Source organism: Clostridium uliginosum (assembly GCF_900112485.1).
GTDB lineage: Bacteria > Bacillota > Clostridia > Clostridiales > Clostridiaceae > Clostridium > Clostridium uliginosum.
In genome coordinates, this window is sequence record NZ_FOMG01000013.1 from 1 (window position 1) to 57,671 (window position 57,671).

Annotated in this window: 52 protein-coding genes (1 of these 52 running past the window's edge); 48 read left to right on the forward strand and 4 right to left on the reverse strand. The window is 28.3% G+C overall.

Going from position 1 to position 57,671, the window contains the following annotated elements:
- The first annotated feature begins 328 nt into the window (after positions 1 to 328).
- The 26 genes from sigI to BM027_RS09815 all read left to right on the forward strand — a co-directional run bounded on the left by sigI (position 329) and on the right by BM027_RS09815 (position 26,384).
- Positions 329 to 994 carry an RNA polymerase sigma factor SigI gene (gene sigI / locus BM027_RS09690; RefSeq protein WP_090091304.1) on the forward strand — a complete coding sequence of 222 codons (666 nt, stop codon included), beginning with the start codon at positions 329 to 331 and terminating at the stop codon, positions 992 to 994.
- A gap of 9 nt (positions 995 to 1,003) precedes the next feature.
- Positions 1,004 to 2,107, forward strand: a complete 1,104-nt coding sequence (locus tag BM027_RS09695; protein ID WP_090091306.1) for an anti-sigma-I factor RsgI family protein — start codon at positions 1,004 to 1,006, stop codon at positions 2,105 to 2,107.
- Positions 2,108 to 2,643: 536 nt separating this feature from the next.
- Positions 2,644 to 3,969 (forward strand): APC family permease, encoded by a 1,326-nt coding sequence (locus BM027_RS09700; protein WP_090091308.1) that lies wholly within the window; start codon positions 2,644 to 2,646, stop codon positions 3,967 to 3,969.
- 422 nt (positions 3,970 to 4,391) lie between these two features.
- Entirely contained in the window at positions 4,392 to 4,919 is a 528-nt protein-coding gene (locus BM027_RS09705) for a GNAT family N-acetyltransferase (protein WP_090091310.1), read from the forward strand.
- A 551-nt stretch (positions 4,920 to 5,470) separates the two neighbouring features.
- Positions 5,471 to 7,252 carry a bifunctional homocysteine S-methyltransferase/methylenetetrahydrofolate reductase gene (locus BM027_RS09710; RefSeq protein ID WP_090091312.1) on the forward strand — a complete coding sequence of 594 codons (1,782 nt, stop codon included), beginning with the start codon at positions 5,471 to 5,473 and terminating at the stop codon, positions 7,250 to 7,252.
- A 53-nt stretch (positions 7,253 to 7,305) separates the two neighbouring features.
- The gene (locus BM027_RS09715) at positions 7,306 to 7,854 is read left to right on the forward strand and encodes a histidine phosphatase family protein (RefSeq protein WP_090091314.1); all 549 of its coding nucleotides are present in this window, start codon (positions 7,306 to 7,308) and stop codon (positions 7,852 to 7,854) included.
- Between the two features lie 381 nt (positions 7,855 to 8,235).
- A complete protein-coding gene (locus BM027_RS09720; RefSeq protein WP_090091316.1) occupies positions 8,236 to 9,246 on the forward strand; it encodes a hypothetical protein in 1,011 nt (336 codons plus the stop codon).
- 114 nt (positions 9,247 to 9,360) lie between these two features.
- Positions 9,361 to 10,224 carry an SdrD B-like domain-containing protein gene (locus BM027_RS09725; protein WP_090091318.1) on the forward strand — a complete coding sequence of 288 codons (864 nt, stop codon included), beginning with the start codon at positions 9,361 to 9,363 and terminating at the stop codon, positions 10,222 to 10,224.
- A 140-nt stretch (positions 10,225 to 10,364) separates the two neighbouring features.
- Entirely contained in the window at positions 10,365 to 11,069 is a 705-nt protein-coding gene (locus BM027_RS09730) for a PHP domain-containing protein (RefSeq protein WP_090091320.1), read from the forward strand.
- A gap of 204 nt (positions 11,070 to 11,273) precedes the next feature.
- Positions 11,274 to 11,798: an ECF transporter S component gene (locus BM027_RS09735; protein WP_090091322.1), complete on the forward strand. Its 525-nt coding sequence runs from the start codon at positions 11,274 to 11,276 to the stop codon at positions 11,796 to 11,798.
- 256 nt (positions 11,799 to 12,054) lie between these two features.
- Entirely contained in the window at positions 12,055 to 12,900 is an 846-nt protein-coding gene (locus tag BM027_RS09740; RefSeq protein ID WP_090091324.1) for a pyridoxamine kinase, read from the forward strand.
- 278 nt (positions 12,901 to 13,178) lie between these two features.
- Positions 13,179 to 14,084 (forward strand): N-acetylmuramic acid 6-phosphate etherase, encoded by a 906-nt coding sequence (murQ, locus tag BM027_RS09745; RefSeq protein WP_090091326.1) that lies wholly within the window; start codon positions 13,179 to 13,181, stop codon positions 14,082 to 14,084.
- Between the two features lie 15 nt (positions 14,085 to 14,099).
- Entirely contained in the window at positions 14,100 to 15,416 is a 1,317-nt protein-coding gene (locus BM027_RS09750) for a 6-phospho-beta-glucosidase (protein ID WP_090091328.1), read from the forward strand.
- Between the two features lie 14 nt (positions 15,417 to 15,430).
- On the forward strand, positions 15,431 to 15,760 hold the full coding sequence (locus BM027_RS09755; protein WP_090091331.1) for a PTS lactose/cellobiose transporter subunit IIA: 330 nt from the start codon (positions 15,431 to 15,433) through the stop codon (positions 15,758 to 15,760).
- Positions 15,753 to 16,097 carry a hypothetical protein gene (locus BM027_RS09760; RefSeq protein ID WP_090091333.1) on the forward strand — a complete coding sequence of 115 codons (345 nt, stop codon included), beginning with the start codon at positions 15,753 to 15,755 and terminating at the stop codon, positions 16,095 to 16,097. Before BM027_RS09755 ends, BM027_RS09760 begins: the two co-directional genes overlap by 8 nt.
- Positions 16,094 to 16,363, forward strand: coding sequence for an acylphosphatase (locus tag BM027_RS09765; protein WP_090091335.1), 270 nt, complete (start codon positions 16,094 to 16,096; stop codon positions 16,361 to 16,363). Before BM027_RS09760 ends, BM027_RS09765 begins: the two co-directional genes overlap by 4 nt.
- A gap of 23 nt (positions 16,364 to 16,386) precedes the next feature.
- Positions 16,387 to 16,698, forward strand: coding sequence for a PTS sugar transporter subunit IIB (locus BM027_RS09770; RefSeq protein WP_090091337.1), 312 nt, complete (start codon positions 16,387 to 16,389; stop codon positions 16,696 to 16,698).
- 12 nt (positions 16,699 to 16,710) lie between these two features.
- Positions 16,711 to 17,997, forward strand: a complete 1,287-nt coding sequence (locus tag BM027_RS09775; protein ID WP_341465522.1) for a PTS sugar transporter subunit IIC — start codon at positions 16,711 to 16,713, stop codon at positions 17,995 to 17,997.
- Between the two features lie 114 nt (positions 17,998 to 18,111).
- Positions 18,112 to 19,263: an exo-beta-N-acetylmuramidase NamZ family protein gene (locus BM027_RS09780; RefSeq protein ID WP_090091339.1), complete on the forward strand. Its 1,152-nt coding sequence runs from the start codon at positions 18,112 to 18,114 to the stop codon at positions 19,261 to 19,263.
- A gap of 12 nt (positions 19,264 to 19,275) precedes the next feature.
- Positions 19,276 to 20,184: an N-acetylglucosamine kinase gene (locus BM027_RS09785; RefSeq protein ID WP_090091341.1), complete on the forward strand. Its 909-nt coding sequence runs from the start codon at positions 19,276 to 19,278 to the stop codon at positions 20,182 to 20,184.
- Positions 20,185 to 20,206: 22 nt separating this feature from the next.
- Positions 20,207 to 21,052, forward strand: coding sequence for a MurR/RpiR family transcriptional regulator (locus tag BM027_RS09790; RefSeq protein WP_090091343.1), 846 nt, complete (start codon positions 20,207 to 20,209; stop codon positions 21,050 to 21,052).
- A gap of 230 nt (positions 21,053 to 21,282) precedes the next feature.
- A complete protein-coding gene (locus BM027_RS09795; protein WP_090091346.1) occupies positions 21,283 to 22,038 on the forward strand; it encodes a DeoR/GlpR family DNA-binding transcription regulator in 756 nt (251 codons plus the stop codon).
- Positions 22,031 to 22,933, forward strand: a complete 903-nt coding sequence (gene pfkB, locus BM027_RS09800; protein WP_090091348.1) for a 1-phosphofructokinase — start codon at positions 22,031 to 22,033, stop codon at positions 22,931 to 22,933. The genes BM027_RS09795 and pfkB overlap by 8 nt, the downstream gene beginning before the upstream one ends.
- Positions 22,934 to 22,953: 20 nt before the next feature.
- Positions 22,954 to 24,885, forward strand: coding sequence for a PTS fructose transporter subunit IIABC (locus BM027_RS09805; RefSeq protein WP_090091350.1), 1,932 nt, complete (start codon positions 22,954 to 22,956; stop codon positions 24,883 to 24,885).
- 263 nt (positions 24,886 to 25,148) lie between these two features.
- A complete protein-coding gene (locus BM027_RS09810; RefSeq protein WP_090091351.1) occupies positions 25,149 to 25,514 on the forward strand; it encodes a winged helix-turn-helix transcriptional regulator in 366 nt (121 codons plus the stop codon).
- 201 nt (positions 25,515 to 25,715) lie between these two features.
- A complete protein-coding gene (locus tag BM027_RS09815) occupies positions 25,716 to 26,384 on the forward strand; it encodes an LbetaH domain-containing protein (protein WP_090091352.1) in 669 nt (222 codons plus the stop codon).
- 33 nt (positions 26,385 to 26,417) lie between these two features.
- On the opposite strand, the gene BM027_RS09820 is transcribed toward BM027_RS09815, so the two are convergent.
- Complete coding sequence (locus BM027_RS09820; RefSeq protein WP_090091353.1) at positions 26,418 to 26,762, reverse strand: helix-turn-helix domain-containing protein; 345 nt, start codon at positions 26,760 to 26,762, stop codon at positions 26,418 to 26,420.
- Between the two features lie 385 nt (positions 26,763 to 27,147).
- Between BM027_RS09820 and BM027_RS09825 the strand changes: the two genes are divergently transcribed.
- Positions 27,148 to 28,665 carry a putative bifunctional diguanylate cyclase/phosphodiesterase gene (locus BM027_RS09825; protein WP_090091354.1) on the forward strand — a complete coding sequence of 506 codons (1,518 nt, stop codon included), beginning with the start codon at positions 27,148 to 27,150 and terminating at the stop codon, positions 28,663 to 28,665.
- 183 nt (positions 28,666 to 28,848) lie between these two features.
- Here the strand turns inward: BM027_RS09825 and BM027_RS09830 are convergent, their stop codons facing one another.
- The gene (locus tag BM027_RS09830) at positions 28,849 to 29,304 is read right to left on the reverse strand and encodes a DMT family transporter (RefSeq protein ID WP_090091355.1); all 456 of its coding nucleotides are present in this window, start codon (positions 29,302 to 29,304) and stop codon (positions 28,849 to 28,851) included.
- Positions 29,305 to 29,317: 13 nt separating this feature from the next.
- The gene (locus BM027_RS09835; protein WP_207647598.1) at positions 29,318 to 29,743 is read right to left on the reverse strand and encodes a DMT family transporter; all 426 of its coding nucleotides are present in this window, start codon (positions 29,741 to 29,743) and stop codon (positions 29,318 to 29,320) included.
- 333 nt (positions 29,744 to 30,076) lie between these two features.
- On the opposite strand from BM027_RS09835, the gene yeiL reads away from it, so the two are divergent.
- The 7 genes from yeiL (at position 30,077) to BM027_RS09875 (ending at position 39,543) form a co-directional block, all read left to right on the forward strand.
- Entirely contained in the window at positions 30,077 to 30,772 is a 696-nt protein-coding gene (yeiL, locus tag BM027_RS09840; protein WP_090091357.1) for a transcriptional regulator YeiL, read from the forward strand.
- A gap of 385 nt (positions 30,773 to 31,157) precedes the next feature.
- Positions 31,158 to 32,402, forward strand: a complete 1,245-nt coding sequence (locus BM027_RS09845) for a sensor histidine kinase (protein WP_090091358.1) — start codon at positions 31,158 to 31,160, stop codon at positions 32,400 to 32,402.
- 72 nt (positions 32,403 to 32,474) lie between these two features.
- Entirely contained in the window at positions 32,475 to 33,491 is a 1,017-nt protein-coding gene (locus BM027_RS18530; RefSeq protein WP_242943306.1) for a response regulator transcription factor, read from the forward strand.
- Positions 33,492 to 33,811: 320 nt separating this feature from the next.
- On the forward strand, positions 33,812 to 36,223 hold the full coding sequence (locus BM027_RS09860; RefSeq protein WP_090091359.1) for a glycyl radical protein: 2,412 nt from the start codon (positions 33,812 to 33,814) through the stop codon (positions 36,221 to 36,223).
- A gap of 248 nt (positions 36,224 to 36,471) precedes the next feature.
- On the forward strand, positions 36,472 to 37,404 hold the full coding sequence (locus BM027_RS09865) for a glycyl-radical enzyme activating protein (RefSeq protein WP_090091360.1): 933 nt from the start codon (positions 36,472 to 36,474) through the stop codon (positions 37,402 to 37,404).
- A 101-nt stretch (positions 37,405 to 37,505) separates the two neighbouring features.
- Positions 37,506 to 38,147 (forward strand): pentapeptide repeat-containing protein, encoded by a 642-nt coding sequence (locus tag BM027_RS09870; protein ID WP_090091361.1) that lies wholly within the window; start codon positions 37,506 to 37,508, stop codon positions 38,145 to 38,147.
- A gap of 529 nt (positions 38,148 to 38,676) precedes the next feature.
- Entirely contained in the window at positions 38,677 to 39,543 is an 867-nt protein-coding gene (locus BM027_RS09875; protein ID WP_090091362.1) for a Cof-type HAD-IIB family hydrolase, read from the forward strand.
- 330 nt (positions 39,544 to 39,873) lie between these two features.
- Here BM027_RS09875 and BM027_RS09880 read toward each other — a convergent pair whose 3' ends face one another.
- Complete coding sequence (locus tag BM027_RS09880) at positions 39,874 to 40,644, reverse strand: DeoR/GlpR family DNA-binding transcription regulator (protein ID WP_090091363.1); 771 nt, start codon at positions 40,642 to 40,644, stop codon at positions 39,874 to 39,876.
- 251 nt (positions 40,645 to 40,895) lie between these two features.
- Here BM027_RS09880 and BM027_RS09885 point away from each other — a divergent pair, with 251 nt between their 5' ends.
- From BM027_RS09885 to BM027_RS09950, 14 genes are all read left to right on the forward strand, one after another.
- Positions 40,896 to 42,050: an iron-containing alcohol dehydrogenase gene (locus tag BM027_RS09885; protein WP_090091364.1), complete on the forward strand. Its 1,155-nt coding sequence runs from the start codon at positions 40,896 to 40,898 to the stop codon at positions 42,048 to 42,050.
- 6 nt (positions 42,051 to 42,056) lie between these two features.
- Positions 42,057 to 42,902: a class II fructose-bisphosphate aldolase gene (locus BM027_RS09890; RefSeq protein WP_090091365.1), complete on the forward strand. Its 846-nt coding sequence runs from the start codon at positions 42,057 to 42,059 to the stop codon at positions 42,900 to 42,902.
- Positions 42,903 to 42,919: 17 nt separating this feature from the next.
- A complete protein-coding gene (gene iolC / locus BM027_RS09895) occupies positions 42,920 to 43,936 on the forward strand; it encodes a 5-dehydro-2-deoxygluconokinase (protein ID WP_090091366.1) in 1,017 nt (338 codons plus the stop codon).
- A gap of 14 nt (positions 43,937 to 43,950) precedes the next feature.
- Positions 43,951 to 44,721, forward strand: coding sequence for a 5-deoxy-glucuronate isomerase (locus BM027_RS09900; RefSeq protein ID WP_090091367.1), 771 nt, complete (start codon positions 43,951 to 43,953; stop codon positions 44,719 to 44,721).
- A gap of 19 nt (positions 44,722 to 44,740) precedes the next feature.
- On the forward strand, positions 44,741 to 46,663 hold the full coding sequence (gene iolD / locus BM027_RS09905; RefSeq protein WP_207647596.1) for a 3D-(3,5/4)-trihydroxycyclohexane-1,2-dione acylhydrolase (decyclizing): 1,923 nt from the start codon (positions 44,741 to 44,743) through the stop codon (positions 46,661 to 46,663).
- A gap of 74 nt (positions 46,664 to 46,737) precedes the next feature.
- A complete protein-coding gene (gene iolG / locus BM027_RS09910) occupies positions 46,738 to 47,739 on the forward strand; it encodes an inositol 2-dehydrogenase (RefSeq protein WP_090091369.1) in 1,002 nt (333 codons plus the stop codon).
- Positions 47,740 to 47,781: 42 nt separating this feature from the next.
- On the forward strand, positions 47,782 to 48,675 hold the full coding sequence (gene iolE, locus BM027_RS09915; protein WP_090091370.1) for a myo-inosose-2 dehydratase: 894 nt from the start codon (positions 47,782 to 47,784) through the stop codon (positions 48,673 to 48,675).
- Positions 48,676 to 48,844: 169 nt separating this feature from the next.
- Positions 48,845 to 50,437, forward strand: coding sequence for a solute:sodium symporter family transporter (locus tag BM027_RS09920; protein ID WP_090091371.1), 1,593 nt, complete (start codon positions 48,845 to 48,847; stop codon positions 50,435 to 50,437).
- Between the two features lie 260 nt (positions 50,438 to 50,697).
- Entirely contained in the window at positions 50,698 to 51,474 is a 777-nt protein-coding gene (locus BM027_RS09925) for a short-chain-enoyl-CoA hydratase (RefSeq protein ID WP_090091372.1), read from the forward strand.
- Positions 51,475 to 51,594: 120 nt separating this feature from the next.
- Positions 51,595 to 53,154, forward strand: coding sequence for an acyl CoA:acetate/3-ketoacid CoA transferase (locus BM027_RS09930; RefSeq protein ID WP_090091373.1), 1,560 nt, complete (start codon positions 51,595 to 51,597; stop codon positions 53,152 to 53,154).
- Between the two features lie 142 nt (positions 53,155 to 53,296).
- Positions 53,297 to 54,436, forward strand: a complete 1,140-nt coding sequence (locus BM027_RS09935; RefSeq protein ID WP_090091374.1) for an acyl-CoA dehydrogenase family protein — start codon at positions 53,297 to 53,299, stop codon at positions 54,434 to 54,436.
- A 345-nt stretch (positions 54,437 to 54,781) separates the two neighbouring features.
- Positions 54,782 to 55,135: a response regulator gene (locus tag BM027_RS09940; RefSeq protein ID WP_090091376.1), complete on the forward strand. Its 354-nt coding sequence runs from the start codon at positions 54,782 to 54,784 to the stop codon at positions 55,133 to 55,135.
- A 28-nt stretch (positions 55,136 to 55,163) separates the two neighbouring features.
- Positions 55,164 to 57,206 (forward strand): chemotaxis protein CheA, encoded by a 2,043-nt coding sequence (locus tag BM027_RS09945; protein WP_090091378.1) that lies wholly within the window; start codon positions 55,164 to 55,166, stop codon positions 57,204 to 57,206.
- A 63-nt stretch (positions 57,207 to 57,269) separates the two neighbouring features.
- Positions 57,270 to 57,671 carry the 5' portion of a chemotaxis protein CheW gene (locus tag BM027_RS09950; RefSeq protein WP_090091380.1) on the forward strand. 93 nt of this gene lie beyond the right edge of the window, so the window shows 402 of its 495 coding nt (coding positions 1-402); the start codon lies at positions 57,270 to 57,272; the stop codon falls past the right edge of the window.

The following is a 57,671-nucleotide window of genomic DNA, read 5'->3' on the forward strand; positions in this document are numbered from 1 at the left end:
CAAGGAATCAAAACGAGAAAATATCCTTGGAATTTATGATTCCTAAGAATATTTTTTAAATAAATATTTGTAAAAATTAGTTATTCAACAACCTAGTTAAAAATAATATTTACTTGGAGATGCCTTAAAGATTAATTAAGATTATAGAATTATCTCTGTAGTTATTACTTTATCGACCCAAATATGGTAACATATAAGGGTATGCATAATTTAATAATGGTTTAATTTAATAGTTTTTATAAAAAATTTTACTGATATGTAATAAAAAGTACCAAAATTACTATTGTTTTTTGTATATAATAATGACGAGTCGGAAGGGAGCGCATATATGCTCGAATGTGTTTTAGAGGATTTAAATGTTGGACAAGACATAGATATTAATGAACTTATTGACCAACATATGCCTTTTATAATTAAAAGCATTTCAGATGTGACAGGAAGATATGTATCTTGTGAAAATGATGAGGAGATAAGTGTTGCATTACTTGCATTTACTGAAGCCGTTGAAAGATATGATAAAGAAAAAGGATATTTTTTACCTTTTGCAAAACTTGTTATATCAAGTAGAATTAAAAATTATTTGAAGAGTGAAAATAAACATTTATGTTCATCACTTGATGATTTATTAGATAAAGGGATAGATATTCAACATGAATACTTGGAACAAGAAGAGGATAATAGTTTATTGGTTGAAGATATAAATAAATTAAAGTTTGAAATAAGTTCTTTTGGATTTACTTTAGAAGATTTAGTAAATGAGGCTCCTAAACAAAAGGCAACAAGAACAAATGCAATTGAATTGGCAGAAGCTATAAATGAAGTTGAGGAATTTACATCATTTATGAATTTAAAAAAGAGATTGCCTATAAAAAAGGTTGTTTTAAGATTTTCAGTTACAGAAAAAGTGGTAAAAAGAAGTAAAAAATTCATTATTTCTGTAGTGATAATACTTAATAAAAATCTTAGAATGTTAAAAAGATGGATCAGAAAGTAGGTGATTAAAATGAAAAAAGGAATATTAGTAGAGACAAAAAAAGATTACGCTATAGTAATGAATGAATGTGGTATCATGGAGAGCATAGAAATCAAAGATGATATGAAGATAGGACAGAAAATATTTTATTTTGAAGAAGATGTTATTAATTTAAATATAAATAAAAGTGTTCATAGACCTAGTCTTTTTAAGACTTTTGGAACATTTGCAGCATTATTTTTGCTTATATTTACTTTCTTCCAAGGTATAACCTATGAAACAGCTTATGCTGTTGTAAGTTTAGATATTAACCCTAGTATACAAATAGAGGTAGATAATAAGAAAAAAGTAGTGAAAGTAGAAGGTGTTAATGCTGATGGAAAGAAATTTGATTTTTCTGATGTTAAAGGACTTGAAATTAATCAAGGTATTGAAATTATAAAAACAAAATTAGTAGAAAAACAATATCTAGATAAAGATGGTGAAGTACTAGTTGCTTTTGCATTCCTAAATGGAGAGAATGATAAAGTTTATGAAGATACAATACAGGAAGCTATTAAAACTACTTTTAAGACTGAAAATGTAACTTATATAACAGGTGATAAAGAAGATGTTGAAGAGGCTAAGACTAAAGGAATCAGTTTAGGAAGATATGAAGCATCACTTTCAGCTACTGAAGCAATTAAAATAAATATTGAACAAATACCTGTTAAAGAAATTACATCTGCTATAAAAGATAAACAAAATTGTATTTATTGGAAAGCTGATGAGAGTTCTAAAGTTGAAACACCAAAAGTAGATAAGGATATACCAATAGAAAAACCTGTTGAAAAACCTATTGAAATAACAGTACCTAAGAAAGATATAACACCTCAAAAACCAATAAAAGAAATTGCACCACCTCAACAAAATACCAATGAAGGTAAAGAAAATACTGAGGTTAAAGTTGAACCAGAGGTAGTTCCAGAAACTAAGCCTGAGCCAATAATACCTCCAGTTGAAAAACCAAAGCCAGACGAAAATAATAATATAGGCTCAAATAATTCAAATGGAGAAAATAGTGGTTCAGATAATCAAGTTAAACCCAATCCACCTAAGGTAGATGAAACTCCAGTTTCTAAACCTAAAAGTTGAACTTTACTTTAGGCACATGAAAGAAAATAATAGACCAAAGATGCTTCGTATATTTTGTGTCAGACAAGCATACTGGTCTATTATTTTTTGAATGTACATTAAAAAGGTACCGATAAATTCAAGTTTATTTGTATTATATAATGCAAGTAGCAAAGCAAGATTTTATACTTGGAAAGAATTTAATAAAAAGGCTAAATAACTGAAATACTTATAAAAGCCCTATGTTTGTTTATTGGGAAAGAGCAAATATAGGGCTTTTATTTTGTTTTATATTATAATTATATTTTGTGTATAAATTTTTTCCAAACTAATTTATAATAGTAGCTGTGTTTAAAAATCTAAAGAAATAAACACAGCTATTTTTTTATTATATATTCTAAAAATCATTATTCATTTGAATTTATTCAGTATCTCTATTATTTCTTTAGAGGTTAACCATATAAAAATGAAAGTATATTAATTATAATATATATGGTTTAAGTTATGTTAGACATATGAAATTAAATAGTAATTTTAGTTTAAACTAAGGAGGATATATGGAAAGTAAAAACTTAAAGATGGAAATCAGTCTATTTATGGCGACTATGCTTGTGTGTGGAAATATGATTGGTTCAGGCGTGTTTATGTTACCTGCAACACTCGCACAGGTTTCAGGACCACTAGCTACCATGATAGCTTGGATTATAACAACAATTGGTTCAATATTAATAGCAATCTCTTTTGCAAATTTAGGCTCAAAGTATCCTACTACTGGAGGAGCGTATCAATATACTAAAGAGGCATTTGGAGAATTTACAGGCTTTTTAAGTGCATGGCTATATTGGAATGGATCATGGATTGGCAATGCAGCAATAATAGTCGCACTATCTAGTTACAGTTCAGCTGTTATACCAGCAATTCAAAATCCCATAGGTTCTATAATTTTTACTAGCTCAGTTTTATGGATATTTACGATATTGAATATAGTAGGAGTTAAGAAAGCAGGAAAAATTCAGACTTTTGCTACAGTATTTAAGATAGGATTTTTTGCAATATTTATAGTATTAGCATTTTTGAATTTTGATAAAATAAACTTAATGCCATTAGTACCAAGTGGAAAAGGATTAGGGACAATTCCTCTAGCAGCTACATCAACTTTATGGGCATTTGTAGGACTTGAAAGTGCTACAGTTACAGCAGGAGAAATAAAAAATCCAGAAATAAATGTTAAAAAGAGTACAATATATGGATTAATAATAGCATCTATTATTTATATATTAATAAGTCTTGGAAGTATGGGCGCTATGTCAAATTCAAATCTTGCAGTAAGTTCTGCACCACTTACAGATATATTAACACAAATTTTAGGAACATCAGTTGGAAAAGTATTAACAATTGCAGTTGTAATTTGTATTTTAGGGACAACGATAGGATGGCTATTATCAACGGCTAGAGTTGGATATGCAGCTGGAGAAGATGGAGTGTTTCCAAAATTTTTTGGAAAGCTACATCCTAAGTATGGAACACCAGTGAATGCATTAATAGCCGGATCTATACTTGTTAATATATTACTTGTGATGAATTATCAAAAGAGTATGATATCAGCATTTACCTTTATAACAATACTTGCAACATTATCATTTCTGCCAGTATATTTATTAACTACAGCAGCTGAAATAATGCTTATGTTTAAAGGCGAAAAGCAATTTAGCTTTAAAATCTTTATAAAAAAAGCAATTATTCCACTTTTAGCATTTGCATACTCAATTTGGACAATATATGGTTCAGGAGCAGAAATAGTAATGTGGGGATTTATATTAATGCTTATAGGAATACCATTTTATATTTATAATCACCATAAAAATAACATAAAAATAACATAGAAATTTAAAAAATTAGCTGTCTGAAGCATAAAAGCTTGAGATGGCTCATTTTTATATAAAAATAACGCTTATAAATAGAAAATTTAGGCACATGAAAAAATTAATAGACCAAAGATGTGTCGTATACTTGGTCTCAAGACGAGGTGCCCCTTGAGGGTATAAGTTCAACAAAGCTCCAGCTGAAAAGTTTCACTTTATGTCATACAAGCATACTGATATATTATTTTTTGAATGTGCCTTATATGATTTAGATAGGTAAGAATAAATATTGTAATAGATTAATGTCTTATTAGGCCTGAATTTATAATTAGATACTATATTTATGCTATAATGTATTAGATAGTAAATTTAGGTATTTAAAATATATAGCTTATATGAACAAGCTATTTTTTTAAGATGCCTCATATAATAGGAGAGGGAAAATGAATAAGAACAATTTTAGATTTATTAACCAGAAAGATTTTGATAGCTTTTTTAAGCTGATGGATGATTCATTTCCAAGTGAAGAAATCAGAAGCTATGAAGGACAAGCAAATCTTTTTTATGATGATTCATATAAGATTATTGCCGACAAGGATGCTGAGGGTAATGTAACTGCTTTTATGGCAACTTGGGAGTTTGATGATTTTAATTTTATTGAACATTTTGCTGTAGATGGTAAACTCAGGGGTAAAGGTATTGGCACAGTTATGCTAAAAGATTATCTGAAACAAAGTAATAAGCCTATTTTTTTAGAGGTTGAATATCCAAAAACAGAGATTGCTACACGTAGAATTGAATTTTACAAGCGCTTAGGTTTCCATGTAAATCCGTTTGATTATATGCAACCTCCTTTGCATAAAGGGTATTCATTTTTACCACTTAAGGTTATGAGTTATCCCAATAAAGTTAATGAAAGACAATTTAGTAATTATAAAGAAGGTGTATACAGTAAAGTTTATTCTTTATAATTCTTTATGATTTAATAAAAAATATTTATAAATTTAAAAAAACATATTACAAGATAAAATTTTAGAGGTGGCAAATTAATGCTATCTCTTTTTTATATCTATAATTTTAGATTTTAGAAAATAAAATTAAAGGCTAAGTTTTGAAACCGTGTTGATATTTTAATATAAAGCTCATGGACAGTGGAATTTACTTTAAGAACGCTAAAATGAATATTAGTCCTATTAATGCATGCTCCCAATCACAGATTGTGACAAGCAATTAATAGTACAAATATTCATTAAGAGTTCTAAAAAGCAAATTCCAATGCCAATTCGCCTTTATATTAAAATATCAACACTACTTTAAAACAGAGCCAAAAAGAAAAATACTTTCAAAGGATATATCTAAGTTTATTATAGGTTAGTAAAAAGTATTAAACATATTGAATAAATAATGTATAATAGCTATAAATACTACAAAGGAGAAAAATATATATATTGTTAACTAAAAATTAAGACTAATTTTAAATATAGTCTTAAAATAAATTAAAAATATTGGGGCGATGGTTAAAATGATAAAAGAATATTTAAAAGATAAAGTATTAATATGTGACGGGGCTATGGGAACATATTATTCGGAACTAACGGGAAATGATGTATCTTATTGTGAATTTGGAAATTTAAATGATAAAGATACAATAAAGAGAATACATGAAGAATACATAGATGCAGGGGCAAAGCTTATTAGAACAAATACTTTTTCAGCCAATACAGTAACTTTAGGAATTTCAAGAAGTGAATTAAAAGAAGTACTTGAAGCTGGTATTAATATAGCTAAAGAAGCTTGTAAGAATAAAAAGGTGTTTATAGGGGCAAGTATAGGACCAATAAGAGAAGAAAATTCAGAAAATGAAGATGAAATTATTTTAGAAGAGTATAAATTTATAATTAAGTGTTTTTTAGAAAATGACATTAACATATTTATATTTGAAACTTTTAGTAATCCTAGCCATCTAAAAGAAATCTCAGAATATATTAAGAGTAAAGATCCTAATAGTTTTATATTGACTCAATTTGCAGTTAAACCAGATGGGTTTTCACGAGATGGTATAAGTGTTAATAGAATAGTTCAAGATATAAAGGATATAAGTCAAATAGATTCTTATGGATTTAACTGTGGTTCTGGTCCAACATTTATATATGAAATAATTAAAAACCTTAATTTAAAAGGAGATATTGTATCTGCACTTCCTAATGCAGGATATCCAATGCTTATTCATGAAAGAACAGTATACACCAATAGTCCAGATTACTTTGGAAAAAAGGTTATGGAAATAAAATCATTAGGAGTATCAATAGTAGGAGGATGCTGTGGTACTAAACCGTCATATATTAAAAATATATCTTCACGTATAGATGAGCATATTCAAGAACCTGCTATAGAAAAAAATGATATAAAAGGTCATGTGGATGTAGTAAATAAAGAAGAAAACAACTTTATCAAGAAATTAAACAACGATGAATTTGTAATTGCAATCGAACTTTCAGCACCTATGGATACAGATATATCTAAACTTATTGAAGGTGCTAAGATATGTAAAAATAATGGTATTGATTTAGTAACTATTCCAGATTCACCAATGTCAAGAGTTAGAGCAGAATCTACTATTATAGCATCTAAAATAAAGAGAGAAATAGGCATTGATGTTATGCCACATATATGTTGTAGAGATAAAAACACAAATGCAATAAGATCAACATTACTTGGAGCACATATTGAAGATATTAGAAATATATTAGCAATTACAGGTGATCCAGTATCAGATGCTAATAAAGTTGAAACAAAGAGTGTATTTAATCTAAATTCATTTAAGTTAATAGAACTTATGAGTGATACTAATAAAGAAGTTTTTAATGGTGATGATATTTATATTGGAGGAGCTTTGAATTTAAATGTTTTAAATAAGGAAGTAGAATATAATCGTATGCTTAAAAAGATAGAAAAAGGGGCAAACTTCTTTTTAACGCAACCTATATATGATGATGATGCTATAGAATTTTTAAGAAAGATAAAAGAGAAAACAAATGTTAAAATTCTTGGAGGGATACTTCCAATTGTTACTTATAAAAATGCTCAATTTTTAAATAATGAGCTTCCAGGGGTTAAGATACCACAGAAATATATAAATATGTTTTCATTAGATATGAGTAAAGAAGAGGCAGAACAAGTTGGAATAAATATATCTGTAGAACTTGGAAAAAAACTTAAAGAAGTTTGTGATGGTCTTTACTTTATAACTCCTTTTAAGAGAGTAAACATGTTAATGAAGATAATACATGGAATAAACTCTTAATTTAATTGTTAGACTAAGAATTAGCATAATTAGAATTTATCGGAGGTGTTATTATGAGGATCGGTCTTGTTAGACATTTTAAAGTTAATTGTGAAAAGAAAGCTTTTATGACATCAAAAGAATTTAAAGATTGGGAGACTGATTATAATAATAGTGAAGTTACAAGAAATGATGTAAAACTTCAGGGTATAGTTTGGAATAAATGTTATGCAAGCACATTAAGTAGAGCAATAACTACTGCTCAAGATGTTTATTCTGGAGATATAGTTAAGAGTGATCTTATTAGAGAAGTACCAATAAATCCACTATTTAAAAGTAATTTGAAACTTCCATATTGGTTTTGGGCTGTTACAGCAAGATTTGCTTGGTATACTAATCATACATCTCAAGAAGAACAGAAGTTACATACTGAATTAAATGCTAAAAATTTTGTTGACTTCCTTGAAAGTGAAGCTCAAAGAGAAGGCTCAGAAAATATCCTAGTAGTTACTCATGGATTTTTTATGTACACTCTCCAAAAAGAACTTAAAAAAAGAGGATTTTATGGGAAAATGGTAATGACTCCTCAAAATGGAAGACTTTATTTATATAAAAGAGATTAAATTAATAACATATAAATTTAGAATAGTATTTTTTTATAATTAGATCTAATAGAACAACATTTAATAACAAAAAACTTAAAAAGCTATATTTTCTAAATCGCACTCTTGTATTTAACAGGGGTGCGATTATTTAGTTTATATTAAAATACTTTATTGTTTCTATTTAGTATATATACCTAAATTAATTTAATATAAAGTTCTACAAAAACCAAGCTTTTGTAACTATAAAAACAATTTTTCATATAATAAAAATATAAATATAACAAAAATATAATGTATATATGTTGTAAAAATTAATCTAAATTAAAATTTAGAGTGTTATGTGGATTTGATGAAAAATCTTTAGTGCAACATATATATTAAATAAAGGAGATAAAAATTATGGCTAAGATACCCTATATAGATAATGTAAATGTTGTTTCCCCTATTTGTGAAGGAATAGCTCCAGCAACAGCTAGTATAGATGTACGTCCTGAAATAAAGTTATGGAGTTTAAAAGAAAGTCATACAGAAGTTGAAAACCCTGGAAAAGGAGATGATATAAGTTTTGTATTAGTATTTGGTAATGACGGAGAATTACCGTGTCCTGCTGATACTACAAATCCAACACTTGAAGATACTTTAGATATAAGTAGTCCTATTGATTTAAAGTTAATGAGCTTTTGTATTAGTGATCAATATGAATTATGGGTTGTTGCGGAGGATGGTGTTGTTTTAACTACTCCTTATCAAGTATTACGTTGCGAAATATTTGAATCTGGAATATACCAACTTCAACTTAGAAAAAAAGTTGATGAAGGTCCTGCTACACCATATTTTGCAGTTCCTTGTCATTTTATATGCTGCATAGCTATGCTATTCCAAATAGAATTCCCAGCATGTGACCCATGCCCAGATGACTGTCATAACAGACCACTTATAAACCCAAGTTTTGAAAATGATTTTGTTGGATGGAATAAGGTTGACAATCAACAACCTAATACTATTACCCAAGAACAACTATTTAACTGTTCTAGTTCTAGTACAAATTTTGCCCCACATGCTGGAAACTACTTTGCTTTACTAACAACAGATGGTGCTAATGCAACAACTGCTTTATATCAAACAATTTCAGTATGTCCAGGAGATACAATTCAAGGATGGGCCTTCTTCTGCACACAAGAAGCAGTAAGTCGTACACCAGATGTAGCAAATATAAGGATTATAAGAAGTGATGGAAGTACAGAGAATATACCTTTTACTAGAAATTCTAATGGTGGTAGTGATTCAGTATGGCAACCATGGAGCTATACGTTCTTAAATGGAGGAATTTATACACTTAGAGCTGAGGTTATTAATAATAATAACGTAGTTCTATCTTATTTAGGTGTAGATGATATATCACTAGTATAACAAATAAGTATAAATAATATAATAGGTAGCTAACTAACTATTAGCTACCTATATATTGATATTTATAGTGAAAATAATAAATTATATGAATTTGATTTTTAGGAGGTAATATAAGTGGCATTAATAAATACTAGTACGAATATAGGCACAACCCATAAAAATAATATTTATTTTGAACCTATCGTAATTAAAAAGGAAATAGATAACACTAACTTTAATACTTTAAATACCCAAGTTTCTATGGCTAAATCTATTGCTGATGAAGAATCATATTCTAAAGTGATTGAAAAGCAGGTATATCCTATTTCAGGAAGTGTTTGGTTAGACTTAAATAATAATGGAATTAAAGATAAAAAGGATATTGTCTTAAAGGATATTGAGATAGAGTTATTTAGCACTGATAATCTTGCAAATCCAATATCAACTGTAAAGACTGATTACAAAGGATATTATGAGTTCAAAGATATAAAACTTAATAACTATTTTATAAAGGTTAAGTTGCGAGATAATTATAAGGTAGTTAATAAAGGTGAATATTCATCCATTAATTGTAAAACTTTATTATCAGATATAATTTGTAATGATAGGGAAAATAAAAACATTTTAATAGGGTTAAAGAAATACTTTAAGTTATGTGGTGTTGCTTTTTTTAATTATTATGATACTCCGTTATATGAGAAGTATTCTGAAGGAATTAATAATTTAGATATTGATATTTATGATAAAGATAATAATATTATAGATTCAACAACAACTTCAAAATATATGATTTTAGATGGGTACTATGAATTTAACAACTTATCACCGGGAGTATATAAGATGGTATTTAAAGTCCCTAAGAACTTACAGATGATTAAACCTATAAATAATAATTTTTTTGAATCTAAAACAAATAAACTTACTAACAAAATTATAGTTAATATACCTAATAAAAATGTAGTAAGTGCTTTTATTGGATTTACAAGAAAATGGTTTTAAAATTAACAAGTTTATTGCCTCAATAATATTATTTCCATAAAGTAATTTAAAAAAAGATAAGTATATCTACTTAATATATAGTAACGATTAACTTATTAATTCATATGATAAAATGTGGTATACCTTTAAAAGGAGTTATTATGTTTAAAAAAGGTGATTTTCATATTCATTCCACCTTTTCAGATGGAAAGTATACACCTAAACAAGTAGTTATGTTAGCTAAGAAAAAAGATGTAGATATAATTTCTTTAACAGATCATAATAGTACTGCGGGTATAGACGATGCAATTATGGCTGGAGAGGAAATAGGAGTAAAGATTATTCCAGGAGTTGAACTTTCTACTAGATATAATAATGCTAAAGTACATGTTTTAGGGTATTTTAAAGATGATAGTTATAAAAATGAGCTTCTTGTAGAAGCATTAAGGTATGTAAAGTATCATAAAATATCAAAGCTTATAGAAATGTTTGGTAGTTTTATAAATTTTCATGAGAAAAAGGATAATATATGTGTAGAAACTGGTATTGAACTATTGAAATTTTTTGGAGCTACAGTTATTTTAGCACATCCTGTACGTTTATATAGACCTAATTTTGAAAAAATTATAAAACTTAATTTTGATGGATTAGAGGCTAAGTACTGTAGCAATACAGATCAAGATACTAAATACTTTTTAAAAATAGCTAATGATAATGGGCTACTTTATACTGCTGGTTCAGATTTTCATAAGTTAAATAGATTATATAGGACTCACGGAATAATAGGAGATGTATATCTATCTGAAGAAGAAATATATAATTTTTTATCTGGAGCAGGATTACCTTATTTGGATATTATTGAATAACACAGCTGAGAAGATGAATTAATAAAAACTATATAAGGCATATTAAAATACAGGAGTTAAATAAATGGCGCCTGTATTTTTTAGTTACATAAAAAGATTATTTAGGGTGTTTGTTGAATTATTAGAAAATGTATCCATACATTTGACTAAATCTTATTTAATTATTATTATTAAATAAATGACGTATTTTAAGGGGGCTATATAATGAAATTTTCGACAAAAAGAATAGTATTAATAGGGGTTATGGCTGCAATATGCTTTGTGGGTACTTATATTCATGTTCCAGTAGCACTTGGGGGATCTAATTCAATGATTCATTTAGGAACTACTGCGATTTTTATTACTGCTGTTCTAATTGGACCTGATGCAGGAATATCTGCTGGAATAGGGTGTGCATTATATGATGCTTTAGATCCAACCTTTGCTGCATGGATAATTCCTACATTAATAGTTAAGGGTTTAACTGGTTACATTGCAGGTAAGATTGCTTTTGAAAATAATAAAAACGGTGGAAATTTATTATATAATGTAATAGGATTTATAGCTGGAGGAGTAGTATCATTACTTGGCTACTTTGCATTTGATTGGTTAGTATTTGTAGGATTACAAACAGCAATTTTACATTTACTAACATCAGTAGGCACAACTGGAATAGGACTTATAATTGCAATTCCTTTATCAATTGCTATAAAGAAAGCAACAACAGGAATCATACAATTTAATAATTAAATTAATCTTAAACTTAAATGCAATGTTTGAAAATATAGAAATTCCTGATTGATTAATTAAAAGGTCAATTGGGAATTCTTATTATATACATATCTAAAACAAGTGAAATTGGAATAAGGCATATTCAAAAAATAACAAGTCAGTATGGATAGTTTATTTTGTGTGTTATTCTTAAATAAAAAAAGTATAACTTTAAAATAAGAAAAAACTATTTGGATAGAACATATTATGCAAGATGTAAGAGGGAGAATAAAACATGAAAAAACCTATAAAAAGGGTAGCTACAATACATGATTTATGCGGAGTTGGAAAGGCTGCTTTAACGAATATAATGCCAGTGCTTGCTACATTAGGAGTGGAAGTTTGTCCAGTACCAACTATGATTTTAACAACACATACAGGTGGATTTAATATTCCTAAGATAGTTGAACTTAAAGGGTATATAGATGATGCAGTTAAGCATTATGTAGATATAAACATTGAATTTGAAGGAATATTTGTTGGCTATTTAGGGAGCATTAATAATATAGATGGAACTTTAAAATTTTTAGAAAAGCTTAAAAATGATAATACTTTAGTGGTTTTTGACCCTATCTTTGGAGATAATGGTAAGTACTATTGTAATTTTAATGAAAGCTATTCTGAAAATTTAAAAAAATTAATAAGATATTCTAAAATAATAACACCTAATTTTACTGAAGCTTGTATTTTAGCAGGAGAAGAAATTTTAATTGAGATAAATGAGAAAGAATTATTACATATTTCTAGAAAGCTTCATTATTTAGGATGTGAAGATGTAGTTATTACTAGTGTTCCACTTAAGGATAAAAATAAAATTGGTACATCTATATATAGTGGAAAAAGTGATTCAATTCAAATGATAATTGCAAACAAATTAGAAAAGTCTTATCCAGGTACTGGAGATATATTTACATCAGTATTAATTGGAAGTTATTTAAAAGGAAAATCATTATTAAATAGTGTACAAGATTCTTGTGAGTTTGTAGAAAGATGTATTATAGAAAGTAATAAATATGATTATCCGACTAAAGAAGGTGTACTTCTTGAAAGTTCATTAAAATATTTGAACAATGTATTATAGGCAAATATTTAGAAGTTAACATTATAAATAATGAACTATATTAATTAGAATATATATACTGTAAATATTAAAATTTGTTAATAAATAATTATATATAGTTTATAGTAAAAACATCAAACTAAGAAAAACATTTCTAAGTTTGATGTTTTTTTATGTAATAAAATATAAAAATAAGAATAAGAATACATAAGAAACAATATTTCATAAATTATTAAAATACTTGAAATATTGAATCAAAAATGTTATTATGAAAACGTAATCAGTAGGAGGTGGATTAATTGTCAAACATAGATTTAGATAAATTAATAACAGAAAGCAGAAATATTAGGACATTGGATATTGATAAAGCATCTACTTTAGAAATGGTAACATTAATGAATAATGAAGACAAGCTTGTTCCTCTAGCAGTTGAAAGTGAATTACCAAATATAGCAGAAGCTATTGATAAGATTGTTGATAGAATTGAAAGAGGGGGAAGACTAATTTACATTGGAGCTGGTACATCAGGCAGACTAGGTATCTTAGATGCATCAGAATGTCCACCAACTTATGGAGTTTCATCTGAATTAGTACAAGGGATAATTGCAGGTGGATATGAAGCAATTTTTAAAGCAAAAGAAGGTGCTGAAGATTCAAAGGAAGTAGCAGTTAAGGACTTAAAGGAAAAAAATCTAAGTGAGTTGGATGTCGTAGTTGGACTTGCAGCGTCAGGCAGAACTCCTTATGTAATAGGTGGATTAGAATATGCAAATAAGGTTAATGCATACACAATTTCTATATCATGTACTTATAAATCAGAACTTTCAAAAATCTCAAAAACTACAATTTCACCAATTGTTGGAGCAGAAGTTGTAACTGGATCAACAAGATTAAAAGCTGGAACGGCTCAGAAATTAGTATTAAATATGTTATCAACTGGAGCTATGATAAAACTTGGAAAAGTATATAGCAATTTAATGATAGATGTAAAACCTACAAATGAAAAGTTAGTAGAACGTGCAAAGAGAATTATTCAAGAAGCAACTGAATGTTCAAGAGAAGTCGCAGAGAAGTACTTTGAAGAAAGTAATAGAGACGTTAAAGTTGCTATATTTATGATTACAGCTAATAAAAGCAAAGAAGAAAGCCAAAAAATACTTGAAAAGTATAAAAATAATATATTAAAATCGATAAAAAATATCTAAAATAGGAGGATAAAAATGAAAGAATTAAAGGTAACAGTAATCGGAGGAGGAAGCAGTTATACTCCAGAATTAATAAATGGTTTTTTGAAAAGAAAAGATGAGTTATTAGTAAAAGAAATAGTGTTATTCGATGTTGAAATGGGAAGAGAAAAGGTAGAAATAGTATCTAAACTTGCAGAAAGAATGATAAAGAAAGTAGGACTAAAGACAAAAATAAGAGTTTCATTTGACAGAAGAGAAGCATTAGAAGGTGCAGATTTTGTAGTAACTCAATTTAGAGTTGGTGGATTGGATGCAAGAGCAAGAGATGAAAGATTTCCACTAAAATATAATGTACTTGGACAAGAAACTTGTGGTCCAGGTGGATTTGCAAAAGCTTTAAGAACTATACCTGTAATACTTGGAATTTGTAAAGATATAGAGGAGGTATGTCCTGATGCTTGGCTAATTAATTTTACAAACCCATCAGGAATGGTAACAGAAGCTGTAAAGAGATATTCAAATGTTAAGTGTATAGGTTTATGTAATGTTCCAATTCATATGAAGATGACTTTTGCAGAAGTATTAGGAGTTAAACCAGAAGAATTATTTGTAGAGTATATAGGTCTAAATCATTTAGTTTGGGCAAAGAGTATATATTTATATGGTAAAGATGTGACAAAAGATTTGATAGAACAAATGACTGATTTTGAAAGTTTATCTATGAAAAATATACCTGCTATAGATTGGGATAGAGATTATTTAAGAGCTGTTGGAATGTTCCCATCACCATACCATAGATATTATCTAATGACTCAAGAAATGGTTAAAGAAGAACAAGAAGCAGCAAGCGAAAATGGAAAAGGAACAAGAGCTGAGGTAGTTAAAGAAATAGAAAAAAAATTATTTGAAATTTATAAAGATGAAAGTATTGATACAAAACCAAAGGAATTAGATAAAAGAGGAGGAGCTTACTATTCAGATGCAGCTGTTTCATTAATTAGTGCAATTTCTAATAATAAAAAAGAAATGCATACAGTTAATGTATTAAATAATGGAATGCTTAAAGCCTTGCCAGATAATTGCATAATTGAAACTAATGCAATTATTGATAATACAGGTGCAACACCAATTTTATTAAAGAGTCCATTAGCAGAAGAAGCAGTTGGATTAATTCATTTAGTTAAATCTTATGAAATGTTAGCAGTAGATGCAGCAGTAACTGGAGATAAACAAAAAGCATTAAAAGCTTTAGTAAATAATCCATTAATTCCTTCAATAAATGTAGCAAAACAATTATTAGATGAATTATTAACTATAAATAAAGAATATTTACCACAATTTTTTAATTGAGGAGGAATTATAAAGTGAAATTTGAGCAAGAAATATTTGAATTAATATCACACACAGGGGAAGCAAGAAACAATATTTTTAATGCATTAAATGAAATGATGGAAAATAATAAAGAGAAATCTGATGAATTTCTTAAACTTGCAAATCAGCAAATGATAGAAGCTCATAATATGCAAACAAAGTTGATTCAAAAGGATATTGAAGAAGATGGAATCAACGTATCTCTTCTAATGGTACATGCCCAAGATCAATTTATGACTGCAATGTCAGAAGAATTTTTAGTTAAAAAAATGATAGAAATGTATGGAACTATCCATGCATTGGAGGCAAAGGTAAATGTATAGCGTAATAATTGTATTTAAATATATATTATTAATTGGTATTGCTGTAATGATTCCAATTAAGTTAACTACTTATTTATATGAAAAGAAAAATATTATTCTAAATAGGTGGATATATGGAGTTTCTGCATTTTTAATAGTTATAGTACCACAAGTTATATTTATAAATCTTTCAAAAAATATTGTATTAATGTTATATGTAGCATTTTTCTTTTTAGTAATGATGTTTTTCGAGACATCAAGAATTAATGTGGAAAAGAAAAAACTTAAAACAATGTTTGATTATACGTGGTTAGCTAAAAAAACTATTAAAAAAAATATTAATGGAGGAAAGCTATGATTAGAGAAAGGCTTATTATAAGTGGGAATATTAGTGAAGGCGGAATAAGATATTTTGTGCAAATGAAGTCTTCTACTTTAAGTTTAAGTGGCTATGTTAAAAGAGGTCTTGAAGGAGATATAATAGTCGAGGCTCAAGGAGAAAAAGAGAATATTGATAAATTAAAAGAGAAACTTAAAATTGGTAATGGATTTTTTAAAGTATCTGAAATAAAAGCTGAAAAGATTGATATTGTTTCAGGAGAAAAATTCTTTGCTATAAAGTAATAAATTTAAGGGGGATATTATTTATGAAAGTATTAATGGTTTGTTCAGGAGGTTTTTCATCTACAATAATTGTAAACGCTATAAAAAAGGAAGCGGATAAACAAGGTCTTGATATTGAAATTACAGCATGTGGAACACCTGATTTTGCAGAAGTTATTGAACAATTCAATCCAAAAGTTGCTATAGTGGCACCACAAGTTAAACACAGATTTGCACATTTTAAAGAAGAAGCTGATAAGCATAATATACCAGTAGAACAAATTCCATTAAATGCATACACACCTTTAGGTGCACCGAAAATAATCAATGAATTAATTAAAAAGTACATGGACTAGGAGGAAGAAAAAATGAATAAGTTTATGGATAAGTTTATGAAATTCTTTGAAGAAAAAATCACCCCACCTTTGACAAAAGTATCTGAATTTAAATATTTAATAGCAATTAGAGATGGTATTATTTCAACTATGCCATTGATATTAATAGGTTGTATGTTCCTTGTTATTTATAATTTGCCTATAAGTGCATGGAAAGAATGGATAACACCAAGAGCTGGAGTATTTTTAATACCATTTAGAGTTACTGTAAGCTTAATGGCTTTGTATGCTTCATATGGTATGGGATATGCTTTATCTAAATCTTATAAATTAGATGGAGTTAGTGGTGGTGTATTAACAATGTCAGCATTTATTTTAGCAAATGTTCCTAAGACTGTACTTGATGCGGCTTCAGGAAAAGAACTTGGTTGGGCTTTACCTATGGAATACTTAGGTGGTTCAGGTATGTTTGTTGCTATTATATGTATGATTTTATCAGTTGAAATATTAAGATTTTGTAAGGCAAAAAATCTAACTATCAAAATGCCAGAACAAGTACCACCTTCAGTTGCGAGATCATTTGAGGCATTAATTCCAGGTGCTATTATTATTACATTAGTTTGGGTTGTTAGAGTTGTAATGAATTTTGATATGAATGCTTTTTTAATGTATGTTTTTTCACCATTAATAAATATTGCTGGAAACAGTTTAATAGGATTATTAGTACCAGTAATATTAATGTGTTTATTATGGACAACAGGTATCAGCGGAGATTCTGTTATAGGATCAATTGTTAGACCAATATGGTTAGTTCTTATGGACAAGAATATGGCAGCAGTAGCAGCTGGTGGAGTTGCGCCAAACATTGGTGTTGAAGGATTCCTAGATGTATTTTTATGGGTAGGAGGTACTGGTGGTACTTTAGCTTTATGCATATTGTTACTATGTTCAAAATCAGCTTACTTAAAAGAAGTTGGGAAATTCTCAATTATACCAGGATTATTTAATATTAGCGAACCAATAATGTATGGTGTTCCAGTAGCAGTTAATCCAATAATGGCTATACCATTTATAATTGGGCCAATCATCACAACTACTCTCACATACTTTGCTATGTCATTTGGATTTGTAGCTAAGGTATCAGTAATGGCACCATGGACATTGCCATCTCCAATTAAAGCATTTCTTGCAACTAATGATTGGAGAGCAATTATATTAGTATTAATTAACTTTACTATTTATTTGTTAATTTACTATCCATTCTTTAAAGCTTATGAAAAAAAGATGCTTGATGAGGAATCTGTTAAAGTACAAGCATAAACTAAATTTTAAATATTATATAAAAATAAATATGATAAAATATATTAGTGGGCTCTCTCAAAAGTTGGATGCATGTATGCTTTTGGGAAAGCCACTTAGTTTAAAGAGGAAAGTATGGAGAAAAACAAGTTTAGTGTAAAAAATGGAATAGATAATATAAAAGAATATGATAATTTATTTAAAAATAAGGTAATAGGTTTAGTTACAAATGTAACAGGAGTAGATAAAAATTATAATTCAACTGTAGATATAATAAATAACTTATATAACTTGAAATTATTATTTGCTCCAGAACATGGATTAAGAGGAGAATGTCAAGCTGGTGATAAAGTAGAAAATTATATAGATAATGTTACAGGAAAAGAAGTAATAAGTTTATATGGAAATAAAAACATAATAATAGAAGATAAGTTAGATGATATTGATATACTTGTTTATGATATTCAAGACTTAGGGGTAAGATATTACACATATATTTATACAATGTACTTATGTATGAAAGCTTGTAGTAGAAAAGGTGTAGAATTTATTATTTTAGATAGAATAAATCCGTTAGGAGGTAATTTAATAGAAGGAAATATATTAGAATCTAAATATAATTCTTTTATAGGAATGCTTCCAATAACAAATATATATGGCTTAACAGTAGGAGAATTAGCTAAGTATATTAAAGATAAAGAAAATATAGATTGTAATTTAAATGTAGTACCAATAACGGGTTGGAAAAGAGGAATTACTGTTGATGAAACAGATTTACCATGGGTGCCAACATCTCCGAACATACCAACACTTGAATGTGCATTAGTTTATGGTGGAACATGTCTTTTTGAAGGAACAAACATATCAGAAGGAAGAGGGACAACTAAACCATTTGAGATGATTGGAGCTCCATGGATAGATTGTAACAAGTTAAGTGAAAGATTAAATAATAAGAATTTGCCAGGTGTGTATTTTAGACCAGTATATTTTGTACCCACATTTTCAAAATATAAAGAGGAGTTATGTGAAGGAGTACAAATTCATATTAAAGATCATAGTGAGTTTTTACCATTATTAACTGCTATAAATATGTTATATGAAATTAAAGAGTTATATCCAAATTATTTTAAGTATGATATTCATTCAGAAGGTTTTAAATATAAGTTTTTTATACATTTAACTGGATGTGATTACATTTTAAATGAATCGTTAGATAATGTTATTAAAAAATTGAAATATGATAGTAATTTATTTAGAGAGTCAATAAAAGAGTATATTCTATACTAGAAAGGGGAATTTATGTTTTATATAGGAGTAGATGGTGGAGGAACTAAAACTAAATTTACATTAATGAATGACAAAGAAGATGTAGTGGGTTCTATAATAAAAGAAACCTGCCATTATAATGAAGTTGGATTTGATGGATTAAAAAATGTTTTTGCAGAAGGTTTAGAAGAATTACTTAAAAAGTGCGGTATTACAAGAGAAAAAGTTTCAAGAGCTTGCATTGGATTAGCAGGATATGGAGAATTACAAAGCGTTAAACTTAAAATATCAGAAATAATCAAAGATGTTTTTAAAGAAATAGAGTTTTCCTTATTTAATGATGTACAAATTGCACATGCTGGAGCATTAGGAGGAGAAGATGGTATAGTAATTATAGCAGGAACAGGATCAATAGGTTATTCTGTTAATAAAGGAAAAAGCAAAAGAGTTGGCGGATGGGGATATACAATTGGAGATGAAGGATCAGCTTATTGGATAGGTAGGAAAGTAATAGAATGTTTTTCAAAACAAGCGGATGGAAGATTAGAAAAAGGGCATTTATATAGTATGTTAAAAGAAGAATTAAATTTAACAAATGATTACGAGTTAATATCATTTATTAATAAAGATATAAAGGCTAGTAAAGGAAAGACAGCACAACTTGCACAAATATGCTACAAAGCTGCAAAATTAGGTGATCTAAATGCAAAGGAGATATTTAATGAAGCAGGTAAGGAGTTAGCAAATATTATTAATACATTAGCTAATGAATTTACAAATACACCAATAAATGTTTCATATATTGGTGGCGTATTTAAATCAGAAAAGTTTATTATTGAACCAATAAAGAAATATATAGGAGATAATATACAATTAAATAAACCTAAATTTGAAGCAGATATAGGGGCTTGTCTATTAGCTAATAAGCAAAAAATTATTTAAATTTGTATAAGTAGGTGTAAAAATGAATTTTTTAACTTTTCTTAAAAATAATTATGAAAGTTTAACTAGTAGTGAACAAGTAATTGCAGATTATGTATTAAAAATAGATAAAGAAATTTTATCTATGTCTTCAAGGGAAATTGCTAATAAGACAGGAACATCCCCAGCAACAGTAGTGAGATTTTCCAATAAACTTGGCTTTAAAAACTTTAATGAATTTAAATTAAAATTTACAATAGACTGCAATGAAAAACAGAGCAAACCATTTGAATTTATTAATCAGGGATTGACTACTGAAGGAATAGTAGGAGGAATAAAAGAAGCTTATAGTAATAGTTTAAATAAGACAATAAGTTTAGTTGATGTAAAGAAATTAGATAAAGCTATAGAACTTCTTAAAAATGCTAATAATATATATATTTATGGACTCGGAAGTTCTGCTTTAGTTGCTATGGATCTATATTATAAATTAATTAGAATAAATAAAAGAGTTATTTGTCATAATGATTCACATCTTCAAATGACTTTTTCAGCAGTGATGGAAAAGGGAGATGTAGCATTGGCTATATCATATTCAGGAGAAACTAAAGAAGTTTTAAAATCTGTTAAAAATGGGAAGAAACTTGGAGTACCAATCATAGCAATAACAAGAAAGGCAATAGATAATACATTAGCTAGTATTGCAGATATAACTTTATATATACCTGCAATTGAAAAAGATTTAAGAGAGGGAGCGATGAGCTCTAGAATTTCTCAATTGACTATTGTAGATATGCTTTATATTGGAATGGTTAAAGATGATATTACAGCAACTGAGGAAAAACTTATCAGAACAAGAAAAGTTATTGAGGAATTTAAAAATGAGTAACAAATATGTATAATTACTATTAATCATTTACTTAAATTAAAATGTTTGAAATACAAACACACTTAATTTAAGTAAATGATTTTTTTATGTAAAGAATAATTCTAGAAAGTTATTTTAAAAGCTATTAAGTCAAAAACAGTCATTAAATGAATGGAAATGATTTCTTATGACCGAAAATAGTTGATTTTTAGCGAAATATAGTTTATTATAAAAAAAGAGGAGTGGTGGAAATGTTTACAGAAGAAAGATGCAATATAATTCTTCAGGAACTAAAAGTAAAGGGAATAGTTTCAGTTATGGAGCTAGTTAAAATGTTAGATGCTTCAGAATCAACAATAAGAAGAGACTTAAATAACCTCCATAATGAAGGATTATTAAAGAAAATTCATGGAGGAGCAGTTTTGATTGGTGAAAGTACTTCTCTTCATGATTATATGGTTAATGTTAGACAATCACTTAATGTAGATGATAAAACGCAGATTGCAAAGTATGCTGCATCTTTGATTGAAAATGGAGATATAATTTATTTAGATGCAGGCACTACTACTGAAATTTTAATAGATTTTATAAAAGCAAAAGAAATAACTGTTGTTACAAATGCAATAGTTCATGCAAAAAAACTTCTAGAGAAAAATATTAAGACGTTTATATTAGGAGGAGAATTAAAAATAATTACTGAAGCAGTTGTTGGTCCTACTACAGTAGAAGATTTAAAAAAATATAATTTTACAAAAGGCTTTTTTGGAGCAAATGGTGTAAGTAATCAAAATGGTTACACAACTCCAGATATAAATGAAGCTATGGTAAAAGCAGAAGCTATAAAAAGATGTAATGAAGCATTTGTATTAGCTGATGAATCTAAATTAGAAGAAGTTAGTTTTATAACTTTTGGAGCAATAAAAGACGCAACATTAATAACAAGTAAAATAAAGGATATAGACATAAAATATGATACTAATGTAGTAGAGGTGAGTAAAAATGATTAATACAATAACACTTAATCCATCTTTAGATTATGTTGTAAAGGTAAATAATTTTAAAATGGATTCATTAAACAGAAGCAAAAATGAAGAAGTTTATGCTGGGGGAAAAGGAATAAACGTATCAATAGTACTTAAAAACTTAGGTGTAGAAAATACAGCTTTAGGATATATTGCTGGATTTACTGGTGATGAAATATTAAAACAAGTAATTGACCATGGAGTTAATTGTGATTTCGTAAAGTTAAATAAGGGTTTATCTAGAATAAACGTAAAACTTAAAAGTGATGGAGAAACAGAAATAAATGGTTCAGGTCCAGAAATAACAAGTGAAGATTTAAAGGTATTATATGGAAAGCTTTCTCTTTTAACAAAGGGAGATTATTTAATATTATCAGGAAGTATTCCAAACGGAGTACCAGATGATGTTTATGAAACTATAATAAAAATTCTTTTAGATAAAAATGTAGAATTTATAGTTGATTCCACTAAAGATTTACTTTTAAAAGTACTAAAGTACAAACCTTTTTTAATTAAGCCAAATCATCATGAACTTGCAGAAATGTTTAATGTTGAGATAAATAATGATGATGACATAATTACATATGGTAAAAAGCTTCAAGAAATGGGAGCCAAAAATGTACTTATTTCAATGGCTGGAGATGGAGCAATCCTATTACCTGAAAATGGAGAAGCTATAAAAAGACAAGTACCAAAAGGAATTCTTAAAAATTCAGTTGGCGCGGGAGACTCTATGGTAGCAGGATTCTTAGCAGGATATCTTAAAAACAATGATATAGATGAAGCATTTAAGATGGGAATTGCAACTGGTAGTGCAAGTGCATTTTCAAAGGAACTTGCAACGAAAGAAGAAGTTTATAAATTACTATCACAAATATAAATATCTAAGGGGGAAATGTAATGAAAATTGTAGACTTATTACAAAAACAAGCAATTGAATTAAGTTTTAAACCTTCTTCGAAAGAAGAATGCATTAATCAATTAGTTGATTTAATGGATAAAACAGGAAATATAATAAGCAAAGAAGAATATAAAAAAGCTATAATAGCTAGAGAAGAATTAAGTACAACTGGTATTGGTGAAGGAATTGCTATACCTCATGGAAAAACTAGTACAGTTAAAAAGGCATCACTTGCAGCAGCAGTATGTAAAGATGGTGTAGATTATGATTCATTAGATGGAGCACCAGCACATTTATTTTTTATGATAGCAGTACCTGATAATAGTGATAATTTGCATTTAGATGTACTTGGAAGATTATCAACAATATTAATGGATGAAAAGTTTAGAGAAAGATTAATTAATTGTGTAAACAAAGATGAATTCTTAAAATTAATAGATGAAAAAGAAAAAGAAAAATTCCCCGAGGAATCTGTTTCAGAAGTTAATTCAAATGACATAGGATATAGGGTTTTAGCTGTTACGGCTTGTCCTACTGGAATAGCTCATACTTATATGGCAGCAGAAAGTCTTGAAAGTAAGGGAAAAGATATTGGAGTTACAATAAAGGTGGAAACTAATGGTTCTGGTGGAGCTAAAAATGTTTTAACTAAAAAAGAAATTGAAAAGGCTGATTGTATAATAATTGCAGCTGATAAAAATGTTGAAATGGCTAGATTTGATGGTAAAAGGCTTATCAAAACTAAGGTCGCAAATGGAATACATAAATCAGAAGAACTAATTGTAGAAGCTACAAGTGGAAATGCACCTGTATATCATCACAATGGAAAAGCTGATGATTCAAGTGATGAAATAGAAAATGAAGGAATAGGTCGCCAAATTTATAAACACCTTATGAATGGCGTATCTCATATGTTACCATTTGTTATAGGTGGAGGAATACTTATAGCATTAGCATTCCTTTTTGATACATTTGATCCTGCAAATCCTGGAAACTTTGGTATGGGTACGCCTCTTGCTGCATTCTTGAAGACAACTGGTGTGACAGCATTTAACTTCATGTTACCAATTCTTGCAGGTTTTATTGCAATGAGTATTGCTGATCGTCCAGCATTAGCAGTAGGTTTTGTTGGTGGAACAATAGCAAGTTCAGGCATTACTTTTGCAAATGCATTTGATTCAAACATTGCAAAAGTTAGCTCTGGCTTTTTAGGAGCTTTACTTGCAGGTTTTATAGCAGGTTATTTAGTACTTGGACTTAAAAAATTATTTGATAAGTTACCTGATAGCTTAGAGGGTTTAAAACCAGTGTTATTATATCCTTTCTTTGGAATACTACTTATTGGTGTTATAATTTCATTAATTAATCCAGCAGTTGGTTCAATTAATGTGGGAATTACTAATGCACTTAATTCGATGGGAGGAACTAGTAAAGTATTTTTAGGAATTGTCTTGGGTGCTATGATGGCAATAGATATGGGTGGCCCAGTTAACAAGGCAGCATATGTATTTGGTACAGCATCACTTGCTAGTGGAAATTTTGATATAATGGCAGCTGTTATGGCTGGTGGTATGGTTCCACCTCTTGCAATAGCATTAAGTACAACATTCTTTAAAAATAGATATACAGTGAAGGACAGACAATCAGGGATTACAAATTATATAATGGGTTTATCATTTATTACAGAAGGTGCAATACCTTTTGCAGCAGCAGATCCATTAAGAGTAATACCATCTTGTGTAGCTGGATCAGCAGTAGCTGGTGGACTTTCAATGTTCCTTGGATGTGCTTTAAGAGCACCACATGGTGGAGTCTTCGTTATTCCAGTTATAAGTAATCCTTTTGGATATATTGGAGCTATAGTTGCAGGGTCAGTAGTTGGTATGATAATACTTTCTATATTAAAAAAGCCAATAAATGATAATAGATAATATACATTATATATTTGACATGTTATTTTTATTAATACTCTAAATAAAAAAAGATCTATAAAACTTTGAGAAGATGTTTTCTGTATTTTGCAGAAAACATCTTTTTTTATATTTAGAAAGGAAATTTACAAATTGGCAAGTTGTAACATAATTGCTTTAGATAATAAAAGATAGTAAAATCAATAAAGGAAAACTATGGTTTATTATACTGAAAAAGGGGGGCCAAGTGTAGAGGTTTAAGCTATGCAAGAGGTGATGTTTTTATGAAAATAAGAAGTGAGTATACTTGTCCGTTAGAACTTATCCATGACTTGATTAAAGGAAAATGGAAACCAATTATTTTATGGCAACTTAGACTAGGTAATACATCTCCTTCAAATCTTGAAAAAGATATACAAGGAATAACACAAAAAATGTTGTTAGAACAGTTAAAAGAGTTAATGGAGTTTGAGTTTGTGGGTAAGAAAGTATATGATGGATACCCACTTAGGGTTGAGTACTTTTTAACAGAAAATAAGGGTAAACAAATATTGAAAGCAGTAAAGATAATGCAGGAGTTTGGTAAAGACTTTATGCTTGAAAAAGGGATGCAGGACATGTTGAAAAAAAAGGGTGTTATATTAGAATAGTGCAATGGATTTATCCATTGCACTTTTCTTTATACTAACAAAAAAGTGAGTAATTTACACTATTGATATATAAATATATAATAAAAATGAAAAAAGAATGTATACATTTTTGATTAATTTAAAAGGATTCTACATATGCAAAAACATGTTTTAGCATTGGAAATAGTAAGAGAAATTTTTCTGTTTTAGGGAGACATTGATATGAAAAAATATAAATTAACTAATCAATTCATACTTTGGAGAGAGAAAAAATTATATAGAATAAAATCATTAATAAGTTTTGATGATGTAAAAGAAGGAGAACTAGGTGGATATATAGAAAATGAAAATAATTTAAGTCAAGAAGGAAAGTGTTGGGTGTTTAACAATGCCAAAATTTTTGAAAATGCTAGAATTTTTGGGAATGCTAGAATAAGCGATTATGCCCAAATATCTGGTAATGCTATGATATATGATTATTCATTGGTATATGGGAATGCTCAGGTATATGGAGGTACTGAAATACGCAGAAATGCTCAAGTATATGATAATGCTAGAGTATATGGAAAAACTATAATAAGTAGTTATGCTAGAATAAATGGAAATTCAAAAATATGTGGGGATGTAGAAGTATCAAGCTATGCACACATAAACGAAAATGCTTATGTTAAAAATAGAGAGGACATGCTAGTTATAGGAGAGATAGGGTCTAGAAATGATTTTATAACATTTTTTAAAAGCAAAGATAATAAAATACTTGTTAGTTGTGGTTGCTTTTCAGGGAATATAAAAAAGTTTAAAAAAGCAGTAAAAAAGACAAAAACAAGAATTAAATATAAAAAAGTTTATTTAGTTGCTATAAAATTAGCAGAGTTACAAATAGAATGTTAAATTAATAGTATTATTAATACAAGATAAGTAATATTATAACTTATCTTTCCAATGAATAAGTTGTTCAATAAAATTAAGAATTTTTTCTTTATCATCAAGACTTCTATTAAATAAAAGATTATATATTTTATTTAATACCAAGTTATCATTATCATTAGATGTTACCTGTAAGTTCTTGAACAAGTCTTCAAGGCTTACATTTAACGCAGATGTGACTTTTTCAAGACTTTCTATAGTAGCATTTTTTTCACCTCTTTCAAGTTGACCAATATATGTTGGATGGAGAGATGCTCTAGTTGCTAATTCTTCTTGACTTAATCTATTTTCTTTTCTTAAATTTCTTAATCTTTCGCCTATAATCTTGCTTAAATTACTCATTTACCTCACCTCTAGAATTAAATTACCACTTAATAGAGTTTTTACAATATACTATTGATATTATTTACGTAAAAATATATACTATAAATAGTATTGTGTAATTTTCAATGAATTATTACAAAATTTTTACTACAAAAACGAAAAAATGACGTATTCAAAAAACAAATAACATTGAAGTATATATATCAATCGATAATAAATTAATGAAGACATTATAGAAAGAGTTTATCATAAAAGTTTATTACAATAACATAATTAATTTTCACAAAAAGGAGGAAGCATAATTAAAAAATTATTTGTTGGAAAATAATATACTGTACTACATTTAATTAAAAAGTAGTACAGTATATTTATTAAATTTATATTATTGATAGGGGATCAGATAATGAGTTACTTTTACAAAAATAAATTCATATCTAAGTTAAATATATTTGAAAAACGTGATTTAGAAAAGGATACTGAAGAGTTTAAATTAACTAATGATATAGGTGTTTCAAATATAATTTTTATATTAAGTTTACTGTTAATAATAATGGGAAGTAGTAACTTATGTAAAATTATAGCTACTATAGGAATTTTATTTGCTTTTATATTTATATTGAAAAAAGAAAAAAAAATTATAGAAAATATTAAATTTACAGATGATTTAACTGGTGCAAAAAATCTAAAAAAATTTAAAATAGATCTTAAAGAAATACTAAAAACACATAAAAAATCAGATTTTACTATAATACAGTTTGATATTGATAATTTTAAATATGTTAATGATATCTTTGGATATGAAGAAGGAAATAAAACTTTAAAGAATATAGCTAAGGTATTAAAATTTAGTTTGGCAGATAATGAATTTTTTGCAAGAATTGATAGTGATAGATTTATTATTCTTATGAATTATAAAAATGATAGTGATATTATAATTAAATTAGAATATTTAATATATAAATTTAATAGATACAATAAAGACAAGTCTAAAATTTTTAATTTGATCTTTTCTTTTGGGATTTATAAAATTTTAGATAAAGATAATAATATAGAAAATATAATAGATTTAGCAAATATTTCTAGAAAGACTATAAAAGGTTTATATAAAAATCAATATGCTTTCTATAATAATGAAATAAGAGAACAAGTATTTATAGAAAATGAAATTGAAAATAGTATGTATTATGCCTTGGAAAACAAAGAATTTGAAGTTTATTTACAACCAAAATATGATTTACAAAAAACACAAATGGTAGGTGCAGAAGCGCTTATTCGTTGGATACATCCTAAAAAAGGATTAATTCTACCAAATGATTTCATTCCTTTATTTGAGAAAAATGGATTCGTTATTAATATTGATTTTTTTGTTCTTGAAGAAGTGTGTAAAAAAATGAGTGAATGGATTGACAAGGGATTAAATCCTGTTGTTATATCAATAAATCAATCTAGATTACATATTAACAATCATAATTATATAGAAATGGTTAAGTCTATTATTAATAAATATAATATACCTCCAGAACTTATTGAACTTGAGATTACAGAAAATATATTTTTTGATAATATTAATTTGTTAATTGATGTTGTAGAAGAATTACACAATATAGGAATCCGTATTTCAATGGATGACTTTGGCTCAGGTTATTCATCACTTAATTTATTAAACAATATACCTTTAGACGTTTTAAAGATTGATAAATCTTTTTTAAAAGACATCACTGAAAATGAAAGGTCAAAAATAGTAATTACGAAAGTCATTGAAATGGCTAAATGTCTTAAAATGACTGTTATATCAGAAGGAGTAGAAACTGAAAAACAAGCAGAATTTTTAAGGGGAATTGGATGTGATATGGTACAAGGCTTTTTATTTGACAGACCTATGCCAATAGAGGAATTTGAAAAAAAGTTCTTCTTAACATAATATTACTTAGACTTAAGTATACATATGAATATTTATAAATTCCTTTTGTAATGTAGATTAAGTCATTAATTTAAAAGCGCATCTTAATGTGGACAAACTTGTAACTTTGTCCATACTAAGACACGCTAATATAGAATATAAAAAAATTAGACTATGTTTTAAAATAGTGTTGATATTGTAATATCAACATTCATTTAAAACATTGTTTTTATCTATAAGTAAATTATAGGTAAGTCCAATTAGTACTAAAAATCCTCCAATAACTTTACCTATAGATAATTCATTTAAAGTAAAGTAGTCAATTATAATACCAACAAATAATTGACCTATAAAAATAATTAATGTTAAATAGAATGCAGATATTTTTGGCGTGATATAATTTGAAAGTACAATTACTAAGATGCCAGCAATACCTCCTAAGTAAGACCATAGAGGTATTGATTGCAATTTCACACTAGATATATATAGTGATTCATTACTTAAAAGTAAAAATATAAAAGAAAAAAATAATCCAATAGCAAAATTAAAAAAGGTGCCTTGAAAAGTCCCGATTTTTTCTGCTAAGCTAGAATTTATAATTCTTGCAACCACAATGGAAACACCAGCTAGAAATGCTGTAAGTAAAGATATACATAACATTCTTAATCCTCCTCTAAAAAATGGTCATCACAAAGATGCCTAAAGTAATAAATGTTAAGCCAATAAGTTTCTTTTTATTAAATCTAATAACCTTCATTCCTAATAAGCCAAAATGATCTATGATAATAGATGCAAGTGATTGACCAAGAAGTCCTAAAGCAATAAGAATAGAAGCTCCAAGAATTGCAAAACTAAAGTTATTAAAAAGAACAGTAAAAACACCTATAGCACCAGCACTATACAAGTATAATGGAATACCTTTTTGTATTTTAATTTTTGATTTAGTTATTAATAGCAACAATATAATGGCAAAGAATCCAACAATGTGAATTATTACAGTAGAGGTATAGTTTCCACAAGCGTTAGATAAAGTTCCATTAAACATAAGCATTATAGATATTAAAGCGCCTATAAAGGCTGAAATTAAATTATTCATAATATTTATTATCCTCCATCAAAACTTTAGGCATATGAAAGAAAATAACAAGTCAAAGATGCGATGTATATTTTGTTTCAGACAAGGAAGTAATATTAGCTAATAGCAGACTATTAGCTAATATTACTGACGTAGTATGAAGCAAAATAGACTAGCATACTGACTTGTTATTTTTTTTGAATGTGCCTTAAACTTAATTTACCACAAAATCATTGTAAACGGTTATGACATATGTCATATTAAGTAAGAGCCCAAATTTTAATTTGGAAACTCGAACTTACTCAGCGAAAGCGTATGTGAGTCGAGTTTTATTTGTAATAAAAGGAGTTTAAAGCTATGGTAAAAATAAATGATTTTAAATTAATAGATTATTATATTGAAAAATATAAAATTAATCAACTTTTTACTAAAGATATGAGAGAATTCATGGAACTTTTTCTTTTCAAAAAGAATGAGCATATTTGTAGAGATGGTGAAGATATTAATTATATTTTTTTCTTTTTAGAAGGAAAAGTAAAGGTATACATAACACTTAGTAATGGCAAATCTCTACTTAATTGTTTTTATCAAGAGTTTAAAATGATAGGGGATATAGAAATTATCAACTTAAATAGAGCATCTACAAATGTACAGGCTATAGAGGATACTTATTGTATAGGCATTTCTTTGGAAAATGCAAGACAGCATTTGATTAATGATGCTAAGTTCTTAAGATTTCTATGCAATTCTTTAGGTGAAAAATTAGATAGATTTGCAAAAAACACTTCTATAAATTTGCTTTATCCACTTGAGAATAGACTAGCTAGTTATATTCTTGCAACTGGAGAAAGAATAGATAAAAGTGGAGAAAGAGTAATAATATTTAATGAAAAATTAACTGAAATATCAGAACTGTTAGGTACAAGTTATAGGCATTTATTAAGAACATTAAATAATCTTTGTTTAAAGGGATTTATAAAAAAGGAAAACAATTACTTTGAAGTAATAGATGAGGTGAATTTAAGAAAACTTGCAGCGGATTTATATTTATAATTAGTGAAAAACTTATTTTTTTTGCTCTGTTTTAAAACAGTGTTGATCTTGTTACATATTGTTCAGCGTGCTAAAGAATTAAACTTAAGAACATCTAAATGAGTATAGTCCCATTCCAGCTTGTTCCAAAAACAAGTTTTGGACAAGCAACTAATATGACAATACTCATTAAGAGTTCTAAAAGTCCAATTCTAATACACGCTTCACAAAAATGTAACAAGATCAACACTAGATTAAAACACAGTGATTTTTTTAAATATGTTTAACTATAAGTATGAAGAGTATTGGGTGAGGTAACAGCTTGACACAAGTGGCTATTATGAGATAATTATATTAAAATACTAATTGATAAAATTTATCCTTTATAGAAAGTAGTTGATTTCTAGTGCCAAACAGTGGGAATTTAAAGGATTTAATAGATCTTGATTTATTACAAAACATACAAGATAGACTTTCTGAAATTACAGGACTTGCATTTAATATAGTAGATTTTAAGGGTAATCCTATAAATAATTATTCTAATTTCTGCAATTTTTGCAAAAAGATGAGAAGCACAAAAGAAGGAATGAAATTATGTTATGAGGCAAATGCACATGCAGGTTTAGAAGCTGCTATAAGGCAAGAACCTTATGTTTTTAAATGCCCAGCAGGGTTAGTAGATGTTGCTACACCTATAATTATGAATAATAACTATCTTGGAGCTATTTTTTTTGGACAAGTTAAAACAAATAATGAAAAGTTTTTATCAATAAAGGAGTCAAATTATTGTTCTAAAATGTTTAAAAAAAATCCAACACTAAAAAAAGATTATGATGAGATTAAATATATTGATTATAATAAAATTGAATCTATATTTTCTTTGGTAAAGATAGTAGTAAATCAATTAGTTGAAAAATCAGTTTTAAATTCAATACAAGAAGACGTAAATTTTAACAATATTAAATTAATTAAAGAACAAGAAGAAAGAATTAAACTTGAAAAACAGTTAAAAGTTTTGAATCTTAAGCTAATGCAAACTCCAATGAAACTTAATTTTGAATTTAACATATTGAATTCTATATCAAACCTTGCATTAATTGAAAATGCACCAAAAACTCAAGAAATGATTTATTCTTTAAGTGACTTAATTAGATATACGTCAAAAAACATAGGGTGTGAAGTTACTATAGGAGAAGAGATAAAAAATATTATTACATATTTAAAAATTCAATCTAGTAGATTTGGAAAAAGGATAAAATATAAAGTTGATATAGATGAAAACATTAAAAAGATTAAAATACTTCCAATGATTTTGTTATTCGTTATAGAATATTCTATAACAAATGGATTATCTCCTAAAAAAGAAGGAGGCACAATTAATATTAAGGGATATATTTTAGAAAATGATGCTATTATTACAATTAAAGATGATGGAATAGGAATTTCTGAAAATGAGCTATTTCTTATATTAAACGGAAAGTGTGAAAATGAAGTTGTAGGAATGAACATATATAATATTAATGAAATATTAGCTAATTATTATGGCAAAACATATAAAGCTGATATAAGAAGTAAGGTTAATATAGGTACTACGGTAAGATTAAAATTTCCTTTAAGTCATATGAAAGAAAATAACAAGTCAAAGACGTGATGTATATCTTGCGTCATACTGACTTGTTATTTATTTGAATATGCTTAAATCACAATAGATAGGGTGATTCTTATGATCAAAGTAATACTTGCAGATGATGAAAATTTAGAACTTGAGGCTTTAAAGATAATTATAAATAAAAAGTTTAAAAATGCTAGTGTTGTTGGTATAGCACATGATGGAGATGAAGTTATTGAAATGAATGAAGATTTAAATCCAGATGTGATTTTTATGAACGCATTAATGCCTGGCACTAATGGATTTGAAGTGGCTAAGATAATAAAGAAAAAAGATGAAAATAAAAAGATAGTACTTATGAGCGTTTATGATGACTTTGAATTTGTTCAAAGAGCATTAAAAATAAAAGTCGATGATTATTTATTAAAACCAATTAGACCAGAAAAAATAATAAAAATATTAGATGAATTTATAAATAGTGATAAAAGCCATGCTCTTGAGAAAAACAAATCAATTTTACTAGGTAATATAAAAAATCATTATTATAAAGAATCTAAAGATACTTTAAAACAGTTAATAGAATGTTTAGAAAAGTTTAGTATATGTGAGTCACAAAAGTATTCAGAAGAACTGGTTAGAGATATGATCGACGTATTTGATATAGAAAATAATAAGCTAAATAATAATGTTGATTATAAAAAAAATTTTAATAGTTGTTTAGATATTCATGATATAGAGAATAATCTGATAGATATTTTAGATAATTTATTTGATATGTTAATATATAATAGGAATTTATCAGATACCGATGAATTAAAATTTCTTTTAAATTATATAGAAAAAAATTTTAGAAATAACATAATGCTACAAGATGTAGCAGATCATATGAAATTTAGCAGTCCTTACTTAAGTAAAAGTTTTAAAAAACATATAGGAACTAATTTTAATCAATATCTAACTAATAGAAGGATTCAAGAAGCAAAAAAAATATTAAAAAATACAAGTACTAGTATAAATGTTTTAGCATTTGATATAGGATATAATGAACCTAATTATTTTTGCAAAGTATTTAAAAAATTAGAAGGTATGACACCTGTAGAATATAGGGAAAAACATAGAAACCAAATATAAGGCACATATTTGGTTTATTATTTTCTTTCATGTGCCTAAAGAGCTCATATTAATAAGCTACTAACTAGTTATTAAAAAAAGAATACATAAGGCATAAAAGTATAGGTAAAAGATAAAAAATTACCATAGAAATTATAAAACATAAAAAAACATATTGTTTAGAAAAAAAATATAATAAAGTAAGCAATTAAGTGTTAAAGGAATTGATATTTCAGAGGTATTATAATATATGAAATCTAAAAAATTTAGTTTATGCCAAGTAAACGTATTCAAAATACATTAGATTTATTAAAATATATTAAATAACTAGGGGGATAAAAATGGATATTTTAGAAAAAGGATTTAATAAACCTACTGAAAGAGTAGCAAGGTTAAAAGAACAAGTATTATCAGCATTTCCTTGTATTGAAGCAGATAGAGCTATTATATTAACTGAATCATTTAAAGAAACTGAGAATGAACCTATTATTATCCGTAAAGCTAAAGCTCTTGAAAAGATTTTAAATGAAATACCTATAATAATTAGAGATGAAGAATTAATAGTAGGAAGTTTAACAAAAAATCCTAGATCAGCGCAAGTTTTCCCTGAATTTTCTAATCAATGGTTAGTAGATGAATTTGATAAACTTGATAAGAGAACATCTGATGCTTTTAAGATTTCAGAAAAAACGAAAGCAGATCTTAAAGAAGTGTTTAAATATTGGCAAGGAAAAACTGTAAGTGAATTAGCTACATCTTATATGACAGAAGAAACTAAAACTGCAATGAAGACAAATGTATTTACTGTAGCAAATTATTATTTTAATGGTTTAGGTCATGTTTCTGTAGATTATGAGAAGGTACTAGAAAAAGGCTTTAAGGGAATTATTGAAGAAGTAGAAGAAGCAATTAATAGAGCAGATAAAAGTGCTCCAGAGTATGTGAGAAAGAAAAAATTCTGGGATTCAATAATTATTTCTTGTAAAGGTGCAGTAAATTATGCTAAAAGATACTCTGTTTTAGCTAAGGAATTAGCAGAAAAGACAACTGATATTAATAGAAAGAATGAATTATTAAATATATCTAAAATATGTAACAAGGTTCCAGAATATCCAGCAGAAACATTTTATGAAGCATGTCAATCTTTTTGGTTCGTACAAGCAATTATAAGTTTAGAATCTAATGGACATGCTATATCACCAGCACGTTTTGATCAATATATGTACAAATATTATAAAAATGATGTGGAATCTAAGCCGGTTACTAAAGAAATGAATACAGAAATATTACAATGTTTGTGGGTTAAATTTAATGATCTTACCAAAGTTCGTGATGAAACTACAACTAAAGCTTTTAGTGGATATTCAATGTTTCAAAATTTAATTGTTGGTGGACAAACAGAAAAGGGCAAGGATGCTACAAATGAATTATCTTATATGTGTCTTGAGGCTACTGGAAGCTTGAAATTACCTCAACCTTCACTTTCGGTTAGAATCTGGAGTAAAACCCCAGATGAATTTTTAATAAGATCATGTGAATTAACTCGTTTGGGGATAGGACTACCAGCTTTTTATAATGATGAAGTTATTATTCCTACTTTACTTAATCAAGGATTAACAATAGAAGATGCTAGAGATTATGCAATTGTAGGTTGCGTTGAACCTCAAAAACCAGGAAAGACAGATGGATGGTATGATGCTGCATTCTTTAATTTAACAAGAATATTAGAGTTAAGTATAAGTAATGGTCAAAGTTTAGGAAAACAAGTTGGTCCTAAGACAGGTGAGTTTACATCATTTACCAATTTAGATGAATTTATTGATGCGTATAAAAAGCAAATGAAATATTTTGTAGCTCACATGGTTGTAGCAGACAATTGTGTTGATATTGCTCATGCAGAAAGAGCGCCACTTCCATTTTTGTCATGTATGTTAGATGATTGCATAGGCGAAGGAAAATCAATTCAAGAAGGTGGTGGACATTATCGTTTTTCAGGACCGTTAGGAGTTGGTGTTGCTAATATAGGAGATTCATTTATGGCTATTAAAAAGCTTGTATTCGATGAAAAGAAGATTACTTTAGCGGACTTAAAGGAAGCACTTGATACAAACTTTGGTGAATCTGAAAGTGACATAAAGAAGAAAGCACAATTTGAAGATATTAAACAAATGCTTCTTCACAGAGCACCTAAGTTTGGAAATGATATAGATGAAGTTGATGAATTTACTCGTGAAGGTTCACTTATTTACTGCACAGAAGTAGCAAAGCATACAAATCAACGTGGAGGAAAGTTTATTCCAGGCTTATATCCAGTTTCAAATAATGTACATTTAGGAACTTTAGTTGGAGCAACACCTGATGGAAGAAATGCACGTCAACCACTAGCAGATGGGGTATCTCCAACTAGAGGAGCAGATGTGAATGGACCAACTGCAGCAGCAAATTCAGTATCGAAGTTAGATCATTTTAGTGCTCCTAGTGGAACATTATTTAACCAAAAGTTTAATCCAAGTTCTCTTCAAGGAGATAATGGACTTAAAAACTTATCAGCATTAATAAGAACTTACTTTGATAAAAAAGGAATGCATGTTCAATTTAACGTAATTGATAAAAAAATCCTACTTGATGCACAAAAGCATCCAGAAAAATATAGAGATTTAATAGTACGTGTTGCAGGATATAGTGCTCAATTTATCTGTTTAGATAAAGGGGTACAAGAGGATATAATAAAGAGGACAGAACAAAGTTTGTAGAAACTAAATTTTAATAGTTAAGTTTTAAAAGAGTATTGTGATTTCAATATTATTTTAAAGCAGATTTGAATAAATAACTAGTCAGTCTTTTTGTCTTTTTTGTACTATATGGCGTCAACCAATGTAGCTAATAACAGTATTATTAACTGCATTCACTTTCTTGTCTAGTTCAAAAAATCCTAAGACTCTTTGACTAGTTATTTATTTTATGTAAAATATATTAATTTTAAAGGGAGAAGGGTGAAGCTATGCTAAAGGATGAAATTAATTATAATGAAAAAGGAATTATTTTTAACATACAAAGATTTTCTGTAAATGATGGACCAGGCGTGAGAACTATAGTATTTTTAAAAGGCTGCCCATTATCTTGTCGCTGGTGTAGTAATCCAGAATCTCAAAATACATATAAAGAAGTAATGTTTAATATTAAAAATTGTACAGGTTGCCATAAATGTGGAGAAAGTTGCAAAATACATGCTATTGATTTTAATCTAGATTGCAGAATAGATAGGGATAAATGCATAAATTGCGGAGAATGCATAGAAAGTTGTTATCCAGGAGCACTTGTTATGTCAGGAGAAGAAATGTCAGTAAACAAGGTTATTGAAGAAGTAAAAAAAGACTCTATTCAATTTAGACATTCAAATGGTGGCGTTACTTTATCAGGAGGAGAGCCATTAATGCAACCTAAGTTTGCTTTAGAATTATTAAAAGCATGCAAAGCTATGGGGTTACATACTACAATAGAAACTACTGGATATTCAAGTAAAGATGTAGTAGATGAAATAATGCCTTGGGTTGATTTAGTTCTTCTAGACATTAAAACTACAGATTCAGCTAAACATTTAGAGTACATAGGAAAAAGTAATGAAATTATATTAGAAAATGCTAAGAAAATTTCAGAACTTGGTGTAGATATTATAATCAGAGTACCAGTAATTCCAGGTTTTAATGCAGACAGTGAAAGTATAAAACATATAGCTGAATTTGCAAGATGTTTAAAAAAAGTAAATGAAGTAAATCTTTTGCCTTATCATAAGCTTGGTGTAAACAAGTATGAATGTATAGGAAAAGATTATAAGATGAAAAATGAACTTAATACTCCTAGTGATGAATTTATGTTAGAACTAAAGGAGATAGTAGAAGACTTAGGATTAAAGTGTAATGTTGGAGCACATTAAATAATATACTATGTTTTAAAAAAGGTATAGGTTGACTTTTATTATAATTATATATAATATGTAAAATGAACTATGAAATAACATTTTACATGGAGGTAGAAATGGCTATAAATCGAAGTGCACCAGAAAGTTTTAATTATAATAACACAGATAAAAAAGATAAGAATTTTATGTATAAAAATCTTAAGAGAAGTAATTGTTACAATTGTGATTTTTCAACTTCAAATTTTGATTATGCAAGTTTTAGAGGAGCACACTTTAAAAGATGTAGTTTTATGAAATGTACTTTTAAGGGAGCAGAATTTATTGGAACAAATTTAAAAGGAAGTAAATTTAAAAATGCTATATTTGAAAATACTATATTTGAAGGTGTAAATTTAAATGGAGCTGACTTTAAAGATGCAGAATTTAAAAATACTGTATTTGTAGCAACTGATATAGATAAAATTAGAAATTTAGATGTAGAAGATACTAATATCAGAATTTTTGATGAGATGCCACAACTTGAGATTAGTGATGAATTAAGAGATGCTACTATAAACGTAATGGATAATATATACATAAAAAAGTCAAGAATTTTTGATACAAAAGATGGAGATATTAACACACTAACTTTAATGATTTTATTAGAGAACTTTGATGAAGAATATTTAATCAAAGGATTAAATATGATTAAATCTGAGATAGATAGAGATTTTCATACACTAAGTTATATAATTAGACTTATGCAAAATATTAAATAGGTCACATGAAAGAAAATAACGAGATAGACTAACATACTGACTTATTGTTTTTTTGGATATTAATATTAAGAACTATAAAACATTTAAAAGATGGTATCTGTTATTGCAGTAATCATCTTTTTTTAATTTTACTTCTAATGGTAAAATTATAAGGCATGTAAAAAAGGGCTGTCTTATAATATAAATTATTTAATGATATGATGTATATTCAAAAAAAGAAATAGAAATAACATTTTTCTAGTCTTCTTTAATAAATGTCATTTCTATTTCTTTGCTAGTAGTTCACTTGGTAATTCTGAGACAGCCCTTTTTTTGAAAGATGAGGAGATGGAGTTGACTGATAGTGGGTGCTATTAGTCAACTTTGTCTTACAAAGTATGCATAAAATAGACTAATATAGTTATTAATTACTTTTTTACGACAGGAATTTTGTGATAATATGTAATATAGAAAGTGTAATTTTAAAATGTAATATTAAGAAATATAGGTGTAAAATACGTTACATGAGATATATTAAGGGAGGATTAACATGATAAAAGTTATTGCATCCGATATGGATGGAACACTATTAAATGAAAAGCATGAAATAAGTGAAGAAAGCATAGCTTCTATAAATAAGGCAGGGGAGGCTGGAATTACTTTTGTTATTTCAACAGGACGAGAGTATAGCAGTGTAGAGACACTTCTCAAGAACAATAATATAAGATGTCAATGTGTACTTATGAATGGCGCTGAGTACAGAGATGAAAATGGAAATATTGTTGAAACAATTAACATAGAAAAAAGTACTGCAAGAAAAATTATAGATATAATGAAGGAAGCAAAGTTAACAGCACGAATATTTACTAACAAAGGGGTATACACCATTGAAAGTAAAGAAGAAGCATTAAAGGAAGTAGCATATAGAACTCAATCTTTTGATCCGAATTTAACGTTAGAGGAAGCTATAGAATTAGCTAAAAAACAACCATATTTTATTCAACTTAAATATGTTAAGAATATAGATGAATTTTTTAATAGTGATATAGAAGTAAGAAAATTCGTAGCTTTTCATAAAGATATAGAAACTATAAATAAAATGAAGAAAATATTAGGGGACATAGAGGGTTTAGCAGTTTCATCTTCTTTTATAGACAATATAGAGATTACAGATGTGAGAGCACAAAAAGGAATTATATTAGCTAAAGTTGCACATAAAATGGGTATAAACAAGGATGAAGTATTGGTTCTTGGAGATAGTTTTAATGATTATTCTATGTTCACTGAATTCACAGAATCTGTAGCTATGGGAAATGCAATTCCAGAAATAAAAAAAATAGCAAAGTACATAACAGATACAAATGCAAATAATGGAGTTGCAAAAGCAATTTATAAAGTAATAGAACAACAAAAATAATTTTAGGTATTCTTTTATTTATGTAGTATTTTTAAGAAAAAAATTAAGATACATTTGTTCTTATTAATATAATTTATTATTTATAGGATTAACATATAGATAGATGCTAGAGATATTGAATAAATCTAAATGAACAATAATTTTTAGAATATATAACTTAAAATTCACTTTTAATATAGTAAGAATTAGAGGATAGATTAATCCATCCTCTAATTTTACATTTAATTTAAATACTATATTAAAACAGAGCTTAAAAATAAGATAAAAATTTAATATTATAACTTTATAAGATGTGGTTAATTAGAAATTAGAGTAAAAACTTGTCTTATACTATTCACTTACTTCATCTGAAATTATAAGTTCAATATTATAATTATTAAAATAATCAATATATTTACTTGATGGATAAGAATTTGTAATAACGTAATTTAAGTCTTTTAAATTACCAAAAGTCATTAAGGCAACAACGCCAAATTTTGAATCATCTGCTAGTAAAAAGCATTTAGTACTTCTAGAAATAGCTACTTTTTTAATTTTAAATTCATCAGGAGATGAATGAGTAAGACCATTTTCTAATGAAAGTCCAGTACAGGCCATAAAGCATTTATTTAAATTATAAGATGATAATATTTCAGCAGCACTTAGTCCTGTAAATGAAGAGGTTTTTCTACTAAATCTTCCTGATAAACATACTATATCGATATTATCATAAGGTATAGCTTTTAAAATAGCATTAATACTATTTGTGAATAAAGTGATATTTTTTTTATCTTTTAAATAATCAATTATATTTAAAGTAGTAGTTCCTGAATCTACAAATATAGAATCCCCATCTTCTATAAATTGAGCTGCTTTTTCTGCAATAGACAATTTGGCATTATTGTTTTGAATATTTCTTTCTTCAAATGAAAGTAATTCACTTTTAGAATTTATGGTAACACCACCATATACTTTTTTAATTACGCCTTTATTAATTAACACATTTACATCTCTACGAATTGTATTTTTTGACATCTTGAATTCTTCACATAATTTATCAAGTGATATGGTCTTGTATTTATATATATAGTCTTCTAATAAATCAATTCTCTTTGAACGCATTAAAATTTCCTCCTTTCTGAAATTCAATTATTATAAGTTAAGTATTTATTAATTAAATATTATAACTAAAGAAAATAAAAGTCAAAGACATTATCATAATTATACCAACAAATACTCAAAAATGATATTATAACCAAAAAATATTACAATAAATTCATATAGACTATTGACATCTCATAATAAGATACCTATAATAAAACCATAAGATAACAAAAACTTAATCAAAAGTTAACCAAAAAAGGAGGAGAACAATGTCAAATGAGTTTATAGTGCCAAGTAAGATTTTAAGTGGAAAAAATTCATTAGAGAAAAGTATAGAGTATTTAAAAAAAATTGGTAGTAAGGCTTTAATTGTTACAGACGATGTAATGGTTCAATTGGGAAATATAGATAATGTAGTTAATATTTTAAATAAAGAAAAAATTAAGTATAGCATTTATCATGAAATCAATGGTGAGCCTACAGATGTAATGATAAAAGATGGGGTAGAATTATATAAAGGTAATCAATGCGATTTTCTTATAGCTGTGGGAGGAGGAAGTCCTATAGATTCAGCTAAGGCAATTGCAATGATGGTAAGTAATGAAGGCAAGATAGCAGATTATATGGGTAAGCAAATAAATAATAAAATATCACCAATAGTTGCAATACCAACAACTGCAGGTACAGGATCAGAAGCTACTCAATTCACTATTATTTCGGATACTGAAACTGATGTGAAAATGCTTATAAAAGGAAGTTCATTAATGCCAACACTGGCAATTGTAGATCCAAGATTTACAATGACAGTGCCAGCAAAAATAACAGCAGCAACAGGATTAGATGCATTAACACATGCAATAGAAGCATATACGTCTAAAAAATCTCAACCACTTTCTGATACATTTGCGTTATCAGCAATAAAGAGAATATTCAAATCTTTGCCTATAGCTTTTAATGAGCCAAGCAATGAAGATGCAAGGAATCAAATGGCTATCGCAGCTCTAGAAGGAGGAATAGCTTTTAATAATTCATCAGTTACAATAGTTCATGGCATGAGTAGGCCTATAGGAGCACTATTCCATGTAGCACATGGATTATCAAATGCAATGTTATTAAAAGAATGTTTTACATTTGTATTAGATGGAACTTATAGTAGATTTGCAAATCTTGCAAGAAAAATAAACATAGTGAGTGATGCTGTATCAGATGAAATAGCTGCTAAAAAATTTGTTGAAGAAGTAAGTCATCTATGTAAACAATTACAAATACCTAGCTTAGAGGAATATGGGGTAGATAAAGATAAATTCTTTAATAATCTAGATAAAATGGCTAGTGATGCACTTGAAAGTGGAAGTCCAAATAATACAATTAAGAATATTACACATGATGATATTGTTGAAATATATAAATCACTTTGGAGGTAATAAGACATGCCATTAATTAATATGAAATCTCTTTTAAAAGAGGCACGTAAAGGGAATTATGCAGTTGGAAGTTTCAGTGTAGCCAATATGGAAATGGTAATTGGAGCTATAAAAGCAGCAGAAGAATTAAAATCTCCAATTATATTACAAGTAGCTGAAGTTAGATTAAATCATTCTCCATTACATCTTATTGGACCTATGATGATAAAAGCTGCTGAAAAAGCTAATGTTCCAGTAGCAGTACACTTTGACCATGGACAAACCATAGAAAATATAGAAAAAGCTCTAGACTTAGGATTCACATCAGTGATGATAGATGGGTCACACTTAAATATTAATGAAAATATCAAAATAACTAATAAAGTAAAAGAGCTTACTAAATCATATGGTGCTTCAATTGAAGCGGAAATTGGTCAAGTTGGAGGAAGTGAAGATGGAAGCAAGGATATAGATATAAAAGTTACTAGATTAGAAAATGCTAAAAAATTCTTTGAAGCTACAAATGTAGATGCACTTGCAGTAGCAATTGGTAATGCACATGGGGTATATAAAGGAGAACCTAAGTTACGTTTTGATGTTTTATCAAAGTTAAATGATAATTTAGAAGTTCCATTAGTATTACATGGCGGTTCTGGAATTAATGAAAACGATTTTAAAAAATGTGCTACAACAGGAATTAGAAAAATAAATATTGCAACTGCAACATTTAATAAAGTAAAGGAAGGTGTACAAGAATTAAATAATTCATTAAAAGAATATGACTATTTTATGTTACATGAAGCAGAAATACAAGCTGCATATGAAAATGTAAAAAAACATATAGAAATTTTTGGAAGCAAAAACAAAGCATAAGGAGGTTAAAAGTAACCATGAAGTATATTGAATTTGATAAAACAAGAAAATTGGATATAGTTCCAATAGGAAGAGTTGCAATTGATTTTAATCCAGTTGATATCAATAAGCCACTTTCAGAAAGTAGTACTTTTAAAAAATATTTAGGAGGGTCACCCGCTAATATAGCAGTTGGACTTTCAAGATTAGGAAAAAAGGTTGGATTCATTGGTAAAGTATCAAAAGACCAATTTGGAGAATTTGTAGTTAATTACTTTAAAAATGAAGGTATAGATACTTCACAAATAAAATATGCACAAAATGGAGAATCATTAGGATTAACATTTACTGAAATAGCAAGTCCAACAGATAGCAGTATCTTAATGTATAGAAATGAAATTGCAGATTTAGCATTAGATGTTGATGAAATAGATGAACAATATATTAAAAACGCTAAGGCTATAGTAATATCAGGAACAGCATTAGCTCAAAGTCCATCAAGAGAAGCGTCTTTAAAAGCACTAGAGTTAGCAAAAAAGAACAATACAGTTGTAATTTTTGATGTAGATTATAGAAAATACAATTGGAAGAATAAAGATGAAATAGCTATCTATTATTCAATAGTTGGAAAACAAAGCGATATTCTTATGGGATCAAGAGAAGAATTTGATTTAATGGAACATTTAATTGCAAAGGATAGTAGTGATGAAGAAACAGCTAAGAGATGGTTAAGTTTTGGAAATAAGTTAGTTGTGATTAAACATGGAAAAGAAGGATCTACAGCTTATACTAATGATGGAAAATCATTTAAAATAAAGCCATTTCTAGTTAAATTGCTTAAATCATTCGGCGGTGGGGATGCTTATGCATCAGCATTTATATATGGAATGCTAGAAAATTGGGATATTATGGATGCACTAGAATTTGGAAGTGCATCAGCAGCAATGTTAGTAGCTAGTCATAGTTGCTCAAATGATATGCCAACTGTAGAAGCGGTTAATGAATTTATAAAGGAAGAAAAAGAGCAATATGGAGATATGATTGCTAGGTCATAAGGGAGGAAAAAATAATGGTAGATGATATTAAATTTTCAAATGAGGGACTAAAAGTAATTTCTAGTATTGATGGAATCAATAAGGGAATGTTAATGGATATTTCTATAAGAAAATTAGAAAAAGATAAGGAAATAGAGTTACATGAAGAGTTTAAAGAAATAGCAGTTTTATTAATCGAAGGAAAGATTAAAATTAATTGGGAAAATGAAAGTAAAATTATAGAAAGAAAAAATGTTTTTGAAGAAAATCCATATTGTTTACATGTATGTAAAGATAAGGCGATAAAAATTACTGCCTTAAGAAGTAGTGAATTACTTATACAAGCAACTGATAATGAAAAGAAATTTACATCAAAATTATATACTCCAGAAGATGTGATAACAGAAGTATCGTCAGTAGATATATGGGATTCAACAGCAGCTCGTCAAATAAAAACTATATTTGATTATAGCAATGCTCCATATTCTAATATGGTAATGGGTGAAATAATATCATACCCAGGAAGATGGTCAAGCTATGTACCACATCATCATCCGCAACCAGAAGTATATTACTATAAATTTGATAAACCACAAGGTTTTGGAGCATGCTTCATCGGAGATAATGCATACAAGGTAATAGATGGCAGCTGTGCAGCTATACCGGGAGGCTTAGTACATCCACAATCAACAGCACCAGGATACAGAATGTATTATTGTTGGATGATAAGACATTTAGAAGGAAATCCTTGGAATGCAACAAGAACTTATGAGGAAGCACATGAATGGTTATTAAAAGAAAAATAAGGTGAGGTGAATAAGAACGATGATAATGACTACAGCTCAAGCATTAGTAAAATTTTTAAATAATCAATATGTTTCATTTGATGGAAAAGAAGAAAGATTCATTGATGGCATATTTACTATCTTTGGTCATGGGATAGTTGTAGGTCTTGGACAAGCTCTTGACGAAAATCCGGGAAATTTAAAAGTTTATCAAGGAAGAAATGAACAAGGTATGGCACATGTTGCAACAGCTTTTGCTAAACAAAATAATAGAAGAAAAATTATAGCTTGTTCAACATCAATAGGTCCTGGAGCTGCTAATATGGTTACAGCGGCAGCAACAGCTACAGTAAATAATATTCCATTACTTATGTTTCCGGGAGATTCATTTGCAAGTAGACAACCAGATCCAGTCTTGCAACAAATTGAACAATCTTACAATATGGGAATAACAACTAATGATGTATTTAAGTCAATCTGTAAATATTGGGATAGAATTAATAGACCAGATCAATTAATGTCTGCAATGGTTAATGCAATGAGAGTATTAACAGATCCAGTAGATACAGGTGCAGTATGTATAGCTTTACCACAAGATGTTCAAGGAGAATGTTTTGAATTCCCAGAATATTTCTTTAAAAAGCGTGTGCATAAAATTACAAGGCAATTTGCAGCAGAAGAAGAATTTGAAGAATGTGTAAATTTAATTAAAAATAAAAAGAAACCTATAATTATTTGTGGCGGTGGAGTGAGATATTCTGAAGCTGGAGAAGTATTAGCAGATTTTGCAGAAAAATTTAATATTCCAATTGGGGAAACGCAAGCCGGAAAAAGTTCACTAAAAGCAAGTCATCCAATGAATTTAGGTGGAATAGGGGTAACTGGTAATTTAGCATCAAATACAATAGCTAAAGATGCTGATTTAGTAATTGGAATAGGAACAAGATTTTCAGATTTTACTACTTCATCAAAAGCTTTATTTAAAAATCCAAATGTTGAATTTGTTACGATAAATTTATCTAGGTTTCATGCAAGCAAATTAGATGCTTACAAAATAGTTGGAGATGCAAAAGTTTGCATAAATCATTTAAATGAGCTTCTTACAAGAGAAAATTATATTTCATCATATAAAGAAGAAATAAAAGATGCAAAACAAGCATGGAAAGAAGAAATGAATAGGTTAGTTAATATAAAATATGGAGATAATTTTACTCCAATTATAAAATATAGAAATGAAAAAAGTGTTGAGGAATTTAAGGAATTAACAAATGGAGTTATAACTCAAACCTCTGCTTTAGGATTAATAAGAGAAGTAATTGATGATGATGCAATAATTGTAGGTGCTGCTGGAAGTTTACCGGGAGATCTACAAAGAATGTGGGAGACAGATTCAATAAATTCATATCACATGGAATATGGATATTCATGTATGGGATATGAAATAGCTGCAAGTTTAGGAGCTAAATTAGCAGAACCTACAAAAGAGGTATATTCAATAGTAGGTGATGGAAGTTATTTGATGTTACATTCAGAACTTATAACATCAATTCAAGAACATAAAAAGATAAATGTATTATTATTTGATAATTGTGGATTTGGATGTATTAATAATTTACAAATGTCTAGTGGTATAGGTAATTTAGCTACAGAATTTAGATATAGAAATGATGAAACAAAAAAAATGGATGGTGATTTAATACCAATTGATTTCGCAAAAGCAGCTTCTGGATATGGTTTAAAGACATATACAGCTAAAAACTTAGAAGAATTAAAGGAAGCATTAATTGATGCAAAGAAGCAAATAGTTTCTACTTTAATTGATATTAAAGTATTGCCAAAGACAATGACTGATGGATATGATTCTTGGTGGCATGTAGGTCTTGCTGAAGTGTCAAATACAGAATCTGTTAAAGAAGCTTTTGAAAATAGCCAAAAACAACTTAAAAATGCTAGAAAATATTAATGTTTATATATAAATATTTTAAATTAATCTGTTTAGCGTATGCTACATAAGATATATGAAGGGTGGAAATTAAAATGATTAATGTAGGAGTAATAGGTGCAGGAAGAATAGGTAGAATTCATTCAAAATCAATTCAAGGTTCAATAGAAGGGGTACAAATAAAAACAGTTGCTGATGTTTTTAAAGATTCTGCAAAAAAAGCATCAGAAGAATATAATATCCCAAACTATACAGATGATTATAAGGAAATTCTTAATGATCCAGAAATTGATGCTGTAATTATATGTTCATCAACTGATACACATTCACAAATATCAATTGAAGCAGCTGAAAAAGGAAAACACATATTCTGTGAAAAGCCAATAGACTATGATGTTGAAAAGATCAAGAAAACGTTGTCAGCAGTTAAAAAAGCAGGAGTAAAATATCAAGTTGGATTCAACAGACGTTTTGACCATAACTTTAATAAACTTAGAGAATTAATCCAAGATGGACAAATTGGAGATCCACATATAATAAAGATAACTTCAAGAGATCCACAAGCTCCACCAATTGAATATGTAAAAGTTTCAGGTGGAATGTTTTTAGATATGACAATTCATGATTTTGATATGGCTACGTTTTTAAGTGGAAGCAAAATTACAGAAGTATATACTCAAGGCGCATGTATGATTAATCCAGAAATCGGAAAAGCAGGAGATGTAGATACTGCAATAATATCTTTAAAATTTGAAAATGGCTCTATAGGTGTTATAGACAATAGTAGAGAAGCTTCTTATGGATATGATCAACGAATTGAAGTATTTGGATCAAAAGGATATGTTAAGGCTGATAATGATACTAATACTACTGTAACTATAGCATCAGAAGACGGAATTATTGCTGAAAAACCTAAATACTTTTTCTTAGAAAGATATATGGACTCTTATATTAATGAAATGACACAATTCTTTAATTGTATTAAAGAAGATAAAGAAGTTCCAGCTAGTGGAGTTGATGGATTAAGAGCTGTACTTGTGGGATTAGCAGCAACAAAATCTTTAAAAGAAGGTAGACCAGTAAAAATAGAAGAATAGAGTTTTAAAAAATAAAAAATTGTATAAATGGGGGAACTTTAGATGTTGAATTTAAATATAAAATTAGGAATTGCACCAATAGCATGGACAAATGATGATATGCCGGATTTAGGAAAAGAAAATACATTTGAACAATGTGTAAGTGAAATGGCTTTAGCTGGATTCACAGGATCAGAAGTAGGTAATAAATATCCTAGAGATGTAGAGGTATTAAAAAAGGCCATAGGATTAAGAAATATTGAAATTGCTAGTGCTTGGTTTAGTTCGTTTTTAACAACAAAACCTTATGAAGAAACTGAAAAAGCATTTATAGAGCACAGAGATTTTTTACATGCAATGGGAGCAAAGGCTATTGTTGTATCAGAACAAGGTCATAGTATACAAGGACAAATAGATACACCTATATTTGATGGAAAATATAATTTTAATGAAGAAGAATGGAAGACTTTAAGTGAAGGATTAAATAAACTTGGTAAATTAGCCTTAGAAAAAGATATGAAGGTTGTTTACCATCATCATATGGGTACGGGGGTTCAAACAGAAGAAGAAATTGACAAGCTTATGAGTTTAACTGATGACAAGCTAGTATATCTTCTATTTGATACAGGACATCTAGTTTATTCAGGAGTAGATCCTTTAAGTATATTAAAGAAATACGTTAGAAGAATAAAACATGTTCACTTAAAAGATATAAGAAAAAAAGTAGTTGAAGAGGTTAAAGCTGAAAAGTTAAGTTTCCTAAAAGGAGTAAGAAGAGGAGCTTTCACAGTGCCAGGAGATGGGTGCATAGATTTTGAACCTATATTTAAGATGCTTAATGAAAATAATTATGAAGGTTGGATGATTGTTGAAGCAGAACAAGATCCACAAATAGCAAATCCATTAGAATACGCAATTAAAGCAAGGAAGTATATAAAGGAAAAAGCAAATATTTAATCGATTTCATATATTATTCTATTTTATAAGGATGTGCATTATATTTTGTAATTAGATATTAGTGCTCCATTTTATAATAATTGAAGTATTTAAAGATAAAGAAAATATAATGTACATCTCATTTCAATATACCATAATCAAAATTTATATTGTAATAGGGGGAAAAGGGATGTTTACAGTAGTTAGTTTTATATTTTTTGTGGTTTTAGTTGGTGCAATATCATTTTATAAAACTAGAGGTTCAAATACTGAATCAGCAGATGGCTATTTTTTAGCAGGAAGAGGATTATCTGGCGTAGTTATTGCAAGTTCTATAATGCTTACTAACTTGTCTACAGAACAAATAATAGGATTAAATGGACAAAGCTATATGACTAACATGGGACCAATGGCTTGGGAAGCAACAGCTTGTATATCCTTAGGAATTTTAGCGTTAATATTTTTACCTAAATATTTCAAAAGTGGAATTACAACTATTCCAGATTTCTTAGAAGAGAGATATGATACAGTAACAAAAAGAATAGTATCATTATTACTTCTTTTAGGATATGTAATAACGTACATACCTACAGTATTATATTCAGGTGCAATCGTTATAAATCAGATATTCGGAATATCAGACAAATTAGGAATAACAGATTTTCAAGCAATTGCAATAACAGGATTTGTAATAGCAGCAATAGGCTGTGTATATGCAGTTGCTGGAGGATTAAAGCTATGTGCTGTATCAGATACAATTAATGGATTAGGACTATTAATTGGTGGATTAATGGTACCAGTACTTGGAATAATAGTTATAGGACATGGAAATTTTGTTGATGGATTTAATGTGTTATTGTCAAATCCTCAAAAATTAAACTCAATAAATCCAGCTAATGCACTTTCACCATTAGTTCCTTGGCCTGTATTAATGACAGGATTATTATTTAATAACTTATTCTATTTCTGTACTAACCAATCTATTGTTCAAAGAGCATTAGGTGCTAAGAACTTAAAAGAAGCACAAAAGGGTGCGATATATGCAGGATTTTTAAAATTACTAGGACCATTCTTCCTTGTTTTACCTGGAGTTATTGCTTTCGCAAAATATGGAACTAAATTACAAAATGCAGATATGGCATATCCAACATTACTAATAGATGTATTACCTAAATCTTTATTGGGATTTTTCGCAGCAGTATTATTTGGAGCTATTATGAGTTCATTTAATGGAGCTTTAAATAGTTCAGCTACATTATTTACTTTAGATCTTTATAGACCGTTATTAAGACCGGAATCAACAGATAAGGAATTGGTTCGTATTGGAAGAAAATTTAATATAATAATTGCAGTAATAGCTACATGTGTTGCACCATTTATATTATATGCACCTACAGGATTATATGGATTCTTACAAGAATGTTTTGGATTTTATAACATTCCAATTTTAGCAGCTGTAGTCGTTGGATTTTATTCTAAGAGAGTACCCCAAATTGCACCTAAAATTGCATTTTGCATTCATATAGTTTTGTATACGTTATCAAAAATTATTATAAAAGATGTGCATTTTCTTTATGTATTAGGAGTTTTATTCCCAACTTGTGTAATTGTTATGCTTATAGTTGGAAAAATGTATCCTAGGGAGACTGATTTTGTTCAAGAGAATAAATCAGTGGTAGATTTAACACCTTGGAAACATGCAAAATTAGCAACTTATATTATGGTAGGAACAATGTGTTTATTATATTTAGTCTTCTCACCATTAGGTATAGGAGCCTGGTAAGAAAGACTAAATATAAATATTAAAAAGTATTTAGTTAATCTACTGATATAGATTAACTACTTTAAAGTATATCTATCACCTATATAATAACAAATTTATTACCGTCAATCAATGAAATTTAAAAAATGCATAAACATTATAATGCCATGTTTACTATAATCTAAAATAGTAGTTGATGGGCGGTTTATACAATATTAAATAAAACTTTACTATTAATAGATAGAATTAAATAAATTAAAAATTAGAGGAGGCAGGTTAAAATGGAAAATATTATTTTAGAAGAAGAAAATGGTATAGCAAAGATTTGCATAAATAGACCTAAGGCTCTTAATGCATTAAATACTCAAACATTAAAAGAATTAGGTGAAGTAATAAGTGAAATATCAGAGAGAAAAGATATCCATGCTGTAATTATAACTGGTTCAGGTCAAAAGTCTTTTGTTGCAGGAGCAGATATAACTGAAATGAAAAATAAAACAGCTATTCAAGGAAGAGAGATGGCAATACTTGCTCAAAAGGTATTTTCGAATATCGAAAATATGCCTCAAGTTGTTATAGCAGCAGTAAATGGTTATGCTTTAGGTGGTGGATGCGAATTATCAATGGCTTGTGATATAAGGTTGGCATCTTCAAATGCAAAATTTGGACAACCTGAAGTGAGCTTAGGAATAATTCCAGGATTTGCAGGAACTCAAAGACTTCCAAGGTTAGTAGGAAAGGGAATTGCAAAGGAACTAATTTTTAGTACTGATAAAATAGATGCACAGGAAGCATATCGTATAGGGCTTGTTAATAAGGTTTATGAGCAAGATGAATTAATGCAACAAGCAGTATCTTTAGCTAAGAAGATAATGAAAAATGGAATATATGCAGTAAGTTTAGCAAAATCATCTATAAATAATGGATTAAATATGGACACAGAATCAGCATATGCTTTTGAGGCAGATTTATTTGGTTTATGTTTTTCTACTGAAGATCAGACAGAAGGAATGACAGCATTTGTTGAAAAGAGAAAATCTTCCTTTAAGGGATGTTAAAAATTAATTAAGGCACATTCAAAAGAATAATAGACCAGTATGTTTGTCTATTTGGTCCATTATTTTCTTTCATGTACCTAAAGCATAGTAGAACTAATTAATTTGAAGGGACTGATATAAGTGAGAAAAGTAAAGATTCTAACAGGTTATGAAGCTGCAGAACTTGTTAAAGACAATGATGTACTAGTAACTGGAGGATTTGTAGGAAGTAGTGCCCCTGAGACACTTAATAAGTCTATTGAAAAGCTTTTTCTTGAAACAGGACATCCTCAAAATATAACATTAGTACATGCAGCAGGTCAAGGCGATGGCAAAGGAAAAGGCTCAGATCATTATGCACATGAAGGATTACTTAAAAGAGTTGTTGCAGGACATTGGAATCTTGCACCAAAGCTTGGAAAGTTAGCAGTTGAAAATAAGATAGAGGCATATAATCTGCCACAAGGAACAATTTCTCAATTATTTAGAGATATTGCAGGAAAGAGGGTTGGAACCATAACACATGTAGGATTAAATACATTTGTAGATCCAAGAATTTGTGGTGGTAAGTTAAATGATAAAACAACAGAGGATGTTGTAAAACTTATAAATATAGAAGGTGAAGAAAAATTATTATATAAGTCTTTTCCAATCGATATATGTTTTTTAAGAGGTTCTTTTGCAGATAGAGATGGAAATGTTTCATTAGAAAGAGAAGTAGCAACACTTGAAGATACATCAATTGCTCAAGCATGTAAAAACAATGGTGGAATTGTTATAGTTCAAGTTGAAAAGATAGTTGAATCAGGCACAATTGATCCACGTCTTGTAAAAATTCCGGGAATATATGTTGATGGAATTGTTGTTTCAAAACCAGAAGAACATGAACAATCATTTGGATGTGAATTTAATGCTGCATTAACAGGGGATATAAGAATTCCTTTAAATAGTGTAGAGAAGGCACCTTTAAATGAAAGAAAAGTAATAGCCAGAAGAGCAGCCATGGAATTAAATGCCGATACTATTGTGAATTTAGGGATAGGCATACCGGAAGTGATATCACTAGTTGCTAATGAAGAAGGAATTGGTGAATATATGACTTTAACTGTAGAGGCAGGGCCAATAGGTGGAATTCCACAAGGATGCTCAGCTTTTGGAGCAAGTATAAATCCAGAAGCAATTATAGATCAACCATATCAATTTGATTTTTACGATGGTGGTGGTGTTGATATGGCTTTTTTAGGACTAGCTCAAGTTGATAAAGAAGGAAATTTAAATGTAAGTAAATTTGGAACACGTATTGCAGGATGTGGAGGATTCATAAATATAACGCAAAATTCTAAAAAAGTATTATTTTGTGGAACATTTACAGCTGGAGGATTAAAAGTAAATATAGGTGATGGGAAATTAAAGATTGAACAAGAAGGTAAAGTAGTGAAGTTTATTAATAATGTTGAACAAATAACATTTAGTGGAAACTATGCAAGGAAAATGAATCAAGATGTTATGTATGTAACTGAAAGAGCTGTATTTAAATTAAAACAAGATGGATTATATCTTACTGAAATAGCGCCAGGAATTAACTTGCAGAAAGATATATTAGATTTAATGGACTTTAAGCCTAAAATGGAGGGGGTGCCCAAGACAATGGATGAGAGAATTTTCTGTGAAAAGCCAATGGGATTGAAAGAAGAAAATTAGTCTAATACAGATTAAATAAAATATAAAAGAATACTAACTGGCTAATTTCTAAAATATGCCTAAACATCAGAATCTTGAGTCAAAAACAGATAAGGTAACTAGAAATATACAAATATAATTTATATTTAGGAGGAATTTTATAATGGATTTTAATTTAACAAAACAACAAGAAATGATAAGAAATATGGCAAGACAATTTGCTGAAACAGAGCTTAAACAAAGGGTGATTGAAAATGATGAAAATAGTGAATTTCCACTTGATGCATATAAAAAAATGGGAGAACTAGGATTAATAGGACTTCCATATCCAAAGGAATATGGCGGAACAGGAGGAGATTATTTATCTTATGTTTTGGCAGTAGAAGAAATTTCAAAGATAGATGCTTCTGTTGGTATTTCATATTCAGTAACTACTTCACTTTGTTCAGGAGGAATAATGAATGCGGCTTCTGAAGAACAAAAAAAGAAATATCTTCCAGATATACTTTCAGGAAAGAAATTTGGCTCTTTTGGATTAACAGAACCAAATGCTGGTTCAGATGCAGGGGGATGTATAACTACAGCTGAAAGAGTTGGAGATTACTATATATTAAATGGTGCAAAATGTTTTATTACTAATGGACCTTTATCAGAAACATTTTTAGTATTTGCATTAACTGATAAAAGTAAAGGAGCAAAGGGATTATCAGCTTTCATAGTTGAAAAAACTTTTGAAGGTTTTTCAATAGGAAAGATAGAAGACAAATGTGGTATAAAATCTGCTCAAGTTTCAGAATTAGTATTTAAAAATTGCAAAGTGCCAGTTGAAAATTTAGTAGGAGAAGAAGGAAAAGGTTTTGGGATAGCAATGAAAACATTAGATGGTGGAAGAATAGGAGTTGCAGCACAAGGTCTTGGAATAGCTGAAGGAGCATTTGATATTGCTAAAAAATATATGAAGGAAAGAGAACAATTTGGAAAACCATTATGGAAAAATCAATATTTAGCATTTAAAATGTCAGAATTAGAACTTGAAATTGAACAAGCTAAGTATATTTTATACAAAGCTGCAATGGATAAACAAGAAGGAAAACCTTATTCTGTTTCAGCAGCTAAAGCAAAACTTGCTTGTACAGATGCAGCTATGCATGTAACAGTTGAAGCAGTTCAAATGCTAGGTGGAAACGGATACATGAAAGAATATAATGTTGAAAGAATGATGAGAGATGCTAAAATAACTCAAATATATGAAGGTACAAACGAAATACAAAAATTAATTATAAGTGGAAGCATCTTTAGATAAGATAAGTGAAAAAAATATTCAAAAATTAAAGATATTATAGTATTTGCTACTGTAGTAACACAATGTAGAAACTTTAATTGAACATATATCTATGTTATATAAAAATAGGTACTTTTTTAATATAAAAAGTATCTATTTTTATGTAGAACTATATAGTCATACATAAAATTGTAAAACACAATACGATATTGCATAATAATACATGATACGACATTATATTATGTCCCATTATATAGCATTATATAATATAATATGATAATTATGTTTTTTATTCTATATTTTCGAATAATATGTTATAATTTTTTTGTAATAATATACACTAAAGAATAATAGAGGAGGAAGAATATGAAAGAAGTACTAATTGTTGATGATTCCATGTTTATTAGAGTCACACTAAGAACTATGTTGGAAAAAAACGGTTTCAAAGTTGTTGGAGAGGCTGAGAATGGAAGAGTTGCTATAGATAAATACAAAGAATTAAAACCGGATATAGTTACAATGGATATAACAATGCCTGAAATGGAGGGTATTGAGTCATTACAAAAAATAATAGAAATAGATCCTGACGCAAAAGTTATTATGTTATCTGCAGTTGGACAAGAAGATAATGTTAAAACTTCTATAATGCTTGGAGCAAAAACCTTTATTGTTAAACCATTTAAGGAAGAACATTTGCTTAAAGTATTAAATAAAATATAAGTTTTTTTAATTTTTGGGAGTGATTTTATTGGGCAACAATATAAGCAATGAACCTATGTTGGAGATGTTTATTTTTGAGACACTTCAGTTAATAGAACAATTAGAGCAATGTGTACTAAGTAGTGAAAAATCTAGTGAATTTAAAGTTAAGTCAGTAAATGAAATATTTAGAATAATGCACACTATTAAGGGCTCAGCTGCCATGATGTTATTTGATGATATAGCAATGCTTGCGCATTCTATTGAGGATTTATTTTATTATTTAAGAGAAAACAAACCGGATAAAATAGATTATTCAATGTTAACAGATATTGTTTTAAAAGGTGTAGATTTTATTAAAGATGAAACAAATAAATTGAAGAATAATGAGAAAGCAGATGGGGATCCATCTTGTTTTATAGAAGAAATAAAAAACTTTTTAATTGAATTAGAGTCAAATAATACGCAGGAGCTTGATTCAAAAAGTGATAATGAAAATCATTGTGTTGAAGAGGGCTTTACTGAAAGTTGCAAGATTAATAAGTGCTATAAAGCACATATTTATTTTGAAGAAGACTGTGGAATGGAAAATATAAGAGCTTTTGGAGTTATACGTGATCTGAATAAAAAAGCGGAAGAAATACGATATATTCCTGATGATATTAATGATAATGATGATAGTAAAGATATTATTAAAAATGAAGGATTTAAAATCTTTTTTAAATCTGATGCTGACTTTGAAGAAATAAAATCATTTTTTGAAAAAACAATATTTTTAAAAGATTTTGAATTAATTATTGCTGAAGATACAGAAGAATGTAAACAAGTATTAGAAAAAAAAGAAATTATATTAGGAGATGTGATTGAAATTGTTGAAAATACTAAAAAAATTTCTGCTTGTGAGCATCTAGAAAAGGAAGGTAACTTTGAATCCAATAAACAGAGTATTATAAGTGTTAATGTTGACAAACTAGACAAGCTTATGGATTTGGTAGGTGAATTAGTTATATCGGAAGCTATGGTTACTGAAAATACTGATCTTCAAGGATTAACATTAAACAATTTTTATAAAGCATCTAGACAACTTAAGAAAATAACAAGTGAACTTCAAGATACTGTAATGTCAATTAGAATGGTGCCATTAAGCTTAACTTTTCAGAAAATGAATAGAATTGTTAGAGACATGAACAAAAAACTAAATAAAGAAGTTGAATTACAAATTATTGGTGAAGAAACAGAGGTTGACAAAAATATTATAGAACATATTGCTGATCCTCTTATGCATTTGATACGAAACTCAATTGACCATGGTATAGAGTCAAAAGAAGAAAGAATATCCAAAGGCAAGAATGACCCTAGTAGAATAACGTTAGAAGCTAAAAGTGCTGGTGGAGATGTATGGATTATTGTAAAAGATAATGGTAGAGGATTAGACAAGAAAAAAATACTAGAAAAAGCTATAAAAAATGGCCTTTTGAACAAACCTGAAAATGAATTAACAGATAAAGAAATATATTCATTCATAATACTACCAGGGTTTTCTACAAATAGAGAAATAACTGAGTTTTCAGGTAGGGGAGTTGGAATGGATGTAGTGCTAAGGAATATTCAAAAGGTAGGAGGAACTGTATTAATAGATAGTGAACCTAATAAAGGAACTACAATTTCACTTAAAATACCTCTTACAATGGCTATTATAGATGGTATCAATATTAAGGTCGGAAATTCTAGATATACTGTACCAACTATAGCTATAAAAGAATGTTTTAAACCTAAAGAAAATGATGTGATCATTGACCCTGATGGTAATGAAATGATGATGATTAGGGGCAAGTGTCTTCCTATAATAAGACTTCATAAGCTTTATAAATTAAAAAACAATATTGAAAAAATTCAAGATGGAATTATTATGATAGTAGAAAATGGAGCTAAAACTTTTTGCATTTTTTTCGATGAATTGTTAGGCGAAAAAGAAGTAGTGGTTAAAGCACTTCCTGCATATATTAAAAAAGTAAAAGGTATAGGTGGATGTACATTGCTTGGAGATGGAAATATAAGCTTAATACTAGATATAGCGGGGATATGTAGCTGATAATAAGACATATGAAAGAAAACAACAAGTTAAAGATTCCTAAGAGGAAGGTGAGTAATTATAATGTCTAATTTAATTGAAGAAGAATTTGAATTGGAAGAAGATACGCAAAAATCAAAGTTTTTAACTTTTATTTTGGGAAAAGAAGTTTATGGTATTGAAATTAAGTATGTAACTGAAATTATTGGGATACAATCTATAACAGAAATCCCTGAGCTTCCAGAATATATAATAGGAATAATAAATTTAAGGGGTAAAATAATTCCAGTGATGGATGTACGAGCACGTTTTAAAAAGGAATTAAGAGATTACAATGATAGAACGTGTATTATTGTAATACATATTAAAGATACTTCAATTGGACTAATTGTTGACAGCGTATCGGAAGTAACATTAATACCAGAGGGGAATATTGTTCCACCTCCAGAGATAAATAAGTCCTACAAGAACAGATATATTAGTGGC

Coding starts and splice junctions, on each gene's coding strand:
- BM027_RS18530 (WP_242943306.1), top strand. CDS start 32,475: ATGATCAAAGTAATACTTGCAGATGATGAAAATTTAGAACTTGAGGCT.
- BM027_RS09940 (WP_090091376.1), top strand. CDS start 54,782: ATGAAAGAAGTACTAATTGTTGATGATTCCATGTTTATTAGAGTCACA.
- iolD (WP_207647596.1), top strand. CDS start 44,741: ATGATAATGACTACAGCTCAAGCATTAGTAAAATTTTTAAATAATCAA.
- BM027_RS09735 (WP_090091322.1), top strand. CDS start 11,274: ATGAAATTTTCGACAAAAAGAATAGTATTAATAGGGGTTATGGCTGCA.
- BM027_RS09710 (WP_090091312.1), top strand. CDS start 5,471: ATGATAAAAGAATATTTAAAAGATAAAGTATTAATATGTGACGGGGCT.
- BM027_RS09700 (WP_090091308.1), top strand. CDS start 2,644: ATGGAAAGTAAAAACTTAAAGATGGAAATCAGTCTATTTATGGCGACT.
- BM027_RS09900 (WP_090091367.1), top strand. CDS start 43,951: ATGGTAGATGATATTAAATTTTCAAATGAGGGACTAAAAGTAATTTCT.
- BM027_RS09760 (WP_090091333.1), top strand. CDS start 15,753: ATGTATAGCGTAATAATTGTATTTAAATATATATTATTAATTGGTATT.
- BM027_RS09775 (WP_341465522.1), top strand. CDS start 16,711: ATGAATAAGTTTATGGATAAGTTTATGAAATTCTTTGAAGAAAAAATC.
- BM027_RS09865 (WP_090091360.1), top strand. CDS start 36,472: ATGCTAAAGGATGAAATTAATTATAATGAAAAAGGAATTATTTTTAAC.
- iolG (WP_090091369.1), top strand. CDS start 46,738: ATGATTAATGTAGGAGTAATAGGTGCAGGAAGAATAGGTAGAATTCAT.
- iolC (WP_090091366.1), top strand. CDS start 42,920: ATGAAGTATATTGAATTTGATAAAACAAGAAAATTGGATATAGTTCCA.
- BM027_RS09890 (WP_090091365.1), top strand. CDS start 42,057: ATGCCATTAATTAATATGAAATCTCTTTTAAAAGAGGCACGTAAAGGG.
- yeiL (WP_090091357.1), top strand. CDS start 30,077: ATGGTAAAAATAAATGATTTTAAATTAATAGATTATTATATTGAAAAA.
- BM027_RS09825 (WP_090091354.1), top strand. CDS start 27,148: ATGAGTTACTTTTACAAAAATAAATTCATATCTAAGTTAAATATATTT.
- BM027_RS09820 (WP_090091353.1), bottom strand. CDS start 26,762: ATGAGTAATTTAAGCAAGATTATAGGCGAAAGATTAAGAAATTTAAGA.
- pfkB (WP_090091348.1), top strand. CDS start 22,031: ATGATTAATACAATAACACTTAATCCATCTTTAGATTATGTTGTAAAG.
- BM027_RS09920 (WP_090091371.1), top strand. CDS start 48,845: ATGTTTACAGTAGTTAGTTTTATATTTTTTGTGGTTTTAGTTGGTGCA.
- BM027_RS09810 (WP_090091351.1), top strand. CDS start 25,149: ATGAAAATAAGAAGTGAGTATACTTGTCCGTTAGAACTTATCCATGAC.
- BM027_RS09780 (WP_090091339.1), top strand. CDS start 18,112: ATGGAGAAAAACAAGTTTAGTGTAAAAAATGGAATAGATAATATAAAA.
- BM027_RS09765 (WP_090091335.1), top strand. CDS start 16,094: ATGATTAGAGAAAGGCTTATTATAAGTGGGAATATTAGTGAAGGCGGA.
- BM027_RS09785 (WP_090091341.1), top strand. CDS start 19,276: ATGTTTTATATAGGAGTAGATGGTGGAGGAACTAAAACTAAATTTACA.
- BM027_RS09935 (WP_090091374.1), top strand. CDS start 53,297: ATGGATTTTAATTTAACAAAACAACAAGAAATGATAAGAAATATGGCA.
- BM027_RS09805 (WP_090091350.1), top strand. CDS start 22,954: ATGAAAATTGTAGACTTATTACAAAAACAAGCAATTGAATTAAGTTTT.
- BM027_RS09695 (WP_090091306.1), top strand. CDS start 1,004: ATGAAAAAAGGAATATTAGTAGAGACAAAAAAAGATTACGCTATAGTA.
- BM027_RS09770 (WP_090091337.1), top strand. CDS start 16,387: ATGAAAGTATTAATGGTTTGTTCAGGAGGTTTTTCATCTACAATAATT.
- BM027_RS09730 (WP_090091320.1), top strand. CDS start 10,365: ATGTTTAAAAAAGGTGATTTTCATATTCATTCCACCTTTTCAGATGGA.
- iolE (WP_090091370.1), top strand. CDS start 47,782: ATGTTGAATTTAAATATAAAATTAGGAATTGCACCAATAGCATGGACA.
- BM027_RS09830 (WP_090091355.1), bottom strand. CDS start 29,304: ATGTTATGTATATCTTTACTTACAGCATTTCTAGCTGGTGTTTCCATT.
- BM027_RS09875 (WP_090091362.1), top strand. CDS start 38,677: ATGATAAAAGTTATTGCATCCGATATGGATGGAACACTATTAAATGAA.
- BM027_RS09740 (WP_090091324.1), top strand. CDS start 12,055: ATGAAAAAACCTATAAAAAGGGTAGCTACAATACATGATTTATGCGGA.
- BM027_RS09870 (WP_090091361.1), top strand. CDS start 37,506: ATGGCTATAAATCGAAGTGCACCAGAAAGTTTTAATTATAATAACACA.
- BM027_RS09705 (WP_090091310.1), top strand. CDS start 4,392: ATGAATAAGAACAATTTTAGATTTATTAACCAGAAAGATTTTGATAGC.
- BM027_RS09885 (WP_090091364.1), top strand. CDS start 40,896: ATGTCAAATGAGTTTATAGTGCCAAGTAAGATTTTAAGTGGAAAAAAT.
- BM027_RS09815 (WP_090091352.1), top strand. CDS start 25,716: ATGAAAAAATATAAATTAACTAATCAATTCATACTTTGGAGAGAGAAA.
- BM027_RS09720 (WP_090091316.1), top strand. CDS start 8,236: ATGGCTAAGATACCCTATATAGATAATGTAAATGTTGTTTCCCCTATT.
- BM027_RS09750 (WP_090091328.1), top strand. CDS start 14,100: ATGAAAGAATTAAAGGTAACAGTAATCGGAGGAGGAAGCAGTTATACT.
- BM027_RS09925 (WP_090091372.1), top strand. CDS start 50,698: ATGGAAAATATTATTTTAGAAGAAGAAAATGGTATAGCAAAGATTTGC.
- BM027_RS09715 (WP_090091314.1), top strand. CDS start 7,306: ATGAGGATCGGTCTTGTTAGACATTTTAAAGTTAATTGTGAAAAGAAA.
- BM027_RS09790 (WP_090091343.1), top strand. CDS start 20,207: ATGAATTTTTTAACTTTTCTTAAAAATAATTATGAAAGTTTAACTAGT.
- BM027_RS09880 (WP_090091363.1), bottom strand. CDS start 40,644: ATGCGTTCAAAGAGAATTGATTTATTAGAAGACTATATATATAAATAC.
- BM027_RS09860 (WP_090091359.1), top strand. CDS start 33,812: ATGGATATTTTAGAAAAAGGATTTAATAAACCTACTGAAAGAGTAGCA.
- sigI (WP_090091304.1), top strand. CDS start 329: ATGCTCGAATGTGTTTTAGAGGATTTAAATGTTGGACAAGACATAGAT.
- BM027_RS09795 (WP_090091346.1), top strand. CDS start 21,283: ATGTTTACAGAAGAAAGATGCAATATAATTCTTCAGGAACTAAAAGTA.